Source organism: Lutibacter sp. (genome assembly GCF_013139515.1).
Lineage (GTDB): Bacteria > Bacteroidota > Bacteroidia > Flavobacteriales > Flavobacteriaceae > Lutibacter.
Map to the genome: position 1 here is coordinate 1 of NZ_WTAR01000015.1, position 57,671 is coordinate 57,671.

Genomic DNA, 57,671 nt, shown 5'->3' on the forward strand with positions numbered 1-57,671 from the left:
TCTTCGCTCTTTTAACAGCTTGTGAAGATGAATTAGACATAAACACAAACCCAAACACACCAACTGATGTTGAAAAGAGTTTAGTATTAACTGCTGCTCAAGGTTCTTTGGTAACAGGTTTGGGAGGGCAATTAACAAATTTAGGTGGGTTCTTGGCGCAATATCATACACAGTCGCCAAGTGCAAGTCAATATACAAACATTGACACCTATAATATGAATACAGATTTTTCTGATAGATTATGGAATGAATTATATGCAGGTTGTTTAAACGATCTAAACTATGTAATTAATAAATCTACTGAAGACGGAGATACAGGAACGTATTTAATTGCTACATTATTAAGAGTTTATACTTTCCAAGTGTTGACAGATTTGTACGGTGATATTCCTTATTCTGAAGCTTTATTGGGTTCTGAAAATATAACACCAAATTTAGATGCAGGTAGTGATGTTTACACAGGTTTAATAGCTGAAATAGAAGCTGCTGTTACTCAATATAACAATAATCCATCTGCATCAACAGTAGGGTCTCAGGATGCTATTTATAATGCAGATATGAGTGATTGGATGAAGTTTGCTAATACTTTAAAATTGAAGTTATATTTAAGAATGGCATATACTAGTCAAGCTAATTCAGCTGGAGTTATGGCGCTTATTAACGATAATAATTTTATTACTTCTGATGCTAGATTTGCAATTTATGAAGATGCGCAAAATAAGGCAAATCCATTTTATGATGTGCAGTTAGATAGATTAGGAGATGTAAATAATGTAGGTAGTTCATCATTAATTGAATTTTATACTGCAAATGGAGATTCTAGACTGGAAGCTGTTTATCGTAGAAATGATGAAAATTTATTTAGAGGATTAATTCAAGGAGATAGAGGAAGTTTTGCTTCTGAAGTTGCAGCTAATTTTACGAGACCAAATGTTGTTTCAACAACACCAGTTTATCTACTAACTGTTTCTGAAAGTAACTTTTTACAAGCTGAAGCTTTAATTAGATATGCAGGAGGCGCAGGTGCAAACGCTGCATATAATCAAGGGGTAATAAATTCATTTGCAACTTATGGTTTAGATACAAATGATGCTCAAGATTTGATTAGTTCTGGAGGGAATTACGAATATGTAGCATCAGCAGGTGTTGAAACGTCTTTAAGACAAGTAATGATTCAAAAATGGGCTTCATTAGCTTATATCAATAATATTGAAGCATTTTTTGAAGTAAATAGAACTCAATATCCAGAAACTACAACACTTGGAAATGAAGATTATTCTATAGGAAATTTAGTAGTATCTGTAAGCTCTGTATTAACTGGTAATCAAACTCCAAATACAATTTTTTACCCAGACACAGAAGTAACAAAAAATCCAAATATAACACAAAAAGGATCAATTACTGAGAAAGTTTGGTGGGATCAAAAGTAGTAGTATAGTTGAATCTTAAAAATATAAAATAATGAAAATTAAAAATAAAATAATAAAATTATTTTCGGTATTTGCAATCTTAGCAATAGTTTCTTGTACCGAGGAGGATCCTATAGAATCTACAATAACAAATTTTCCAACATTTGATTATCAACCTTTTGTAATACTTGAAATTGGAGAATCTTTTACACCTTCAGCAATAGCTATGGAAGGTGAAAATGAAATAGAAGTAACAATTAGTGGATCAGTTGATACAAGTGATATAGGAGTGTTTAACATAAGTTATTCAGCAACCAATTCAGATGGTTATGATGGTAGTGTATCTCAAACTGTTATTGTTCATAATCCTTCAATAGTTGGAACTGATGTTTCGGGTGATATTTATGATACAAATACACCAACAAGAACAGGGAATATTTCTTTAGTAGCTGGAACGACAAGCATTTTTTACGCTACTGATATGGGTGGGGGTGGAATATTGCCACTTTATTTTCAAATGGACGGAGATGTAATGTACGTTATAGATCAACCTTATAACTATAGTACAGTTAATGATGCAGATGGTATTTATGATCCAATAACAAATACTTTTGATATTACATTCTCAACGGGTTGGAATTATGTTTTTGCATATAACTAAGATTAATAAATAAAAATATAAAAATTAATACAATGAAACATACTATAAAAATTTTAATACTTAGTTTATTGTTAGTTGCAGCATGTTCTCCAAATGAAGGATATGAAGATTATACAGTAGCTGAATCATCTGTAAACACTATGGCCGCTGATTGGTGGGTTATAGCACTTGAGCCAGACGGTGAAACACCTGCTTATGGAGGTGACTATGTAACTCTAAGCACTTACAATACAGCTGCCGATGATGGTGTAATGTGGATTGATGACCATTTTAATTGGATGGAAATTAAGACTAAAGTTATAACAAATACATCTGGCCTAACATTTACAGGTGACGATGGAATTGAAGTGCTTTATGGAGGAACTGTAATACTTACTAATGGAACTATTACAAAAGAGACTTATATTACAACAAGTAATACATTAGTTGATGAAATTTATTTTGAAGCCGAATTTGATTGGGCTCCAGGGGTAAACTATGTTTTTAAAGGTCATAAAAAAACAGGCTTTTTAGAAGATGAAAATCCGCATTATTAATGTAATATGCATTTATAAATTAATTGAAAGAGACTGTCTGAAAGGGCAGTCTTTTTTATGTTTTTAAAGGAAGTTCTAATTTCAGAGCATATTCTTTTTGAAAGTAAAGTTTGCTAATGTTTTCATAGAGGATTTATACACTTTTAAATCATAAATAAAACCATTCAAATCAAATGCCGATTATTAAATGAAACTAGCTGTAATTTAGCTGTATAATTACAAGCTTTGTTTTCAGTTGTATAGTTACTTTGAATTAATTTATTAGATTGAAAAAACAAAAACGTAATTGTTTGAATTATATAAGCCGAGGAGTCATTAACCTTGGCTTTTTTCATTTAAAATAGTTTCCATTTGCTGTTGTAGTTTTAATGCTTCACATTGTGCGTCTTTTGCGAAATTTTCATCATTTCCGGCATAAATAATTCCTCTTGAAGAGTTAATTAGCAAACCACAATCCTTAGTAATTCCATGCTTGCAAACATCTTGTAAATTTCCACCTTGTGCGCCAACACCAGGAACTAATAAAAAGTGATTAGGAGCAATTTTTCTAATTTTTGAAAAATATTCAGCTTTTGTAGCTCCAACAACAAACATTAAATTGTCAGAATTTCTCCACGTTAAAGCTGTTTTTATAACTTCTTTATATAATTCGTTATCTTCAGTTTTTAGACCTTGAAAATCAAGTCCACCTTTGTTGGAAGTCAAAGCCAATAATATGGTAGTTTTATTTTCGAAAGCTAAAAAAGGTTCAACAGAATCACTTCCCATATATGGAGCAACTGTAACCGAATCAAAATTTAAATCTTCAAAAAAAGCTTTTGCATACATTGTTGATGTATTTCCAATATCTCCACGTTTTGCATCAGCAATGGTAAAAATTTCGGAATAATTAGCGTTAATGTAATTAATGGTTTTTTCTAAAGCTTGCCAACCTTTAATTCCGTAAGCTTCGTAAAAAGCAGTATTAGGTTTATAGGCAACAGCTAAATGATGTGTTGCGTCTATTATTTGTTTATTGAATTCAAAAATTGGATCTTCTTCAGCTAGTAAATGTGCTGGAATTTTACTTAAATCTACATCTAAACCAATACATAAAAACGATTTTTTTTGTTGAATTTGAGCAATAAGTTCTTGTCTGTTCATTGGTTTAAATTAAGAATTATGCAAAAGTAATAATTTTAAAATGGTAAGTTATAGTTGTTCATCAAATAAAACAATCAATAAAACTAAAATTGATTTTGGTAACAAATCGAAAACGATTGCGCAAAGAACTATTTAGAAGGTTATTATTTAAATGATAAATTGTAAATTTGTGAGATTAATTTGAACAATAAAAAAGTAAAAAATATACTATCATGAGAAAACAAATAGTTGCAGGTAACTGGAAAATGAATAAAAATATTCAAGAGTCAATACAATTAGCAAATGAAGTTGTTGCCAATGTGCAAGGTTTAACACTTAATAACACTAGAGTTATTGTAACGCCTACATTTGTTAACTTAACTGAAGTTGTTAGAGCTACAGATGGTTCAGCAGTTGAGGTTGCTGCTCAAAATATGCATCAAGCTAAAAGTGGAGCTTTTACAGGAGAAATTTCTGCTGAAATGTTAACTTCACTGGGATTAAAAACTGTGATTTTAGGACATTCAGAAAGACGTGAATATTTTGGTGAAACTGATGCTATTTTAGCTGAAAAAGTAAATGCAGCTTTGGCAAACAACTTAGAAGTAATATTTTGTTTTGGTGAAGTATTAGAAGATAGAAAATCTGACAATCATTTTAATGTAGTTGAAAGCCAAATAAAAAATGGATTATTTCATTTAGAAGCTTCAGCTTGGGAAAATATAGTTTTAGCATACGAGCCAGTTTGGGCAATTGGAACAGGTGAAACAGCTTCGCCAGAACAAGCACAAGAAATGCATGCTTTTATCAGAAAAATTGTTGCTGATAAATACACTACTGAAGTTGCTGAAAATGTATCAATTTTATATGGAGGAAGTGTAAAACCTTCTAACTCAAAAGAGATATTTTCTAAAGAAGATGTTGATGGAGGTTTAATAGGTGGTGCAGCTTTAAATGCTGAAGATTTTATTGCGTTGGTAAAATCATTCTAAGCCAATATTAAAAAATAGTTTAAAATATAAATACGGTTTTCTTTTGTTGTAAAAGGAAACCGTATTTTTGCATTTTATAATAAAACAGATATGATAAATTATATTAGGTACACTTTTAAAGTACTACCAAAAGAACCAGCTACTGAGATTTTAATTGCACAGTTAGGTTTTGTAGGTTTTGAAAGTTTTGTTGAAAATGAAGATGGTGTTTCGGCTTATATTCAGGAAAATGACTGGAATGCAGAAATTTTAAATAATATTCAAATTTTAAATTCTGATGAGTTTGAAATTAGTTATAAAGAAGAGGTAATTGAACAAACCAATTGGAATAGTGAATGGGAAAAGAATTTTAACCAAATTCAAGTAGATGGTTTGGTAAGTATTAGAGCACCTTTTCACGAAAATCCAAACTTAAAATATGATATTGTAATTGAACCAAAAATGAGTTTTGGCACAGGGCATCATGAAACTACACATATGATGGTGCAGCAATTATTACAGTTAGATTTAACCAATAAGAAAACATTAGATATGGGTTGCGGAACAGGAATTTTAGCCATTTTTGCTGAAATGAAAGGAGCTCAACCAATTGATGCTATTGATATTGATACTTGGTGTTATGAAAATTCTTTAGAAAATGTAGAAAGAAATAATTGTAAACAAATTTCGGTTTTCGAAGGTGATGCTTCACTTTTAGCTGATAAAAAGTATGATGTAATTATTGCAAACATCAATAGGAATATTTTATTGAATGATATGGATACTTATATGAATTGTTTAAATGCAGAAGGTGTTATTTTATTTAGTGGTTTTTATAAAGAAGATATTCCAATTATTGATGCTGCAGTTTCTAAATTTGGTTTAACTTTAAATAAAGTTATTGAACGTAATAACTGGGTGTCTTTGAAGTATTTAAAATAATTTTTTATTTTAGCAGTATGAGTACAAAGAGAAAAATAGAAGAAGAAGTTGATGTATTAGAGCAAGAAACCAATCAGAATGAGATTGTTTTGTTTAATGATGATGTGAATACTTTTGATCACGTAATTGATTCGTTAATTGATATTTGTGATCATACTTTGGAACAAGCTGAACAATGTGCTTTATTAGTTCACTATAAAGGAAAATGTACTGTTAAAACAGGTGAATACAACGATTTAAAACCTCGATGTACAAGACTTTTAACGAAAGGGTTATCTGCTGAAATTATTTAAAAAAGTCAATATTAAAAAATACTGACTTTTTCTAAAGAGTCAACTAACCAAAAGAACATTCAATTAAATTTTAAAAAGATAAAAATCGTAACTCTTTGTTTATTAGACGATTTTATACTTAATAGCTTACCGTAAAATCTTGCTTTTACAAGGTTTTTATCTTCTCTTCAATTTAATTGTATTTTTACCTAACTTTATAATAATTCAATTTAAATGGTTTATTTCCTTAGTTTTATTTCAATAGCCATTATTGGCGTTTTTGTTTTCAAAAAGAATAAAAATTTTAAAGAAAAATGGCTTAAACCAACAGAACCTTTTAATGGTGACAAAAGAATTATATTAAAAAAAAATGTTGCATTTTATAATTCTTTAAACGAAGAAGAAAAAATTAGATTTGAGTATAGAGTTCAAGAATTTTTATTGAATTGTAGAATTACAGGAATTGAAACGTCTATTAATGTCACAGATAAATTATTAGTAGCATCAAGTGCTATTATTCCAATTTTTGGCTTTGATACATGGAGATATACCAATATTAAAGAAGTTTTATTATATCCAACAATGTTTAATAATAAGTTTGAAACCGAAGGCTCAAATAGAAGTATTTTAGGAATGGTAGGAACTGGTTATATGGATAATATGATGGTACTTTCAAAACAAGCATTAAGGCATGGTTTTGAAAATGAAATGGATAAAAAAAACACTGCAATTCACGAATTTATTCATCTTATAGATAAAATAGATGGATATATTGATGGAGTTCCTTCTTTGTTGCTAGAAAAGCAATATACAATACCTTGGATAGATTTAATTAATAAAAAGATTGATGAAATATTTGATGAGGAGTCAGATATAAATCCATACGGAGGAACTAATAAAGCTGAGTTTTTTTCTGTCGCTAGCGAATACTTCTTTGAGCGCCCAAAACTATTAGCAAAAAAGCATCCTGAATTATATGAATTGTTAGAAAAAATTTTCAATCAGAAAATGGATTCAAGAAAAATAAAAAAAATAAAACTAACAATTGGAAGAAACGATCCTTGTCCTTGTAAAAGTGGTTTAAAGTTTAAAAAATGTTGTGGAAAAGTTTACAACAATTAAAAAATTTATACTGTTTAATAGTTTCCTTATAATGGGATATTACCGTGTTTTCTTTTAGGTAAATTTACATCTTTACCTTCTAACATTTGAAAAGCTTTAATTAATTTTCTTCGTGTATTTTTCGGGTAAATAACTTCATCTATAAAACCTCTTCTTGCGGCTCTGTATGGATCTGCAAATTTTAAAGCGTATTCAGCTTCTTTTTCTTTCAGTTTTTCTTCAGGATTTTTAGCCGATTTAATTTCGTTTTTAAAAATTATTTCAGCAGCACCTTTTGCACCCATTACAGCAATTTCTGCAGTTGGCCATGCAAAATTCATATCTGCCCCAATGTGTTTTGAATTCATCACATCATAAGCTCCACCATATGCTTTTCGCGTAATTACGGTAATTCTTGGAACTGTAGCTTCACTTAAAGCATATAATAATTTAGCGCCATTTGTGATTATTGCATTCCATTCTTGGTCTGTTCCAGGTAAAAAACCAGGTACATCAACTAAAACCAATAAAGGAATATTAAAACAATCGCAAAAACGTGTAAAACGAGCAGCTTTTACTGAGCTGTTTACATCTAAACAACCTGCTAAATTCATAGGTTGGTTTGCAACTATTCCAATGCTTCTACCAGCTAACCGAGCAAATCCAACAATAATGTTTTCAGCGAAATATTTATGAATTTCAAAAAAAGATGCTTTATCAATAATCCCATTTATAACCTTGTGCATATCATAAGGTTTGTTTGTGTTTTCAGGGATAATTGTTTCAAGTTGTAATCTTAATTCATCATTAATTTTATACGGTAACTTTTTAGTTGTTTCTTTATTATTTTGAGGAATGTAACTTAACAGCGTTTTAACGTCTTCTAAACATTGAATATCGTTAGCTGAAGTAATATGCGTAACACCAGATTTTGTTGAATGTGTACTTGCACCTCCTAATTCTTCAGCAGTTACAGATTCGTTAGTAACTGTTTTTACCACATTGGGACCCGTTACAAACATATAACTAGTGTCTTCAACCATAAAAGTAAAATCTGTCATTGCAGGAGAATAAACGGCACCACCGGCGCACGGTCCCATAATTGCTGAAAGCTGTGGAATAACACCCGATGCTTGTACATTTCTATAAAAAATATCAGCATAACCACCAAGAGATCTAACACCTTCCTGAATTCGTGCCCCACCAGAGTCATTTAAGCCAATACAAGGAGCACCAACTTTAACTGCCTGATCCATTATTTTACAAATTTTTTCAGCGTGAGTTTCGGATAATGCTCCTCCAAACACTGTAAAATCTTGTGCAAAAACATACACCAATCTTTCGTTAATTGTACCATAACCGGTTACAACACCATCTCCAAAATAGATTTCATTTTCCATTCCAAAATCTGTGGTTCTATGTGTAACTAAAACACCCATTTCTTCAAAAGAACCTTCGTCTAATAAATAGTCAATACGTTCTCGTGCAGTAAGTTTTTTCTTTGCATGTTGTTTCTTAATTCGTTCATTTCCACCACCTAAATTTGCTAATGCAACTCGTTTGTTTAATTTTTCAATTTTTGAATCCATAAGAATTGTGTAATTAGTTAGTAAGAGGAACTCTTAATTTTTTTTGATCTTCTAAATAAATTTTTAATGCTACTAGGGCTGCTATTTTAGCTTCTTCTTCTAAACCAGCCTGAAGCTTTTCAGGAGTGTAATAATTTTTTACAAAATGAGTATCGAAATTACCTGAAATAAAAGCTTCGTGTTGACAAACAAACTTACCAAAAGACAATGTGGTTTTAGCTCCTTCAACCTTATAATTGTCAATAGCTTTTATCATTAATTGAATAGCTTCATTACGTGTTTTTCCGTAGGTGATTAATTTTGAAAGCATTGGGTCATAATAAATAGGAATATCCATTCCTTCTTCAAATCCGTCATCAACTCTAATACCTTCACCAACCGGGATTTTATAGGTGCTTAAATTTCCAACGCTAGGTAAAAAATCATTCATTGGATCTTCAGCATAAACACGTAATTCTAGCGCATGTCCATTTATCTTTAAATCTTCTTGTTTTATTGAAATTGCTTCGCCTCTTGCAATTTTTATTTGAAGTTCTACTAAGTCTACACCAGAAATTAATTCAGTTACTGGATGTTCAACTTGTAAACGAGTATTCATTTCTAGAAAATAGAAATTAAGGTTGCTATCAACTAAAAATTCAACGGTACCAGCTCCCAAATAATCACAAGATTTTGCAACTTTAATGGCTGCTTGTCCCATTTCTTCTCTTAATTCTGGAGTTAAAATTGATGACGGAGCTTCTTCAACTACTTTTTGATGTCGACGTTGAATACTGCATTCTCTTTCAAAAAAATGCAATACATTTTCGTGGCTATCTGCTAACACTTGAATTTCAATGTGACGAGGTGAAGTAATGTATTTTTCAACAAAAACAGATCCATCACCAAAGGCTGAAGTCGCTTCGCTAATTGCTCTAGCCATTTGTTCTTCAGTATCCTTTTCATGTTCAACTATCCGCATTCCTTTTCCGCCGCCACCTGCAGAAGCTTTAATTAATATTGGAAACCCAATTTCTCGTGCAATTTCTGAAGCTTCTTTTGGGGCAGTAACTGCTCTGTCAACTCCAGGAACCATTGGGATATTGTAATCTTTAACGGCATCTTTTGCCGCTAATTTGTTGCCCATCATACGAATAGATTTAGATTTTGGGCCAATAAATATAATATTATTTTTTTCGCATAATTCAGAAAAATTGGCATTTTCACTTAAAAAACCATAACCAGGATGAATGCCATCTACGTTTAGTTTTTTAGCTTCTTTAATAATTTTATCACCTAAAAGGTACGATTTGTTTGAAGGGGCTTCACCAATACAAACCGATTCATCAGCAAATCTAACATGTGGCGCATTTCTGTCTGCTTCAGAATAAACAGCAACTGTTTTAATACCCATTTTTTTTGCAGTTTTCATAACCCTAATGGCTATTTCACCTCTATTTGCTATTAATATTTTTTTCATTTTAATGAAGTTTAAAATTTTAAGAATACAGAAATTAGGTAGAGAAGGGCTTTATTCTAATTCAATCATTAGAACTCCTTTTTCAACAGTTTCACCGATTTTGAGATGGATTGATTTAACAATACCTTCTTTTGGAGAGCTAATTGAATTTTCCATTTTCATAGCTTCTAATATTAGTAATTGATCACCTTCGTTTACTTTTTGCCCAACTTTTACATTTATACTTAAAATAAGGCCGGGCATAGGAGCTTTAATATCATTTTCTTTTTTGGATGAGCCAACTGAAAAACCTAACTGTTTAATAAGTACATCTAATTCATTCGAAATTTTAATAGTGTACCTATTTGAGTTTACATTAACTACATATTCTTTATTTAAGAAATTAGATTCTTCAAGTGTTATGTTAAAAGATTTGTTGTTGTTTATAACATGAAGTTTTGACTTGGATAAGTTTAATACATCTAACTTTTTAATGTCTGAAGCTTTAAAATCGTAGCTTGAAGAATCATTTACTTTTACTTTAAAATTTTTATCCATAGTATTAATATTAAAGATGCTAATTATAATGTAATTGATTATATAAAGATATTCAATTATTTATGAATAAGTGATGCTTTAAGGTCTTTTCTTAACGATACTACTATTTAAGTTTAAATATGTAGTTGATATTTGAGGATATTTAAAAATGTAACGTTATTAGTATTTTATTTTATTGAAGTTATTTAATGTGCAAAATTAACATGTATAGAAAGTTTACTTGTAAACTTATCAATTTAGTATATAAATATGAAAAATGAGTTGTATAAAATTACCTTATTCTAAGTTATTTTTGTTGAGTAAAATTTAAAAAAAAATATTATGAGTTTAAAGAAGCAATTTTTAAAAAGCAAACCAGTTTGTAAAGTTACATTTTTAATGGATAAGGAAACTGTAAATGGAGCTAGCAAAGTTGAATTGTTAGGTGAATTTAATAATTGGAATACCGCTGAACCAGTTAGTATGAAAAAATTAAAAAATGGATCATTTAAAGCGATCATTGATTTGCCAACTGAAAATGAATACCAATTCAAATATTTATTAGACGGTGAAAAATGGGTAAATGATGAAAGTGCTGATAAGTATGTTAATAATGGTATTGATGCTGAAGAAAACTCAGTACTAGCATTATAATTTTGAAATGTTAAGTTGCAACTTAATTTAAAAGTTGTTGAAACTATTTATATAATAAAAAAGAGGAATCTAAAGTAGCACGTCTGCTTTTAATTCCTTTTTTTTATTTAGAATCTAGATAACTATTCTTGTGAAATTAAATTTTTTAAATTACTAATAGTATCAGTTGGGTTACTACTTTTAAAAACAAAACTACCTGCAACAAAAGCGTTAACACCAGCCTCAGAAAGTTGTTCTATATTTTGATTAGTTACACCACCATCAACTTCTATAAGCGCATTTGAACCTGTATATTCAATTAAATTTTTTAGTTGTTCAACTTTTTTATAGGTATTTTCAATAAAACTTTGCCCACCAAAACCAGGGTTGACACTCATTATTAATACCAAATCTAAATCAGTAATAATATCTTCTAAAACTGCAATAGGTGTGTGTGGATTTAATGATACACCAGCTTTCATTCCTTCTGCTTTTATAGCTTGAATTGTACGGTGTAAATGTGAACATGCTTCATAATGTACCGTTAGAATATCAGCACCTACTTTTTTAAAGTCGCTAATATACCTGTCAGGATCAACAATCATTAAATGAACATCCATTGTTTTAGTAGCGTGTTTTTTAATAGCATTTATAACAGGCATTCCAAATGATATATTTGGTACAAATATACCATCCATAACGTCAATATGAAACCAATCAGCTTTGCTATCGTTTATCATTTCAATATCACGTTGTAAGTTGCCAAAATCGGCAGCTAAAATTGAAGGAGCAATAAATTTATTCATTTTATAAGTTGTTGTTTTTACAAAAGTATTACTTAAAAAAGAAAAACGCTCGATATTTCGAGCGTTTTTCTTTTGATTATTATCCTAAGTATGTTTTTAAGATTTTACTTCTTGAAGTATGTTTTAATCTTCTAATTGCTTTTTCTTTAATTTGACGAACACGTTCGCGTGTTAAATCAAACGTTTCTCCAATTTCTTCTAAAGTCATTGGGTGTGCATCACCTAAACCAAAGTATAATTGAACCACATCAGCTTCTCTAGGCGTTAATGTTTCAAGAGCGCGTTCTATCTCAACTTTTAATGATTCGTGTAATAATGCTCTATCTGGATTTGGAGAGTCACCGGTGTTTAATACATCGTATAAATTTGAATCTTCACCTTCAATTAAAGGAGCATCCATAGATACGTGACGACCAGAATTTTTCATTGATTCTTTCACGTCATTAATAGTCATATCTAATTTTTTTGCAATTTCTTCAGCAGAAGGAGGTCTCTCGTTTTCCTGTTCTAAAAATGCATACATTTTATTTATTTTATTGATAGAACCAATTTTATTTAGCGGTAAACGTACAATACGAGATTGTTCAGCTAACGCTTGTAATATTGATTGACGAATCCACCAAACAGCATAAGAAATAAATTTAAATCCACGAGTTTCATCAAAACGTTTTGCGGCTTTTATTAATCCTAAATTACCTTCATTAATTAAATCGGGTAAGGTTAAACCTTGATTTTGGTATTGTTTAGCTACTGATACAACAAAACGTAAGTTTGCTTTTGTTAATCTTTCTAAAGCTGCTTGATCTCCGGCTCTAATTCGTTGTGCTAATTCTACCTCCATTTCAGCAGTAATTAAATCAACTTTACCAATTTCTTGTAAATATTTATCTAATGATGCTGTTTCTCTGTTAGTAACCTGTTTAGTAATTTTAAGTTGTCTCATTTAAGTAGCTAAGATATTTTTGTTAGTATATGGTGTACATTATATTATACGTAGTAATTTGAATAATGTTACAAAAACAATGATAAATTATTAATTTACTTTTTGTTTTTTGAAATTTTGCATAAAAAAAGCTTCTCAATTTGAGAAGCTTTAAATTATTTTAACAGAAATTTACTTTCTATCTTGTCTAGGTTTTCTGTCTCTATCACCACCACGACTATCTCTATTATTTTCACGAGGAGGTCTTTCTTTAAAACCTTCAGGTTTTGGTAAAATAGCTTTACGTGATACTTTTTCTTTTCTAGTTCTTGGGTCTCTTCCAAAATATTTAACATCAAAAACATCACCCATATTAACGATGTCTGTTACGTTGTCTGTACGTTCCCAAGCTAATTCAGAAATGTGTAATAAAACTTCATTACCAGGAGCGTCTGTATATTCTACAACAGCACCAAAGTCTAGCATTTTTATCACTTTTACTTCATAAACACTTCCAACTGCTGGTTTAAATAATAATGAATCAATTTTAGCTAATACAGCATCAATACCTTCTTTTCCAACACCTAATATTTCTACAATACCTTCTTCAGTTACTGGATCTTCATTAATTACAATAGTAGTTCCAGTTTCTTTTTGCATCTCTTGAATTACTTTTCCACCTGGTCCAATTAAAGCACCAATAAATTCGTTAGGCACTCTACGCGTAACCATTGTAGGCGCATGCTCTTTAACACTTTCAGCAGGAGCATCAATTGTTTCAGTAATTTTACCTAAGATATGTAAACGACCTGCACGAGCTTGTTTTAGAGCATCCACTAAAATGTCATAAGGCAATCCTTTAATTTTAATATCCATTTGGCAAGCAGTAATTCCCTCAGAAGTACCAGTAACTTTAAAATCCATATCTCCTAAATGATCTTCATCACCTAAAATATCAGACAAAACAGCATAACGATCACCATCTGAAATTAATCCCATTGCAATACCAGAAACTGGTCTTGTCAATTTAACTCCAGCATCCATTAAAGCCATTGTACCAGCACAAACAGTTGCCATTGAAGATGAACCGTTACTTTCCAACACTTCACTTACAACACGTACGGTATAAGGACAATCATTAGGAATCATTCCTTTTAATGCACGTTGCGCTAAATTACCATGTCCAACTTCACGACGAGACGTTCCTCTTAAAGGGCGTGCTTCTCCTGTACAAAAAGGAGGGAAGTTGTAATGTAAATAAAAGTTTTCTTCACCTTCAAAAGATGGCATATCAATTTTATTAGCGTCTCTAGATGTTCCTAAAGTAACCGTTGCCAAAGCTTGAGTTTCACCACGTGTAAAAATAGAAGAACCATGTGTTGATGGTAAGTAATCTGTTTCACACCAAATTGGTCTAATTTCATCAGTTTTTCTACCATCTAATCGTAAACCTTCACTTAATGTTAATTCACGAACAGCTTCTTTTTCTGCTTTCCTGTAATAACCTCCAACAAGATGACCAAATTCTTCTGTTTCTTCTTCAGTAAATGAAGCTTTAACTTCTTCTTTTACTTCAGCAAATGCAGCACTACGTTCCGCTTTAGAAGTTCCCTTCTTAGCAATAGCGTAACATTTGTCATACGCTAAATCGTGTACTCTTTTTTCTAAATCTTCGTTTACTTCAGCAGCTTTGTATTCTCTAATTTCTTTTTTACCAAAAGCTTCTGCTAAACGTAATTGAGCAGCAATTTGCACTTTAATAGCTTCGTGAGCAAATTTGATAGCATCAGCCATCTCATCCTCAGAAACTTCATCCATTTCACCTTCAACCATCATTACTGAATCTGCTGAAGCACCAATCATCATCTCAAGATCAGAGTCTGCTAATTGAGCACGTGTTGGGTTAATAACAAATTCACCATTAACACGACCAACTCTAACTTCAGAGATAGCGCATTCAAATGGGAAATCTGATAATTGAATAGCAGCAGATGCAGCTAAACCAGCCATAGCTTCAGGCATAACATCATCATCATGAGACATTAACTGAATCATAACTTGAGTTTCTGCTTGATAATCTTTTGGAAATAACGGACGTAAAACACGGTCTACTAAACGCATTGTTAATACTTCACCATCACTTGGTCTTGCTTCTCTCTTGAAAAAACCACCTGGGTAACGACCTGCAGCAGCAAATTTTTCTCTGTAATCTACTGTTAATGGTAGAAAACCAAGGTCTTTTTGTTCGTAATTGGAAACAACTGTACATAATAACATACAATTTCCTGATTGAATTACAACAGAACCATGTGCTTGTTTTGCTAATTTTCCTGTTTCTAGAGAGATTGTTCTTCCATCTCCTAAATCAATAATTTCTTTAAATACCTTTGGTATCATAAATAATGTTTTAATTTTAATTAAACAATTGGTTTTAGTTGTTGTGTTGTGTTTACCAATGAAAAGTTTAATATATGCTTTCTTTAATGTGTGTTTAGTTTAAAAAAAAAGAGGCAAAATTTGCCTCTTTTTTTTTGAAATTATTTTCTTAAACCTAATTCTTTAATTATCTCACGATATCTTACAATATCTGTTTTAATTAAATAATCAAGTAAATTTCTTCTTTTACCTACCAGTCTAACTAATGAACGTTCCGTATTATAATCTTTACGATTATTTTTTAAGTGTTCAGTTAAATGGTTAATTCTGAAAGTAAATAGTGCAATTTGTCCTTCTGAAGAACCAGTGTTTGTTGCAGTTTCACCGTGTTTAGCGAAAATTTCTGCTTTTTTTTCTTTTGTTAAGTACATGCTAACATTAATTTTTATTAATAATTTTTATGTATGATTACTGTATATACAGTAAACAGGCCGCAAATATACTATTATTATTTTGATTTACAATCAACTACATGCACATCTCAATTATTTTTCAAATTCAATTAAACCTTTTAAAATAATTCATGTCTTAGAAGCATTAAAAGTTAATTATTTGTTAAACCCTTAAAAATTTAATCTTATGAAAATTTCAAATTTAAAATTATTGGCAGTCCTTTTTGTTAGCGCTACCTTATTAATTAGTTGTAATAATAATGATGATGAAGCCGTAAATGTATCAGAACAAATTTCAATCGATGAAGCAATTGCTGTAGCTGAAGCTGATGATGTGTCTGATGAAGTAGATAACCTTTTAGATGATTTCTTTGTTGCTACTGAAGGTTTATCTAAAAGTACTGAAACTGAAAGTAAAGTTTATGATTTTTTACCTTGCTTAACAAAAACTATTGTTTTAACCGAAACAACCAAAACAGTAACTTTAGATTTTGGTGAAGGCTGTGAATTACCAAGTGGAAATGTGTTGAGTGGGAAAATTATTATGAGCCATGCGATTGATACCGATGTGCATTCTTTAACAATTACGCATACCTATGAAAACTTTTATTTTAATGAAATAAATATTGAAGGCGGAAATAGTATTGTTAGAGTAAGAGAAAATGAAAACGGAAATCCAAAATCAACAATTACATTTAATACAACACTAACTTGGCCTGATGGTGTTTTTGCGTCAAGAGAAGGAGCTAAAGCTAGAGAATGGATTGAAGGTTATGATACAAGAACATTTGGAGATAATGTGTTTTTAATTACTGGAAATTGGTCAGCAACATTTAAAGATGGTACTGTAGTGTCTGCAAATGCATTAGAACCTTTAAGAAGAGAAATGGCTTGTAGATTTATTGTAAGCGGAGTTTTAGAATTAGAAAAAGGAGATAGAGTAGGCACATTAGATTTTGGTGATGGTAGTTGCGATAATATTGCAATTTTAACAAACCAAGATGGTGAAGAGTTTGAAGTTACATTAAGAGGGAGAATGTTCTAAATATTTATAAAATAAATTGATAAAAAAAGCGAGCTTAGCTCGCTTTTTTTATTTTCTAATTGGTAAATTTTGAATTAAATCAATATATAAATTTACTTGATTTTTTAAATTTTTACGTTCAATAATTTTATCTAAAAATCCATGTTCTAGTACAAATTCAGAGCGTTGAAATCCAGGAGGTAATTCTTTACCTGTAGTGTCTTTTACAACTCTTGGCCCAGCAAATGCAACTAAAGCATTAGGCTCAGCAATATTAATATCACCTAACATAGCATAAGAAGCAGTTGTTCCACCAGTTGTTGGATCTGTACATAAAGAAATATAAGGAATATTTACCTCGGCAAGTTGTGCTAATTTAGCCGATGTTTTTACTAATTGCATTAAAGATATTGCAGCTTCCATCATTCTGGCTCCACCAGATTTTGAAATCATTAAAAAAGGAATTTTATTTTTTATTGAATAATCAATAGCGCGTGCAATTTTTTCTCCAACTACACTTCCCATTGAACCACCAATAAAGCTAAAATCCATTGCGGCAATAACTAAATCCTTTCCAAATGATTTACCAACAGCTGTTCTAACAGCATCTTTTAAGTTGGTTTTTTCATAAGCTTGCTTAAGTCTATCAGTATATTTTTTGCTATCAGAAAATTTTAATGGATCTTTAGATACCATATTTTCATCAAATTCTTCAAACTTATTTTCGTCAAAAAGAATTTCAAAATATTCAGCACTACCTATTCTAACATGATAACCATCTTCAGGGCTTACATAGTAGTTTTGTTTTAGTTCTTCAGTATCTATAACTTTACCACTAGGAGTTTTATACCATAAACCTTTTGGTACATCTTTTTTCTCTTCAGTGGGTGTTTGTATACCTTTATCTTTTCTTTTAAACCAAGATGACATACTTATTTTATTTTAGTTGAAAATAGAGGTGCAAATTACTAAAAAAAATAAAGAGAACACCTAAAAAAATGTTCTCTTTATTAATTTAACTTTTTATTGTGTTGATTATAATGTGTTTACATTATTTAAATCTTTAAACGCTTGAATTAAACGAGATTTAAATGTTAATTCACCTTCACGTACCCATTTTCTTGGATCGTAGTGTTTTTTGTTTGGTTGATCTGCTCCTTCAGGATTTCCTATTTGTGTTCTTAAATAGTCAATTTTATCATTCATGTAGTCTCTAATTCCTTCGTTATAAGCAAATTGAAGATCTGTGTCAATGTTCATTTTAATTACACCGTAACCAATAGCTTCTCTTATTTCTTCAAGTGAAGAACCTGATCCACCGTGAAATACAAAATCTACTGGATTTGCTTCAGTATTGTGTTTTTCTTCAATAAATTTTTGAGAATTATCTAATATTTTTGGTGTTAACTTTACATTTCCTGGTTTGTAAACTCCATGAACATTTCCAAATGAAGCAGCAATAGTAAAGCAATCACTTACTTTTTTAAGTTCTTCATAAGAATAAGCAACTTCTTCTGGCTGAGTGTATAATTTTGACACGTCAACATCTGAATTATCTACACCATCTTCTTCACCTCCAGTAATACCTAATTCAATTTCTAAAGTCATATCAATTTTGCTCATACGCTCTAAATAGCTTTTGCAAATATCTATGTTTTCTTCAAGTGATTCTTCAGATAAATCAATCATATGTGAACTAAATAGAGGCACACCATTTTCTTTATAAAATTGCTCACCTGCATCTAATAAACCATCAATCCAAGGTAATAATTTTTTTGCACAATGGTCTGTATGTAAAATTACAGGAATACCATATGCTTCTGCTAAAGAATGTACGTGTTTTGCGCCAGCAATAGCTCCTGCAATAGCAGCTTTTTCATTTTCGTTAGATAACCCTTTTCCTGCATTAAATTGAGCACCACCATTTGAAAACTGAATTATTACTGGTGCGTTTAGTTCTTTTGCAGTTTCTAAAACCGCATTAATTGTACTTGAACCTATAACATTTACTGCTGGTAAAGCGAATTTTTTTGCTTTTGCTAGTTTAAAAACTTCTTGTACCTCTTTCCCTGTTACAACTCCTGGTTTAATAGTATGACTCATAATATTTTATGTGTAATTAGTATTGATATGTTTTAATGCAAAATTAATCAATTATACTTTTTAATTGTCTTATTTGAAAAGAAAATAAGCGAAATCGTAATAGTAATGCATTCTTTTTTTAAAAAGGGTAGCTAATACCAAAATTATAAACAGGTTTTTTAAAGTTATAATTAGAAAACCATTTGTTACCTTCTGGAAGGTAAGGTTCGTAAGTTTTAAACCCTAAATCTAAACGTATTAGTATAAAACTTAGATCGTATCTAACTCCAAACCCTGAACCAATAGCAATGTCTTTTAGAGAATCTATACCATTAAACCTGGCCTTTGAAGTTGTTACTGATGAATTAGTAATATCCCAAATATTACCGGCATCAATAAATAATGCGCCTTTAACACTGTTAATTATTTTAAACCTGTATTCTAAGCTACTTATAAATTTTAAATTTCCAACGTTGAATTCTAATCCGCTTTGAGTAGATCCCGGACCTAAATCATAAATTTTCCAAGCTCTTAAATCGTTTGGACCACCAATAAAGTAACTTCTACTAAAAGGAATAGTGCTTGAGTTTCCGTAAGGAATAGCAACTCCTAAAAAGCTTCTAAAAGCCAACACATTATCTAAAGATAAATTCCAGAATTTTTTGTATTCTAAATCTGTTCTAATGTATTGTGCAATAGGTGTTTTAAATAATGTTTTTGCATTATTTTCATCTCTATTTGTAGCTAATAAAGCAGTTAGATTTCCTGAAGAAACAATACGAGCTCTAAAAAATGAAAAGTCAAGATCTTTATAGTTTTCACTATTATTATAAGTGTAACTATATGAAATTGAAGGAATTAAAACATCTTCTGTAATAATATTATATCTGGTTTTTATGTTTTGTGCTATTTTAAATTCTTCAGGGTTTGTAGTTTCAAAATTGGCATCAATATTTGTATTTATAAAATCTAAAACATTTGTTGTGTTTAAGGTTTCATTAAAAAATGTGCTTGCAATATTTTCAATTTCTAAAAATTCAGATTTGTAAATATCAAAGTATGAATTCACGTTTAAATTTTGAATAAATTGTGTATTTAACAATTGAAAACTATGCTTTTTAGTTGTTGAAGATTCCCAAGTGTAATCAATAATTCCTGTAAATTTTTGTTTGTCTAAGCCAATATTTTTCTGCAAACTTGTACCTATTGTAAAAGTTGTTTTTGGCGATTTTCTTTTTGAAATAATTTTTTCAGAGTTGAAAGGAGTTAAAAACCGAGGAAGCTCTAATGAGACATCGGCTCCAATTTCCCAAGCGTTTAATAAGCTTTCATTATCAGCTGCATCTTTAGAGTCTAAAAATGATCCTTGAACTGAGAATTTAAAAATTTCAGCACCTTTAAATATATTTTTATTTATAAATGATAATTTTCCAGAAACTCCTAACTGACGAATATTTGAATGTGTTAATTCTGTATTAAAACCTATGGAATATTTTTTTAGTGGAGTTAAAAAAATAGAGGCCTCAAGCATGTCATCTTCTAACTCATTATATTTTATATCAACCGATCTAAAGTTTTTTAAGCTTCTTAAATGTTTACGAGTTAGTTCTCTGTTTTCATCTTTATAAATTGTATTTGGTTCAATAAAAATAGAATTTAATAACAATTTAGGATTGTATTTTAATTCATTTTGAGCTAAAAAAGAATAGCCATTGTAGCTTAAACTATCTTTAATAACATTGTCTTTAGTATTATAAGAATAATCTGTAAAAATACTGATGGTTTTTATTTTTTGAACTTTAAAAGGAACATTTGCAATACTATCATTAATTACAAGGTTTACATTCGATTTATAATTTGCAGAATCAGCTTCAAACGTAATTGCATTTTTGTTAAACCTAAAAATACCTGAATTTCTAAATAAACTAGCAAGCCTATTTTGCTCATTTATAAACAATGAAAGTTTAAACTGACTGCCTTTTTGGATAAATGATTCGGTTTTTTGAGCGTTGTAAATAGAGTCTAAAATTACAGATTCAATAGTAGTAGTAATTGTATCTAAAACATATGGTTTATCAGTGTTTACAAAATAACTATTTTCAACTTTTTTGTTTTTTAACAATTGTTCTTCTGAAGTTACTTTTACTTTAAAAAAACCTTCATTAATATAATGTTGTGTTAAATTATTAATAGTTAAGTTTGTTTTTTTAGAATCTAAAAGTACTGGAGCTTCACCATTATTTAAAAACCATTGATGCGTTTTATATTTAAAATTTCTAATTTTTTTTACTTTTTTCTCTGAAAAAAAACTTTTAGGATGATCTAACCTCCATTTTTCAAAATTAGTTTCAAAATTTTTATTTCCAATATTGTAAAAATGAAGCGGAAAAGGAATCCCTAACACTAATTGATTTGGACGTTGAACAATATAATCGTTTATTTCATCATCAATATTTTTTTTATCATTAACAAAAATTGTGTTTTTAGTTAATAGATGCTTATTTTCAGGAACATACTTCACCGCATTACACGAAGAAAAGTTATAACTTACACTAATAAGTATTAATAATATTATAAAATTGGTTTTCAATAAATAACAGTTTAAATTTGTTTCAAAAGTAAACCTTTTCAAGGTATTAGCAAATTACAATTTTTTATAAATAAACACATGGGTTTAAGTAAAAATCAATTAAAATTAATAACGAGTTTACAACAAAAAAAGTACCGTACTATGCATAAATTATTTATTGCTGAAGGAACTAAAGTTGTAAATGAATTTTTAAACTCAACTTTTGAGTTAGAACACTTGTTTTGTGTGAATGATTTAGAGTTTAATACTATTGAAACAAAAACTCAAATTTCTGAAACTGAATTAAAAAAAATAAGTACGCTTAAAACGCCAAATAATGTGTTGGCACTTTTTAAAATTCCTGAAGTTGAATTGCCAAAAAAAGAAGGGTTTATAGTTGCTCTAGATGAAATAAATGATCCAGGAAATTTAGGAACAATTGTAAGATTATGCGATTGGTTTGGAGTAGATCAGCTTGTTTGCTCAAAAAACACGGTAGATTGTTATAATTCTAAAGTTGTGCAAGCAACAATGGGTTCTTTAACAAGAGTTTCTATTGTTTATGCAGATTTAGAAACCTATCTTAATGCGGTAGATTTACCTAAATATGCGTCGTTAATGGATGGCGAAAATGTGTATAAAACGGAGTTGCCTAAAAATGCAGTATTGGTTATGGGAAATGAGGCAAACGGAATTAGCACTGAAATTTTAAAAGTACTCACAAATAGTATTTCAATACCAAGATTTGGAGAAATTCAACAAACTGAAAGTTTAAATGTTGCTACAGCTACTGCAATTTTATTAAGCGAATTTAAACGCTAAACATATATTTTTAATGAAAAGCAAATTTTATAAAAACACCTCTAGTACCTAAAAAATCTACTGGGCCTGTCCATTGGCTATTTGGATCAATATCTCTTACCAATTCATCATTTATAGCAAAAACACCTCTAATTGATGGGGAAAAAATGAAAAAGGGTAAATATAAATCAACGCCAATTCCAATTTCATACATAAAATTGTTTTTTGTCATTCTAAATTCACCATCTAAATTATCATTCGGGTTGTCTTGATTGCTTGAAAAATTATAATCGTAAGAAACACCACCAATTACATAAGGTCTCATATTATTCAACCTATCAGTACTAAATTTTAATAATAACGGAATTCTTAAATACGTGCCATTTACTTCTCTGGCTCTAACAAAATCATTGCCTTCAATATTAGTAAATTCAAGAGTTTTAGTATTGCTTGAAAGTCCTGGTTCTAATCGTAAATTTATATTTTTATGCAGCCTTAAATCACCAATTAAACCAACTTCAAAACCACTAGAGCTTTTTACATTTATAAAAACATCAGTTGTGTTGTATGATATTTTAAAATCTCTATTGTTTATGCCTAAGTAATAGCCCCAAAATACTTTTTGTTTATCCCAGTTTTGTTTGTATTGTACAACATCTCTTTTTTGAGCTGTGGCAGTATTTATTAAGAAAGAAATTAATATAGCTGTTACAAAAACTTTTTTCATTTATTATTTTTTTGCAATATAAATTGAAGCAACTCCAAATGTTTGCGGTTTATTTTCAATAGCTATAAACCCAATTTTTTGTAAAATATTGTTGAAGGCTTCTCCATAGGGAAATGCAGCAGCAGAATCTGACAAATATTTATAAGCTGATTTGTCTTTAGAAAACAATTTACCAATTAAAGGTAATATTTTAGTTGAATAAAAATTATAACCTTGTTTGTATGGCGCTTTTGTTGGAACAGATGTTTCTAAAACAACAAAAGTACCTCCAGTTTTTAACACACGATATATTTCTGATAAACCTTTTTCTAAATCTTCAAAATTACGAACGCCAAATGCAACTGTAATTGCATCAAATGAATTGTCTTCAAAAGGAATTTTTTCTGAATCTCCCAATACCATTTCAATAGTATTGGTAAGGTTTAGTTTCTCAATTTTTTCTCTTCCAACTTGAAGCATTCCATCTGAAATGTCTAAACCAATTATTTTCTCAGCCTTTGTTTCAACTAAATTAATTGCTAAATCACCGGTTCCTGTAGCAATATCTAAAATTGATGTTGGATTTGTATTTCCAATAATTTCAACTACTTTTTTTCTCCATTTTACATCAATCCCAAAAGAAATTACGCGGTTTAAACCGTCATATTCTTTTGATATTGTATCAAACATTTTGGTAACTTGTTCTTTTTTACCAAGGTTAGAATCTTTATAGGGTTTTACTTTTTCAGTCATTATAGTTTAATTGTTTATTGCTACAACTTGCCCTATTTTACCAGGTATTAATTGTTTTAACATGTTTTCAATACCGTTTTTTAAAGTAATGGTTGATGATGGGCAACCGCTACAAGCACCTTGTAAAATCACATGAACTGTTTGTGTAGTTGGTTCGTATGATTGAAAAGCAATATTCCCGCCATCTGCTGCAACTGCTGGTTTAACATATTCATCTAAAATGCTAACAATTTGTTTTGAAACATCGTCAAGATTTGTGGCTGTTTCTTTAGTTACGGCTTCGGTTTTTTCTTGTTTAAAAGTTGAAGAAACAATTTCTTTTTCTTCAGCAATAAACTGTTTTATAAAACTTCTAACTTCAATCATTATTTCTTCCCATTCTACACTATCATTTTTTGTGATTGAAACATAATTTTCTGAAATAAAAATTTCTTTTACAAACGGGAAATTATATAACTCAGTAGCTAATGGTGCATTTTGTGCATCTTCAATAGTTTTAAATTCAAAATCGGTAGTTACTAATTTTTTATTTGCAACAAATTTTAATACTGAAGGATTTGGTGTTTTTTCAGTATAAACTTCAACAGGTGTTTTTTGTTGAGGTTCGTTTTCTTCTAAAACTAAAACTCCGGGATTGTTTAAATAAATTTCAATTTGTTCTTTAACTTCTTCCTCAACATCGCTCCATTCAACAATATTAAATCGTTCAACCGCCACAAAATTTGCCGAAATAAAAACACGTTTTATAAACGGTAAATGAAATAATTGCTGTGCTAATGGTGAGTTTTTAGCATCATCAATATTATTAAATTGGTAGCTACCATTAATTAATACTGTATTTGCAGTAAATTTTATAATAGCATCAGTTGATGTTTTTTCTATTTTTAGTGAAATTGCTTCCATTTTTTTTAATTTATTTGTGCAAAAGTACTAAAACATAGTGAATGTAGTTGCCACAAAATAAAAACGCCTCAATTTTGAGGCGTTTTTATTTTTAATATATTGTAAATTAAATGTTTAGTACAAGTGTTGCTGTGATTTTTGAAGTGTCAATATTTAAATCAACAGGGTTTACTTGAGAATATATACTGTATAAACTTGTGTTGGTAGATTTTTGATACGCAACATCTAATTTTCCACCTTTAAATTTGTAACCTGCTCCAAATGAGTATCCTTCAATGTCTTCAATTTCAGGAGCATCTTTATATGGACTTTTTTCTATGTGATAACCACCTCTTAGAGAAAGATTTTCAAAACGCCACTCAGTACCAACTCGTAGTTGACCAGTGCTTTCTAAATCATTTTTAAAAGTTATATTTTCATCTGTAAAATTTGCATTGCTTAGTTTTATATTGCTGTAATTTTTGTGAATATAATCTACACTAATCAAGCCTTGTTTGTCAAATATATAAGCAAAACTACCAGTAAGTTTACTGGGTGTTCTTAATTTATAATCAAACCCATTTGTTCCAGAAAAATCATTTTCAACAAATGTGTTATTTTCAAATAGGTCTACATCAAATTCAACAAACTCTTCTGCAAACGTATACCAAACAGGCGATTGGTAAGCCAATCCAAAGCGAACATTGTTATTAGGTTTTGATATAAACCCAACGTTAAAAGAATAACCATCACCATAGGTTAAAAGCTCTTGAGTTTGAGAAATATCAAAAGTATTTCCGTTACCATCGTTATTGTACTCTTCAATAAGTACATTTTGGTAATGTTCAACATCATACGTGTTAATTGATGCGCCTACATATAAATTGTCTCTATATTGTGAGGCAAAAGTAAAAGAGTACTTATTTGTTTGTCCATCAGTATAATTTTCAAAATATTGACCGTCAGAATTTATATACACAACAGGATCATTATCATAAAAATCTGAAATAGGAGCAAACCCACTATTTCCACTAGCTATCCATAGGTCTTCAAAATTATTTGACATGCTATAATTAAACCCTATCGCAAAATTACTCCACTCAGAATTGTTACGGGCGTCAAATACAAACACACCACCCGCTTGTGAAATATTTGAATAATCATTTTCTAATAATTCATTAGTACCAAAAAACGAAGAAGCTGTTTCAGTATTACTAACATTTAATGATAATGAAAACTCGCTTTTTAAAAATACTGCAGCTCCTGCCGGATTTGTTTCAATAGATGATAAATCGCCACCTAAAGCTCCAAAAGCTCCACTCATGGCATTGTAACGTGCTGTACCGTTTATGTTTTCTTTTGAAAACAATACGCCAATATCATTATAACTTAATGTTTGCGCATTAGAAATGTAAGCAATGCATAACATTGCGATAAAATATAATTTTTTCATGATGTTTTAATTTAATTACGTCTTGAACTTCTGCTTGATGAACTACTACTTGATGATCTTGATGATGACCTTGAAGATGATGTCCCTGATGATCTTGATGGGCTACTACTTCTACTAGTTGTTGAAGGGCTTCTACTTGATGAACTACTACTTGATGTATTATCACTTTTACTTGTTGTTGCACTTCTCCAATTAGAATTAGTTCTTCTTTTTTGTGAATCGTTAGAAGTTGAATTGTTACTTGATGATCTTGTTGTTCGGGTATTTGTAGTTGTTGATTTTACAGGTCTTCTGTAGGTTTTAGAGCGTGTAGTTCTATCTTCAGGGTTTCTTTCAACTCTTCTAGATGTAGCATAAACAGTTCTTTTACTTGTTTTAGGAGTATAAGCACTTCTTCTGCTTGTTGTTGCTATAGATCTTCTTCCGCTCGTATTGTAAGTTGTTCTTTTGCCATAATTTTCATAACGGTCAAACCTACTATAGTAATTGTTATAATAAGGCGAATAACTGTAAGAGTTTCCGTAATAACCATAATCGTAATAAGGGTTTACAATTCCGTAATTATAATATGCTGAATAATAATATGGGTTGTAATATCTCCAAGGTGAATAGTAGTTTGAATAATATGGGTAATAATTATGATAAGAGTAATGAAACGGACTATACCAATAATAACCTGAGCTTGCATATCCAGTATTTATATTAATAGTTACATTATCAGTGTATTCCCAAGGTGTGTCATAATCATTATAAATAGTATCATTTTCAATGGTGGTATCTTCATCGTAATAAGCGTCAATATCTGTAAAAGTATCATCTTTATTTAAATTTTGAAGATCTTCTAATTGACGAGAAAAATAATTTTTATCAAAATCACCACTATCTTCAACAACTACAATTTCTTGTTGCTGGGGTGTTTGATTACCAGAAGAGCTATAAATCCCATCATCGTCATTATTATATACACTTTGATAAGTTCCACAAGAAAATAAACTTACAGCAAGTATTAATAAAATACTAATTTGCGAGTTTTTTTGGTTAATTATTTTTGAAACTTCCATAATCAGTTGTAATTTTTATTGTTGAACTATTTAAAAAGAATTAGTTTTGTCGAAATTAATCTTTTATAGGTAAAAAGGTGCAATATTTATGCCAAACATTTAATTATGAGTAAGAAATTAACAAAGAGAGAAGATGGCTATTCTAAATGGTATAATGAATTAGTTGTAAAGGCTGATTTAGCTGAAAATTCAGGAGTAAGAGGTTGTATGGTAATAAAACCATATGGTTATGCAATTTGGGAAAAAATGCAAGCTGAATTAGATAGAAAGTTTAAAGAAACAGGTCATGAAAATGCATATTTTCCATTATTTATACCAAAATCATTTTTAAGTAAAGAAGCGGCTCACGTTGATGGATTTGCAAAAGAGTGTGCAGTGGTTACACATTATCGTTTAAAAAATGCTGAAGATGGAAGTGGAGTTGTAGTTGATCCTGATGCTAAATTAGAAGAAGAATTGATAGTTAGACCAACTTCAGAAACCATTATTTGGGACACGTATAGAAGATGGATAGAATCTTATAGAGATTTACCTTTAAAAATTAATCAATGGGCAAATGTAGTACGTTGGGAAATGCGAACCAGATTATTTTTAAGAACTGCTGAATTTTTATGGCAAGAAGGGCATACAGCACACGAAACAAAAAATGAAGCTCTAGAGGAAGCAGAGTTAATGTTAAATGTGTATGCTGAATTTGCTGAAGAACATATGGCAATGCCAGTAATTAAAGGTTTAAAAACCGAAAGTGAACGTTTTGCTGGAGCTGAAGAAACTTATTGCATTGAAGGTTTAATGCAAGATGGTAAAGCATTACAAGCAGGAACTTCACATTTTTTAGGTCAAAATTTTGCAAAAGCGTTTGATGTAAAATTTACTTCAAAAGAAGGAAAGAGAGAATATGTTTGGGCAACATCTTGGGGTGTTTCAACACGTTTAATGGGGGCTTTAATTATGACACATTCAGATGATTTAGGGTTGGTGCTTCCACCAAAATTAGCGCCAATTCAAGTGGTGATAATTCCTATTCATAGAAACGATGAGCAATTAGATGCAATTTCAGTAAAAGTAAATGAAATAGTAAAAGAGTTACGTAAAAAGGGTGTTTCAGTTAAATATGATAATAGAACAACTTATAAACCAGGTTGGAAATTTGCTGAATATGAATTGAAAGGTGTGCCATTACGAATTGCAATGGGACCAAGAGATTTAGAAAATGGAACGCTAGAAATTGCTCGTAGAGATACTTTAGAAAAGAAAAATATATCTCAAGACACTATTGTTAGTTATGTTGAAAAAACATTGGAAGAGATTCAAAATAACTTATATAATAAAGCTTTAGATTATAGAGAAACGCATATTACTGAAGTAAATACTTTTGAAGAATTTAAAGATGTTTTAAACAATAAGGCAGGTTTTGTCTCAGCACATTGGGATGGAACTACTGCAACAGAAGATAAAATTAAAGATTTAACAAAAGCAACGATAAGATGTATTCCTTTAAATAATAAAATTGAAGAAGGAAAGTGCATATTTACTGGAGAAAAGTCAGTTCAAAGAGTATTATTTGCAAAAGCTTATTAATTTTTTTAAAAAAGTTTTGCAGATTGAAAAATAGTTGTATTTTTGCATCCGCAATGACGAAATACTGTCATTGTAAAAAACAAAGCGGTCCGTTCGTCTAGGGGTTAGGACGCATGGTTTTCATCCATGTAACAGGGGTTCGATTCCCCTACGGACTACAATAAATAATTAAAAAATTAAAAATGGCAAATCACAAGTCAGCATTAAAAAGAATTAGAGCTAATAGCGTAAAGCAATTAAGAAATAAATATCAGCACAAAACAACTCGTAATGCTGTTAGAGATTTACGTGCTGCTACTGATAAGAAAGAAGCTGAGGCGTTATTTCCAAAAGTAGCTGCAATGCTTGATAAATTGGCTAAAAGCAATATTATCCATAAAAACAAAGCGAGTAATTTAAAATCTAAATTAGCTAAGCACGTAGCAGCAATTTAATTTTTAACTTATTATAATTTATTACATAAAGCATTCTAGAAATAGAATGCTTTTTTGTTTTACAATAAATCTTAAAATAAGCTTACCACTCATAAGATCTATTGGCGTCTAATCGAATAAAAATAAAGAGTAGTACTGTAAAACCCCAAAGGCCAGAACCGCCATAGCTAAAAAATGGAAGCGGAATCCCAATGGTAGGTAATAAACCTATTACCATACCAATATTTATAGTGAAATGTGTAAAAAATATGGCTGCAATGCTATATCCATAAACTCTACTAAATTTTGATTTCTGTCGCTCAGCAATATGGATAATTCTTAATAAAAAGAATATGAATAAAAATATAACAGCAACACTTCCTACAAATCCCCATTCTTCACCTACCGTTGTAAAAATATAATCTGTTTGTTGTTCTGGAACAAAATCACCTTGTGTTCTTTCTCCGTCTAAAAAACCTTTTCCGGTTAAACCTCCAGAGGCAATGGTTATTACAGATTGATTTGTGTTGTAGCCAATATTTTTAATGTCTTGTGTTTTTCCTAATAGTATATCAAATCTATCTCTATGTCGTTGTTCAAAAACGTGATTGAATACAAAATTTACACTAATAATAAATAATACAGATATAATATAAATTCCTATAATTTTTAGCCAACCTTTTTTAAAGGCTTTTTTTCTGTAGAAGTTAAAGTATACAACTATAATAAAAAATAAGGCAAAAGAACTTATTAGTGTATAAAAATAGCCAAAGTATAAGGTGGTAATAAAAAGAATGATTGCTATAAATCCAATGCTAACATAATAAATAGGTAGACCTTCTCTATAAAGCACAAATATAAAAGCAAAATATACAAGTGCAGAACCAGGATCGGGTTGTAGTGTAATTAAAAATGCAGGAAAAAATAAAATGAGGAATGCTTGTATTTGTGTGTTCCATTTTTTTAAATTAAACTGCTTATCACTTACTAATTTTGCGATAGCTAAAGCTGTTGCTGCTTTTGCAAATTCTGAAGGTTGAATACTAAAACCACCTAAATCATACCAGGATGTTGCACCATTTATGTTTTTTCCTAAAATAAAAAGACCAACTAAAGAAGTTAAGCTTATTAAATATAATATGGAAGCAAATTTTTCATAAAATTTAGCCTCAAATAGTAGAATTATTAGAATAAGTGGAAAACTAAGACCTATCCATATAAGTTGTTTTCCATATTCAGTTGAAAAATTAACTAAACTAATTTTAGTTTCTGTAATTGTTGCTGAATAAATATTTATCCACCCAATAAAAATTAATAGAAAATAAATAAGGATAAGTATCCAATCTATTCCGTAAAATATGTTGGTTTTTCTAATTCTCAATGGTAGATTTTTCTTTTAATTGTTTATCATATTCCTCTTGTAAGCTTCCTTCAAACATACGTTTTTCTTCCCAAGGTCTCACAGTTTTCCCGTTTAGATATTTTTCAATCATTAAACTAGCAATTGGACCGGCCCATCTTGAACCCCAATAACCGTTTTCAACAAAAACAGCAATTGCTATTTGCGGATTGCCTTTAGGTGCAAAAGCAATAAACACCGAGTGATCTTGTCCGTGTGAATTTTCAGATGTTCCAGTTTTTCCACAAATTTCTAACCCTTTTACTTTAGACCAACTTGCTGTACCGTGGGGCTTTTCAAAAACATTGAATAAACCTTCAATTACAGGTTCAAAATGTTCTTTATTAATAGTTGTTTTTTTTAAGGTAGTAAATCTTGTATCTAACTCTTTATCTTTAATTTTTTTTACAATGTGTGGTGTGTAAAAAACACCTTTATTTGCAACAATTGCGGTCATGTTTGCTAGCTGAATAGGCGTGGTTAAAATTTCTCCTTGACCAATGGCATTAGAAATTGTTGTAACAGCTCTCCAACCACCATTTGGATAGTATTTATTGTAGAAATTTTCATCTGGAATTAAACCTTTTTGACCTACAGATAAATCGTTATTTAAAAAATTTCCTAAGCCAAAACTTTTAACATTAGTATTCCAAACTTTCATTCCTTCTGAAGGTGTAGGGTATTTCTCAATAGTTTTTCTGTAAGCATTTGAAAAGTAACTATTGCATGAGCGATATATTGCTTTATTTAATTTTACAGGACTACCATGGGTTTCGCAGTGGCATTTCATAAAAGCCTCTTTTCTACTTCCGTACCTATAACCACCATAACATTTAATAGCAGTATTGGTGTCAATTACATTTTCTTGTAAGGCAACTAAAGCAGATATTACTTTAAAAGGAGATCCTGGAGGGTATTGTGCTTGTAATCCCCTATCTAATAATGGGCGATTTATGGTATCAAGGTATAGTTTTGTAAAGTTTTTAGAGCGCTCTCTTCCAACCATTAAATTTGGATTGTAGGTTGGAGTAGAAATCATAGCTAAAATTTCACCTGATGAAGGTTCTATTGCAACAATTCCTCCTCGTTTGTTGGTCATTAATGCTTCGCCGTATTGCTGTAATTTTATATCTATTGTTAATGTTAAATCTTTACCAGGAATAGGTAGTGTATCATAAATTCCATTTTTGTAAGAGCCAATTTCTTTGTTAAATCTATCTCTTTGTATATGTTTAACTCCTTTAGTTCCACGTAAAGTATTTTCGTATGTTTTTTCAACTCCAGCTGTTCCAATAAGTTCACCTAATTGATAATAAGGGTTTTTCTTAATTAAGCTTTCGTTTACTTCACTTATATAGCCTAAAACATTTGGAGCGGTATTTATAGGATATTCTCTTAATAAACGTTTTTGAATGTAAAAGCCATCAAACTTGTGCATTTTTTCTTGTAAATACGCAAAATCGTTTTTAGATAATTGAGCTAAAAAAGTGGAAGGGATTCTTGTTGAATAGCGCCTAGCTTTCAATATTTTTTTAATGAAATCTTTTTTACTTATTTTAAGTAAAGTACAAAATTCAATAGTATCTAATGGTTTTACTTCTCTAGGAATTACCATAATATCATATGATAATTGGTTAGCAACCAATAAAACACCATTTCTATCATAAATATAACCTCTTTCAGGATAATCATATACAATTTTTACAGCTGAATTATTTACAGTTGGTTTGTTGTAGGTATTATTTACAACTTGCAAATAAAAGAGACGAATTATAAAGATTAGCCCTATAAAAATAATGATAAATGATAACAAGCCAGTCCTTTTCATGTGTCTTGTTTAATAGTTTATTAGTGGTTAAATATTGTTTTTTTAAAGCTAGTTATTTTTTTGAAATTAAAAGCAACAAGTAGTATTATTTATTTCTTTTTAACAAATAAGAAAATTCCTAAAAGAATAATTATTATAGTAAATATACTTGTAAAAAAAGTAGTTGAAATAATAGATGTAAAAGCATTTGAGCTAAAATATTCTAATGAAAATAATATAAAATGATGTATAATTGTTAACGTAACGATGTACAAAAATATTTTATCAAATGAAATTGATCTTAGATTAAAAAGTAAATAATCAAAATCACTTTTTCTTAAAACAGCTTTTAAAATTGGAAGTCTAATAAATGCTATAAATACTGTTGCCGCAGCATTTACACCTCCTGAATTTGAAAAAAAATCTATTGAAATTCCTAAAAAGAAACTTGTAATTAAAAATACGCTTTTATTTTTTTTAATAGGAAATAAGAAAATCCAAGTTATATATACAAACGGATTTAAATAACCAAAAAGGTTCACATTATTTAAAATGAGTACTTGTAAAAGTACTAAAAAAATAAAGCGAACTGTATTTGATAGTATTAAATTATTCATTATTAGTTTGCTGCTCTAGCTGGTTTTGTTCTTTTTTTTGAAGATTATCAACAATTTGTACATAACCAATTGAGGTCATATCATTAAATAATAATGTGTTTATTTGTTGGTATTTGTTGTTTTCAAATATAAAATCTTTTATAATACCCACATGAATTCCTTCTGGGAAAATAGCCGATTTTCCTCCGGTTATAATTGTATCACCAACTTTAATTACAGCTTGTCTAGGTATGTCTTCAAGTTGAGCTGTTGTGTGGTTTTCTCCATTCCAACTTAAAGTTCCATAATGATTGCTATTTTTTAAACGAACATTTATTTTAGAGTAACCATTTAATATAGAAAGAACAGTACTATAATTTGAAGAAGTGTTTTTAACTACTCCAATAATTCCAAGACTGTTTATAACTCCTAAATCAGTTGCCAACCCTTGCTTAGTTCCTTTATTAAGTGTTAAAATATTGTTTCTGTTGGTGTAATTATTTTTAATAACTTTTGCTACTGAATATTCATATTTTTGGAAAAATTTAACAGTGTCAATTACAGTATAATTTTCTTTTGTATAGTTAATTTCCTTTTTGTTTAAAAGATTTTTTAAACGAACATTTTCTTCAATTAAAAGTTTATTTTCATCTCTTAAAAGAAAAAATTCATTCACATTATTAACAGTATTATATAAGCCGCCTGTAATAAAATTAGCGGAATTTACAAATTTACTGGTGTGATAAGAATGTTGTTGGATTGTAAAAGTTATAGCTAAAATTTCTAACAATAAAAATAGCAGAAAGTATCTAAATTTTCTAATAAAATAAATTATTTGCTGCATAAATTAATTAAAGAAAGTTGAACTATTTCATTAATACATTTTTGTATTTTTCAATGTCTTTTAAAGCAATTCCAGTACCTCTTACAACTGCTCTTAATGGGTCTTCAGCAACATACACGGGTAAATCTGTCTTTCTAGATAAACGTTTGTCTAAACCTCTAAGCATTGACCCACCACCTGCTAAATATATTCCAGTATTATAAATGTCTGCAGCCAATTCAGGAGGAGTTCTAGATAATGTTTCCATAACAGCATCTTCAATTCTTAAAATAGATTTATCTAATGCTTTTGAAATTTCTCTAAATGAAATTTGAACTTGTTTTGGCTTTCCACTTAATAAATCACGTCCCTGAACTAACATATCTTCTGGTGGAGTTTCTAAATCTTCAGTAGCTGCACCAATTTGAATTTTAATTCTTTCAGACGTTCGTTCACCAACATATAAGTTATGTTGGGTACGCATATAATAAGCAATATCAGAAGTAAAAACGTCTCCTGCAACTTTTACAGATTTATCGCAAACAATACCTCCTAAAGCAATTACTGCAATTTCAGTAGTACCACCACCTATATCAATAATCATATTTCCTTTAGGTTGCATAATGTCAATACCAATACCAATTGCAGCAGCCATTGGTTCATGAATTAAATAAATTTCTTTAGCATTCATGTGCTCTGCGGAGTCAATTACGGCACGCTTTTCAACTTCAGTAATTCCAGAAGGAATACAAATTACCATGCGTAATGATGGTGAAAAAAAGCGCTTTTTAATATTTGGAATATTTTTGATAAACTCTTTTATCATTTGTTCCGAAGCTTCAAAATCTGCAATTACACCGTCTTTTAAAGGTCTAATAGTTTTAATATTTTCATGAGTTTTTCCTTGCATTAAACTAGCCTGTTTGCCAATTGCAATTATTTTTCCACTGTTTCTATCTCTAGCTACAATAGAAGGAGCATCTACAACAACTTTACCATCATGAATTATTAGTGTATTTGCAGTACCTAAATCAATGGCAATGTCTTCAGTCATAAAGTCGAAAAAACCCATACTATATTAATTGTTTTTTTAATTTTTAAATTGGAATCTCACAAAGTTACTAAAATTAGTGTTTAAAATGACGTGTTCCGGTAAATATCATTGACATTTTATGTTCGTTACAATAATCAATAGATAATTGATCTTTTATGGAGCCACCTGGTTGAATTACAGCTTTAATTCCTGCGTTATCAGCAATTTCAACACAATCAGGAAATGGAAAAAAAGCATCACTTGCCATTACAGCACCATTTAAATTAAATTTAAAATGAGTAGCTTTTGTAATAGATTGATTTAAAGCATCTACACGACTAGTTTGTCCTGTTCCGCTTGCGCAAAGTTGTTTATCTTTTACCAAAACAATGGTGTTAGATTTGGTATGTTTACAAATTTTTGAAGCGAAAAGTAAATCTTCTAACTCTTTATTTGTAGGCTCTTCAAATGTTGAAGTAGTTATAACACTTGCATCATCAGTTTTAGTATCTTTAGCTTGAAATAATACGCCGTTTAGCGCCGTTCTATATTGAGTTTTAGGTAATTTAATATTTTTTTGAATTAAAATAATTCGATTCTTTTTACCTTTCAAAATTTCTAAAGCTTCAACAGTATAACTTGGTGCAATTACAACTTCGCAAAACAATTTGTGAATTTCTGAAGCAGTATCTGCATCAATTTCTTTATTTGAAATTAAAACCCCACCAAATGCTGAAGTTGGATCGCCAGCCAATGCATCTAAATAAGCTTGTTTTAAAGTTGCTCTTTGAGCTAAACCACAAGCGTTATTGTGTTTTAAAATTGCAAAAGTTGGCGTGTCATTTTTAAATTCTTGAATTAAATTTACTGCAGCATCAACATCTAATAAGTTATTGTAAGAAAGCTCTTTACCATGTAATTTATCAAAAAGACTTTCTAAATCACCAAAGAAATACCCTTTTTGATGTGGGTTTTCTCCGTAACGTAACGTTGAAACGGTATCAAAACTTTGTCTAAAAGTAACTTCATCATTATTTAAGTAGTTAAAAATAGCGGTATCATAATGACTAGAAATTGCAAATGATTTTGCAGCAAAACGTTTACGTTGTTCTAAAGTTGTTTCTCCGTTAGTTTCATCAATTATTTGAAGAAATTCAGGGTATTGGTTCATTGAAGAAACACAAATAACATCTTTAAAGTTTTTTGCGGCTGCTCTTATTAGTGAAATACCACCAATATCAATTTTTTCAATAATATCTTGCTCTGAAGCTCCACTTAAAACTGTTTTTTCAAACGGATACAAATCAACAATTACAATATCAATTTCAGGAATGTTAAATTCATTTAATTGTGAGACATCATTTTCATTTTCTCGTCTAGATAAAATTCCACCAAAAACTTTTGGATGCAACGTTTTAACTCTTCCACCTAAAATTGAAGGGTACGATGTTAAATCTTCAACAGGAATAACATTAATTCCTAGTTCTTTTATAAATTTTTCAGTTCCTCCGGTAGAATAAATGGTAATTCCAAGTGCGTTTAATTTTTGTACAATTGGTTCTAAACCATCTTTGTGAAATACAGAAATTAAGGCAGATGTTGCTTTTTTAGGTGAATTCATAAGTTGTGTTGTTGTTTTGGCAAAGCTAATAATTATCAGCAGTTTAACAATATAAAATAGATGTAAAAATATCGTATTAATTTATAAAATTTTGGCAACTTTCTCGCAAACAAATTCTAGCAACAATTCATCTTCTTTTGAAAAAGGATTTATGGTATGTGAATCAATATCAATTTGACCAATATTTTTATTGTTGCTAAAAATTGGAATTACAATTTCACTTTTAACCTTAAAACCACAAGAAATGTAATTGTCTTGAGCTTCAACATTTGGCACAATAAAGTTTTTATTACTAACCGCAACTTGTCCGCAAATACCTTTTCCAAAAGGAATTAGAGTATGCTCAGTAGGTTCTCCAGAAAACTCGGCTAATTTTAATTCTTGTTTAGTGCCGTTTTTAAAATAAAAACCAACCCAATCATAATATTCAATTTCATGTTTTAAAAAATTACAAATTGATTGAAGTTTTTCAGAAACAGTACTGTTGTTATTAATTATTACAGTTATAGATTCTTTTAATTGATGCGTATTCATTTACTATTGTAGTTTTGTACAAAATTAATAATAATTTAATGTTTTTACCTATATTTAAATTAACAACAATCTAAATATAATACGATATAAAATAATAATCTGTCATATTTTTGTATTTTAGGCGACTATAAATTAATAATAACTTTAATAAATAATTATAATGAAAAAAACAATTTTTGTGTTTGCGGCAATCTTTTCAATGACTGTATTGTTTACAGCGTGTAAAGAAACAAAAAAAGAAGAAGTAAAGGAAGGTGTTAAAATTGAAAGTCATGAAGGTCATGGCCATGAAAGTGAAGAATCTACCGTAGCTGATGTTTATCAATGTCCAATGGATTGTGAAAAAGGAAAAACATATAGTGAGGCAGCTTCTTGCCCTGTTTGTAAAATGGATTTAAAAGTAAAATCTGCTGATGTTCAAGATATGAAACATGCAGATAATTGTAAATGTAAAGAAGGTGGCGAATGTACATGTGAAGATGGTATGTGCAAATGCCAAGAAGAAGTTGCATCTTTAAATAAAGAATGTACAAAATGTGAACCTGGAAAATGTGAGTGTAAAGCTTAAAACACAATATTTTTAAAAATAAAAAAACCGCTTAAATTATTTTAAGCGGTTTTTTTTATATGTAGATATACTTATAGTTTAGTAAGGAAAATTTATTTGAAACGACTTTAATTGAATAAAAGTTAGCTCAATGAAATTAAAAATAATATTTACCTTAGTTTCCATATTTGCATTTAATAGTATAATTGCACAAACTTGTTGTTCAGGAGGAATACCACTTTCTAATAATATTGGATTGGCAATTTTAGAAAAAGGAACTACTCAAATAGGTGTTTCTTATGATTATAACAATCTTAACACTTTAAATAATGGTTCAGATAAATTAGATGATGATTCTAGATTAAGAATAACACACGCTATTTTAATGAATGTGAGTTATGCAATAACTAATAAATTATCAGTTGAAGGTTTATTAACTTGGGTAAATCAAAGAAGAAAAATATCTCAATTTGGAAATGAAAATTTAGATCAAACATCAGGTATTGGAGATGGTCTTTTACTATTAAAATATAATTTACCTAATTTTATTGGGAAGAACACAACTTTTAACGTGGGGGTTGGTACTAAAATTCCGTTTGGTTCATCAACAGAGCAAAACAACCAAGGAATCACTTTAAATGCAGATTTACAACCAGGAAGTAATGCTTGGGATGTTGTTTATTGGTCATCAATTACTAAAAGTTTTAATTTTAGACCTTCATTTAATATTTCATCAAGGTTTATTTTTAGAAACACGGGTACCAACAACTCTTACTTTGGAGATAGTACCTATAAATTTGGGAATGAATTGCAAGCTTTTTTAGGATTTTCTGATCAGTTTTTAATATCTAAAACTACTGTTTCTCCAAGTATATCATTCAAATATAGAAACGCAATTCAAGATAAAATAGGAGGGTTTAATTTAGATAATACTGGAGGTAACTGGCTTTCTGTAATCCCTAATTTTTCAATAAACATTTCATCAAATCTTGTTTTTTCTACCAAAGCTGAAATTCCAATATATAGCAATGTTGATGGAACACAGCTAACACCAACATACAGATTAACTTCAGGAATTTTATTCACAATAGCTCCTAAAAAAGAAATGCTAATATTAAATTAACAAGTATGAAAAAAAAGATTTTTTACGTTTTTGTAGTAACATTATTTATTATTTCTTGCGGAGGAAATAATGATAACGATTTTTCTTCAAATCCAACAGGTTCAAATAATTCAGATGGAAGCCCATCAGAGGATAATAATTCAAATAATCCATCTTCAAATGATTGGCTAATTCCAGTTAATGAAGTTAAAGATGGAGGTCCAGGAAAAGATGGAATACCTTCAATTGACGCTCCAAAATTTGTGAATGTAGATAACGCAACCTTTTTAAATGATGATGATTTAGTAATTGGAATTGTAAATGAGAATGAAGTAAAAGCATATCCTCATAAGATTTTAGATTGGCATGAAGTAGTGAATGATGAAATTAATAGTGAATTTATTACAATTAACTATTGCCCTTTAACCGGTACTGCATTTGGATGGCAAAGTGAAGCAGATGGTGTAAAATCTTCCTTTGGTGTTTCAGGACTATTGTATAATACAAACTTAATATTATATGATAGGAAAACAGATAGTTATTGGCCTCAGTTAAAACTTCAATGTGCTAATGGTGAATTAATAGGAGATAAGCCTACATTGCATAATGTTGTAGAAACCAATTGGGGTACTTGGAAAAAATTATACCCTAACACGAAGGTTTTAAGTTTAGAAACAGGTTTTTCTAGAAATTACAATAATTACCCGTATGGAGATTATAAAACAAATCAAGAGTTTTTCATCTTTACGGCTTCACCCTCAAATGATGCATTACCTAATAAAGAAAGAGTTTATGCAATACTAGATGATAAAGAATCAAAAATTTATCAATTTGATAAATTTAATAATGGAAATGTAATAAAAGATGTATTTAATGGAAAAGAATATTTAGTTGTTGGTAATGAGAATTTAATTTATTCTTTCGAATTAAATGTTAGTCAGTCAACTTTAAATTTTGAATATGATTTTAATAACTCAGAAGTTTTTTTTAAAGATGATGAAGGTAATAAATGGTCAATCTTTGGAAAAGCAATTGAAGGCCCTAGAACAGGCGAAGTGTTAAAAGGAGCAAAATCTGTTATGAGTTTTTGGTTTGCAATAGCTGCATTTTACCCAAACCCTGAAATTTATAATCAATAGATTTATTGATGTATAATAATAAAAAAATCCGATGTTTTAGCATCGGATTTTTTTATTATATATTGAAATAGTTTTACATCATTCCTGGCATTCCACCACCCATTGGAGGCATTCCACCACCAGCAGGAACATCTTCTTTAATATCAACTAATGTACAAGCTGTTGTTAAAATCATACCAGCAACAGAAGCTGCATTTTCTAACGCAATTCTTGTTACTTTAGTAGGATCTATAATACCAGCCTTTAACATTTTAGTGTATTCTTCAGTTTTTGCATTGTAACCAAAATCACCTTTTCCTTCAATAACTTTAGCGACAACAACTGAGCCTTCTCCACCAGCATTTTCAACAATTTGGCGTAATGGTTCTTCAATTGATCTGTCTAAAATTTTAACTCCAGTAAGTTCATCTAAATTGTCAGTAGTAATAGCTTTTAACACTTCTTTAGTTCTCACTAAAGCAACACCACCACCAGCTACAATTCCTTCTTCAACTGCAGCACGCGTTGCATGTAATGCATCATCAACTCTGTCTTTTTTCTCTTTCATTTCTACTTCACTTGCAGCACCAACATATAAAACTGCAACACCACCAGCTAATTTAGCTAAGCGTTCTTGTAATTTTTCTTTGTCATAATCTGAAGTTGTAGTTTCAATTTGTGCTTTTATTTGTGCAACTCTAGCTTTAATATTATCAGCATTTCCAGCACCATTTACAACAGTTGTATTATCTTTATCAATAGTAACTCTTTCTGCTGTTCCTAATAGATCAAGAGTTGCTTTTTCTAGCGTTAATCCTCTTTCTTCAGCAATTACAGTACCACCTGTTAAAATTGCTATATCTTCTAGCATTGCTTTTCTTCTGTCTCCAAAACCTGGAGCTTTTACAGCTGCAATTTTTAATGCACCTCTTAGTTTATTCATTACTAATGTAGCTAGAGCTTCACCTTCAACATCTTCAGCAATAATTAATAGTGGTTTTCCGCTTTGTGCTACTGGTTCTAAGATTGGTAGCAAATCTTTAAGGTTTACTATTTTCTTTTCGAACAAAAGGATATATGGATTCTCTAAGTCTGTTAACATTTTATCAGCATTGGTAACAAAATAAGGAGATAAATATCCTCTATCAAATTGCATTCCTTCAACAATATCTACATATGTAGCAGTTCCCTTAGCTTCTTCAACAGTAATTACACCTTCTTTTCCAACTTTTTCAAAAGCTTGGGCAATTAAATCTCCAATTGTACCATCATTATTTGCTGAAATTGCTGCTACTTGTTTTATTTTATCAATTTTATTACCAACTTCTTGAGATTGTTCTTGTAAATTTTTAACAATAGCCTCAACTGCTTTGTCTATACCGCGTTTTAAATCTAACGGATTTGCGCCTGCAGCAACATTTTTTAAACCTTCTTTAACAATTGCTTGTGCTAAAACGGTAGCCGTTGTAGTACCATCACCGGCTAAATCGTTGGTTCTTGAAGCTACTTCTTTTACCATTTGAGCTCCCATGTTTTCTAGAGCATCTTCTAATTCAATTTCTTTAGCTACAGTTACACCATCTTTTGTAATTACAGGTCCGCCAAAAGCTTTACCAATAACTACATTTCTTCCTTTAGGACCTAAAGTTACTTTAACTGCATTTGCTAAAGCATCAACACCACGTTTTAAACCATCACGTGCTTCTATATCAAAAATTATATTTTTTGCCATTTTCTTATTTTTTAAACTATTAAATAATTGCTAAAATATCAGCTTCTCTCATAATTAAGTATTCTTCACCTTCAAAAACAAGTTCAGTACCAGCGTATTTTCCAAATAATACTTTATTGCCAATTTCAACAGTCATTGGCTCGTCTTTTGTTCCGTTACCAATTGCAACTACAGTTCCTTCTTGTTGTTTTTCTTTTGCTGAATCTGGTATAATAAGTCCTGATGCAGTTGTAGTTTCAGCTTCAATAGGTTTTACTAGAACTCTATCGGCTAATGGTTTAATATTAATTTTACTCATATGTAATTAGTTTGAAATTTATTAACTCTGTGAATTAAACTTCCCAAAAGTATGCCAATTAGATAAAACTGACAAATGTACTTTTTACAGAAAGTATATAAAAACAAAAATGCCAACGTGTCATTTACGTTGGCATTTTAATTATTATTTTGAAATAATATTATTGAGCTGAATCTTTTGGCGTTGTTGTAACAGCTGGTTGTGCTGGTACATCTTGAACTTCACGATTTTCAATAGTATTTTCTATTTCTGAACTTGTATTAATTGAATTTACTTTTGGAGCTACAAAATTTGATAATAAAATTAGCACCAATAAGATTATAGATAAAGTCCAAGTACTTTTGTCTAAAAAGTTGGTTGTATTTTGAACACCTCCTAATGCTTGAGTTCCTCCTCCTCCAAAAGAAGAAGATAATCCTCCACCTTTAGGATTTTGTACCATAATAATTAAAATTAGCAAAAATGCTACTATCATAATTAAAATTAAAAATAATGTATACGTTGTCATGACTTATTTCTTTGTAAAATTTTTATTGCTTTAATTCGGTCTGCAAAGAAACCACTTTTTTCTGGATATTTCAAACATAAAATACGATAAGCTTTTATCGCATTATCATACTTCTTTTGTTCTAAGTATACTTTAGCTAAAGTTTCAGTCATTAAGCTATCATTTTCCTTCGAACTTTCTGGAGAAATATCTCTAGTTACTATGTTTTTATCTACTGGTTTAATCTTAGGATTTGCTTCAATAAATTTATCAATAATACTAAAATTACCGTTCGTTTTTTCTTCTCTAACAATTGGTTTTTTTGAAATTAATTGCATCCATTCGTTAAAAGAGTGTGGCTCTACACTATTAAAAGTAATTGGTTTTCCAATTTCTAATATTTCTTTAGCGTTTTCTAGAGTTCCTTTTTCATCTTTAAAAATTTTAGGAGCTGAAGTTTTTGGAGGAATTGAATCAACAATTTTTTTGTGTAATTCTTTTACTGTTTCGGCTTCATTAATTTTAATATTTTCTAACACCTCAATTTCTGATTTTTTGTCATCAATAAAAATGGGTGATGTAATAAAATCAAAAAGTACTTTTCTATCTATTGTATAAGCGGCAGTTTTTTTTAATGTTGAATTGTATTTGTAACTATTAGTTTTCTGAAGACCATTCAATAAAATTGCTCTGGCAGATTGAAAATAAGGGAATTCAGAAATAATTTCTTCTAGTTGTTGTATATTTAAAGTACTTATGTTTTCAGGGTTTTGTAGTAAATATGTGTATTGTGAGCTATTCATATTTATTACCATTTTGCAACTGAAGCGTTAAAAACATCTTGTGTTATACGTTCTAAAATTTCTGTAAATGCGTCTTCTAAAATTCCGCCAGTTAATTGTGCATTCGCATCATAATCATAATAATGAGAAAATGTTCTTTCAAAATTATCGTCTTCTAGTTTATTGTTATAAAAACGTACGTTTACTGTAATTGTAAGTCTATTTTGGGCTGCAGTTTGTTGTGCAGTAGCCGTCATAGGATTAATTTTATATCCAGTAATTTCGCCTTCAAATTGTAAATCACCACCTGCTTTTACCAATGTTAAATTGGTTTGTGTTGTGAATAAATCTTGAAAATCTTGAGTAAATTTTTGACTTAAAGATGGTTCAACTAAAACAGCATTATTTGGAAAATAATCTATTTGTACTGTTTTTACATCAGGATGTAAGTTTGTGCCTGTAAACGAGTATATACCACAACTTTGTATTGTGAACATCAATATAAATAGAATTACGTAACTAAATTTTTTCATTAAAATATTTTAAACGTGTTTTAAACTCAAAATTAAGTTCAAAGTTAATTATTCTAAACTATAAATCGTATTGTTTTATTTTACGATATAAAGTTCTTTCAGAAATACCCAATTCTTTAGCTGCTAGTTTTCGCTTGCCACTATTTCTTTCTAGTGATTTTTTTATGAGCTCAATTTCTTTATCTTGAATAGATAAACTTTCATCAGCGTCAATGGTTTCTGCAAATTCAAAATTATCATCGTCATTATATTTTTCATTAATGCGAACAACTTCAACTTGGTTTTCATGTGGTAATTTAGAAGGTTCTTCTTTATAAATTTTTTTAATTAGATTTTTGTTTTCTTCTTGTACTTTATCAGTATCGCCACTTTGCATTAAATCAAGTGTTAATTTTTTTAAATCGTTGATGTCATTTCGCATATCGAACAAAATTTTATACATAATATCTCGTTCATTAGCAAAATTTCCATTAGCACTATTATTTTCTATAACAGAAGGCAAATTTGTGCCTTTATTGGGTAAGTATTGTAGTAGTTTTTCTGAAGAAATTTCTCTATTTTCTTCAACTACTGAAATTTGTTCGGCAATGTTACGAAGCTGTCTAATATTACCAGGAAAACCATAATTTTCTAACATTTTTATGGCATTATTTGAAAGCCTAACCGTTGGCATTTTATATTTTTGAGCAAAATCTGCAGCAAATTTTCTAAACAATAAATGAATGTCAGCCAAACGCTCACGTAACGGAGGTAGGTTTATTTCAATAGTACTTAGTCTGTAATACAAATCTTCTCTAAATTTTCCTTTTCCAATAGCCTCGTGCATATTTAAATTTGTAGCGGCGACTATACGAACATTGGTTTTTTGTACTTGTGAAGAACCTACTTTAATAAATTCTCCATTTTCTAAAACACGCAACAATCTAACTTGTGTTGTTAATGGTAATTCACCAACTTCATCTAAAAAAATAGTACCACCATCAGTTACTTCAAAATAACCTTTACGAGTTGCTGTAGCACCTGTAAAAGCGCCTTTTTCATGACCAAATAGTTCACTATCTATAGTTCCTTCAGGAATAGCACCACAGTTTACTGCAATATATTTAGCGTGTTTTCTATGTGATAAATTATGAATTATTTTTGGAATACTTTCTTTACCAACACCACTTTCACCAGTAACTAATACAGAAATATCTGTAGGCGAAACTCTAATTGCTTTTTCAAGCGATCGGTTTAAATGAATGTCGTTTCCAATAATTTCAAAACGCTGTTTTATTGCTTGTAGTGATTCCATATTTTAAATTCTTTTTCCAATAAGCGTTGCAGATGTGCAATCTTCAATATAAACGTTTACAAAATCTCCAATTTTTTCATCTCCTTTAGGAAAAACAGCAACGGCATTTTGTGAGTTTCTACCTTTCCAATGTACATCAGACTTTTTTGATGAACCTTCAATTAAAATTTCAACAGTTTTACCAACAAATTGTTCTAAATGATATAAACTATGTTTTTGTTGCACTAAAATTATTTCGGCTAAACGTCTTTTTTTAACTGCTAGCGGAATATCATCTTCCATATTTTTTGCTGCAGGTGTTCCAGGTCTTTCAGAATAGGCAAACATAAAACCAAAGTCATATTTAACATATTCTAACAAACTTAAAGTGTCCTGATGTTCCTCTTCGGTTTCACCACAAAAACCAGTCATCATATCTTGTGATAAAGCACATTCAGGAATTATTTTTTTAATATTATCTATTAATTCCATATACTCTTCACGTGAGTGCTGACGATTCATTCTTTTTAATACTGAAGTGCTTCCAGATTGAACTGGCAAGTGAACGTATTTACAAATATTTTTGTGCTTAGCCATTGCGTGTATAACATCTAAATTCATATCCTGAGGATTAGATGTAGAAAATCGAATTCTTATTTTTGGAAATGCTACAGCAACCATTTCTAGTAATTCAGCAAATCCAACAGCCGTTGTTTGTGCAATTTCTGAAGCATTTTTAAAATCTTTTTTTAAACCGCCACCATACCAAAGGTAACTATCAACATTTTGACCTAATAATGTTATTTCCTTATAATTTTGCTCGCTAAGTTGTTTAATTTCTTCTAAAATACTTTTTGGTTCTCGGCTTCGTTCTCTTCCGCGCGTAAATGGAACAACACAAAAAGTGCACATATTATCGCAACCTCTAGTAATAGATACAAAGGCTGAAACTCCATTGCTATTTAAACGAACAGGAGAAACATCGCCGTAGGTTTCTTCTTTAGATAAAATAACATTTATAGCATCTCGTCCAGCACTAACTTCTTCAAGTAGATTGGGTAAATCTCTGTATGCATCAGGGCCAACAACTAAATCAACTATTTTTTCTTCTTCTAAAAACTTCGCTTTTAAACGTTCAGCCATACAACCTAAAACCCCAACTTTCATTCTAGGATTTATTTTTTTAACGGCATTGTATTTTTCTAAACGTTTACGTACAGTTTGTTCTGCTTTTTCTCTAATTGAACACGTATTTACTAAAACCAAATCAGCTTCTTCAATTATGTGCGTTGTATTATATCCTTCTTTTGAAAGTATGGATGCTACAATTTCACTATCGTTTAAATTCATAGCGCAACCGTAACTTTCTATATATAATTTTTTGCTATTACCTTCCTTTTTCTCAGTTAACAAGGCCTGACCTTGATTCTTTTCTTCTATTACTTTTTCGCTACCCATATATCTTTTATTCGATTGCAAAGATATAACCAATTTTTTAAAAATATGACAGATTGGCAGAAATTAACAAGTGAAATTTTTGTTAAAAAAGATGATTTTAAAAGATAAAAATTTGAATTTAAAAAAAACTACATACTTTTGCAATCCAAAATCTTAATAAGAATCAAACTAATTTTGATGATGAAAATGATATATATTGAGATTTCAAAATAATAACTAAAAAGAAATATGGCTAAAAATTTAGTAATAGTAGAGTCCCCAGCAAAAGCAAAAACAATTGAAAAATTTTTAGGAAAAGATTTTCAAGTTGAATCTAGTTTTGGGCACATTGCAGATTTACCGTCAAAGGAAATTGGGATTGATGTTGAGGGTAATTTTATGCCAAAATATGTTGTTGCAACTGATAAAAAAGCAATAGTAAAAAAATTAAAAGATTTAGCAAAAAAAGCAGAGACTGTTTGGTTAGCATCGGATGAGGATCGTGAAGGAGAAGCTATTGCTTGGCATTTATTTGAGCAATTAAAATTAAAAGATATAGACACCAAACGTATTGTTTTTCACGAAATTACAAAGAAAGCAATTTTAAAAGCTGTTGAAAATCCAAGAAGTATAGATTACAATTTGGTAAATGCACAACAAGCAAGAAGAGTTTTAGATAGGTTAGTTGGTTATGAATTATCACCAGTGCTTTGGCGTAAAATTAAAGGTGGTTTATCAGCGGGTAGAGTTCAATCTGTAGCAGTTCGTTTAATTGTTGAAAGAGAACGAGAAATTAGTAGTTTTAAACCTGTTGCATCATATAAAGTAGTTGCTGAATTTTTAACTGAAGAAGGGAAGAAATTTAAAGCTTCCTTGCCAAAAAATTTCGAGACAAAAGAGGATGCAGAATCATTTTTAAACTCTTGTATTGCAGCCGACTTTAAAGTTGCAGATCTTCAGAAAAAACCAGCAAAAAAATCTCCGGCAGCACCATTTACAACATCAACTTTACAGCAAGAAGCTTCAAGAAAGCTATATTTTCCGGTTGCAAAAACTATGATGATTGCACAACGTTTGTATGAAGCAGGTTTAATAACCTATATGAGAACAGATAGTGTAAACCTTTCAGAAGATGCAAAAACAAATGCTCAAGAAGAAATAACAGCATCTTTTGGTGAAGCATATAGCAAGCCAAGAAATTTTAGTACAAAATCTAAAGGAGCTCAAGAAGCTCACGAAGCAATTAGACCTACAAATATGAGTACACAATCTGTTTCGGTAGATTATGATCAAGATAGATTGTACGATTTAATTTGGAAAAGAACAATAGCTTCTCAAATGAGTGATGCTCAGTTAGAACGTACCAATGTTAAAATTACAAATAATAATAACACCAAAGTTTTAACGGCAAATGGTGAAATGATAAAGTTTGATGGTTTCTTAAAAGTGTATTTAGAAGGAACTGATTTAGAAGATGAAGAACAAGAAGGAATGCTTCCTAATATGGTTACAGGTGAAACTTTAACTAATGAATATGTTACTGCAACAGAACGTTATACAAAAGCTCCATATCGTTACACAGAAGCATCTTTAGTAAAAAGATTAGAAGAGTTAGGTATTGGACGTCCATCAACATATGCACCAACAATTTCTACAATTCAACGTAGAGAATATGTTGAAAAAGGAACTATTGAAGGTGTTGATAGAAGTTACACTCAGCTAAAATTAGCAAGCCAAAAAGTAACTTTAAAAAGTTTATCAGAAAAAGTAGGCTCAGATAAAGGGAAGTTAACACCTACTGATATTGGAAATATTGTAAACGACTTTTTAGTAGAAAATTTCTCAAATATTTTAGACTTTGGTTTTACTGCAAAAGTAGAATCTGAATTTGATGAAATAGCTGAAGGTAAAGCAGATTGGATTGAGAGAATAAAAGAATTTTATAATAATTTTCATCCAATTGTTGAAGATGTTGCAGCAAACGCTGAGCGTGCAAAAGGAGAACGCTTATTAGGGATAGATCCTGAAAGTGGTAAAAATGTATATGCCCGTTTAGGAAGATTTGGAGCAATGGTTCAAATTGGAGAAGCCACTGATGAAGAAAAACCAAAATTTGCTAGCTTGCAAGGTACTCAAACTTTAACTTCAATTACCTATGAAGAGGCAATGGATTTATTTAAATTACCTAAAACAATTGGTGGTTATGAAGATGTTGAAGTAATAGTTGCAAACGGTCGTTTTGGTCCATATATTAAATACGATACCATGTTTATTTCAATTCCTAGAGATGAAAATCCAATGTCAATTGATATTAATAGAGCAATAGAATTAATTCAAGAAAAGCAGGCGGCTGATGCGCCTATTGCAGAGCACGATGGTTTACCTGTTCAAAAAGGAGTTGGACGTTTTGGACCATTTTTAAAGTGGAATGGAATATTTATTAATGTGAACAAAAAATATGATTTTGATAACTTGTCAAAAGAAAATATTGTTGAATTAATTGAAGATAAAAAGCGAAAAGAAATAGAAAAAGTACTTCATAATTGGGAAGAAGAAGGGATTAGAGTTGAAAAAGCACGTTGGGGTAGGTCAAATATTTTAAAAGGAAAATTAAAGATTGAATTGCCAAAAACTGTTGATGCTACAAAATTGACTTTAGAAGAGGTAAAAGATATTATTGAAAAAAAATCACCAAAAAAGAAAGCTGCTAAAAAAACAACAAAGCGCAAAACACCCAAAAAATAAAAAATTTAAGTATATTGCCATATAAATAGAAAAAGATAAGAACCCCTAATTAATGAATTTCGAATATCTTAATCCTGTTGATGATGCTTTAGTAGCTTATGCTAAAATGCAGCCTAATCAAACTTTTGGTCAATGTATCGAAATTTATACTACGCAACATGATTTTCCAGATTTAAGCAATAAAAAAATAGCAATAGTTGGTGTTGAAGAGGGGCGAGCTTCAGTTGGAAACAATGAAACAGGTGCTGATTTAGATCAAATTAGAAAAGAATTATACAAATTATATCTTGGTAATTGGCCAGTTAGTCTTGTTGATTTAGGGAATATTAAGCAAGGAAATACTATTGAAGATACTTATTTTGCTTTAGGGAATTTATTATCTGAACTCATAAAAAATAAAATTATACCTATTATTATTGGTGGAGGTCAAGATTTGACTTATGCAAATTATAGAGCATATGATACACTTGAACAAACAGTAAATATAGTAGCTGTTGATAATAAATTTGATTTAGGTTCCATTGATGATGAATTAACATCGCAATCCTTTTTAAGTAAAGTAGTGATGAATCAACCAAATAATTTATTTAACTATAGCAATATTGGTTATCAAACCTATTATAACTCCCAAGAAGAGATAGACTTGTTAGATAGTTTATTTTTTGATACATATAGGTTGGGAGAAGTTTCAAACTCATTACAACTTGTAGAACCTCTTATGAGAGATGCTGATATTGTAAGTGTAGATATATCAGCTATTAAAAATGCAGATGCTCCAGCAAATAGAAATGCAACACCTAACGGGTTTACAGGTGCTGAAATTTGTGCAATTTCTAGATATGCTGGAATTAGTGATAAAGTGACTTCGTTTGGAATTTATGAGTACAATGCACAGTTTGATTCAAAAACGCAAACAGCACAATTAATTTCACAAATGATATGGTATTTTATTGAAGGTGTTAATTATAGAGCAAAAGATTATCCGTTTGGATTAAAAGATAACTATCAAAAATATATTGTTCCAATAGAAGATCAAGTATTAAATTTTCATAAAAGTAATAAAAGTGGACGTTGGTGGATGGAAATTAATTTAAATGAAAATAATAAATTTAAGAGACATGCGTTAATACCATGTACTTATCAAGATTATATAAGTGCTACAAATCAGGAAATTCCTGATAGGTGGTTAAAAACACTAAAAAAATTAGTGTAAAAAAAGTGTATTTGTATATAATAAAATGCATTTTTTTTTGTTAAAGGGGAGGAAAGAAAATATTGTTTTTTAAAATAATTAGTAATAGGTTTGCCTAAATAGATGAAGAAAATTATTATGAAGAAAATATCATTGTATATTTTATTAGCTTTATTAGCATATAGTTGTGGTTCTAATGACCAAGGTGAGTTAGTAGGGAGAAGATCTCAAAGTGAATGGCATTCAAAACAGCCATTAGGTATGGTTTTAATACCAGGAGGTTCTTTCACTATGGGTAAAGAAGATGAAGATGTTGCAGGATCATTAACTACACCAACAAGAACAGTTACCGTTAGACCATATTATATGGATGAAACCGAAATTACAAACGCTGAATATAAAGAGTTTGTGTTTTGGGTAAGAGATTCACTTGTAAGAACCAAGTTAGCAATTTTATCAGAATTAATGTCTGATGAAACAAATATAATACTACCAGATTATCAATTTTCAACTCCAGATACATCTAGAATGACACCATATCAAAAGTATATGTTAAATAACTATGGTAGTTTAGGTGATGTAAACTCACCTTTGCAAGGAAGATCATTAAATTGGGAGGAAGATTTAATTTGGGATACAAGCGAATTTCCTGATGAGTACTACTCAGAAGTAATGGATACCATGTACTTACCAATTGAAAACAGTTTAGACGGTAAAAGAATTTTAGATACAAAAAAATTAAAATTCAAATATTCTTGGTTAGATAGAGAATTAGCAGCAAAAACAAACGGAAGCAGAAAAGATTTTATTAAAAGTGAAATAGTTGAAGTATATCCTGATACAACTGTTTGGGTTAAAGATTTTAATTATTCATATAACGACCCAATGCATCAAGATTATTTTCACCACCAAGCTTATGATGATTATCCAGTAGTTGGAGTAACTTGGAGTCAAGCAAAAGCATTTTGTAATTGGAGAACAAAAAAGAAAAACGATTTTTTACAATCAAAAAAGAACCCTAGTTCAGTACCCTATTTTAGATTGGCAACTGAAGCAGAATGGGAATATGCAGCTCGTGGAGGTCTTAATTTTGCAACGTATCCTTGGGGTGGCCCATACACAACTAGTGATAGAGGATGTTTTTTAGCAAATTTTAAACCTAGCAGAGGAGATTATGCCGTTGATGGAGCTTTGTATACTATGGAAGCTAAATCATACAATGCAAATGATTATGGATTGTACAATATGGCAGGAAACGTATCAGAATGGACAAATACAGCCTATAGTGAAGCATCATATTATATTGGATCTACAATGAACCCCAACGTAGAAATAAACAAAAATCATAGAAAAATAATTAGAGGAGGCTCTTGGAAAGATGTATCATACTTTTTACAAGTAAGCACACGTGATTATGAGTATTCAGATTCAGCGAGAAGCTATATTGGTTTCAGAACTGTTCAAGATTTTTTAGGAACCAATATTAATGGAAATTAAAAGAAACTAACCCTACTTAAAAATTATTATTATGGCAAAAAAGAATTCAGTAAAAAAAATGTTTAACATGGCTTATGGCCTAGGTGCATCAGTAGTTATTATTGGAGCTCTTTTTAAATTAACACATTTTCATATAGGTTTTTTAACAGGTAGTGTTATGTTAACAATAGGTTTAGTGACAGAGGCACTTATTTTTGCTATTTCTGCATTTGAACCAGTTGAAGAAGATTTAGATTGGTCTTTGGTATATCCTGAATTAATGGGAGGTAATTTGCGTGATAAAGATAGAGCTGAAGCAAGGGAAGCTCAAAGTTTACTTTCACAAAAATTAGACACTATGTTAAAAGATGCAAAATTAGATGCAGATTTAATGACTAGTTTAGGAGACAGTATTCTTAACTTTAAAGGTGCTGCTGAAAATATTGCTCCTGCAGTAGATTCAATTGCAGCAACAAATAGCTATACAGAACAGTTATCTAAAGCAGCTACTCAAATGGAATCTTTAAATAGTTTGTACCAAGTACAATTGGAAAATTCAACAAGACAAGCTGAAATTAATGATCAGGTTGCTGAAAATACTCAAAAACTACAAGAGCAAATGGAATCGCTTGCAACTAACCTTTCTTCATTAAATGGAGTTTATGGTGGTATGTTATCAGCAATGTCAAATAAAAACTAGTTAGTTAATTATTTAACTTTAATTATGAACCAAAAAACTAATTAGTATGGCCTCAGGTAAACTATCAGCAAGGCAGAAAATGATTAACTTGATGTATTTAATTTTTATTGCAATGTTAGCAATGAATATGTCTAAGGAAGTGCTTTCTGCGTTTGGATATATGAATGAAAAGTTAGTAGATAATAATGCTACTGCAACAGTTAAAAATGATGCTACACTTGCCAACCTAGCAACAAAAGCAACTGATCAAAAAGATAAATATGAATCGCGTTATTTAATAGCTAAAAAGGTTGATGAATTATCTAAAGAATTTAATGATTATTTAGAAACTAAAAAGACGTTTTTTCTTTCAGAAAAAGAAAACCCGAAGGAATATGAAGCAATGGATCAATCTCAATTGGTTGATCAAGATTTTTTCTTAGGTGATAAATATGCAAAAGGAGGACAAGAATTTTTAGATAGAATTATTGGGTATAGAACTGCAATATCAGATTTAATTGAAAAAAACGACACATTAGTCTCATTAGTACTTGTGCCTTCAATTAAAGCACGATTTGACACTTCAGACCAAAAAACACAAGATGGTATGCAACGATGGTTAAATAATAGATATGAAGGTTTTCCTTTAATTTCTACAATTACCAATTTAACTTCTATGCAAACCGATATTAAAACCACACAATCTGAAATATTTGGTAGTTTATTAGGCGGCCAATTAGAAAGTGATGCAGGTATTGGAGCAAACACATATAAGACAATTTTAATTCCAGACAAACCAGCTTTTTTTAGTGGTGAGAATTTTAAAGGAAAAATTGTTTTGGGACGTTATGATGCTTCTTTAAAACCAGACCAAGTAATAGTTAATAACAAAGAAATTAATACACTTGAAAATGGAGGTGCTGTATTAAATTTTCCAGCTGGTGCAGTTGGTGAACGTGAAGTAAAAGGGAAATTTGTTTTTATTCAAGATGGAAAACCTGTTGAGATTGAAATTGATAGTAAATATATAGTTATTGCCAAACCAAATAGTGCGGTTATTTCAGCTGATAAAATGAATGTTGTGTATAGAGGTGTACCAAACCCTATGACAATTTCAATTCCCGGAATACCTGATAATTTAGTTACTGCAACAGCCGTTGGTTTACAAAAAGTAAGTGGTGTAGGTAAATATATTATGACTCCAGGTTCAGGAAAAGAAGTAACCATTAAAGTTACTGGAAAAATGGCTAGTGGAGAATTGATTAGTACTTCTCAAAATTTTAGAATTAAAGGTATTCCTTCGCCAAGTGGAAGTATAAGAAAACAAACAGGCTATGTTAAAATGCCAAAGTCAAGTTTAGAAAAGTCAACGGTTAATGCAATATTACTTGATTTCGATTTTGATTTAGTATTAAAAACATCTGGGTTTACGTTGAAAGTGCCAGGTCAAGGAGCAGTTGTGGTTAGAGGTAATAAGATGAATGCTCAAGCTAAAAAAGCAATTGCAAAAGCTAAAAGAGGTGATGTTGTAACAATATTTGCTATAAAATCTGCGTTAGTTGGGAATACTACTTATAAAATTAAAGAAGCTTCAGCAGTTAGTATAGAAATACAATAAAATAAAATTTAAATGATGAATAAGAGAAATATTGGATTTTTTATTTTGGCATTTATGGCGTATAGTTTTACATACGCACAGTCAAACTTATTGAATGTAAAAAAACCTTCTAATATTGGTGAGAAAACAGCTGAACAATTAGCTATAGATAACGATGAACCATTAGAATACGGCTATATTGATGATAGAGATATTTTATGGTCTAAAGTTGTTTGGGAATATATAGATTTAAATGAGCGAATTAATTTACCAATGTATTACCCAGTTGATACTACAAATGTTTCTGGAAATAGACGTTCATTATTTGATACTTTGTTAAGGGGTATTAAAAGTGATATAATTACAGAAGTTTATGATGACTCTTATTTTACTGCTAAAATGACAAAAGCAGAAATAAATAGTAAACTTTATAGAATTGATACTACTGAAGCTGGTATTGACGAACTGAATGAGGGAAGTACGAATATTGAAGAATACATAGATAAAATTAACTTAACATCCCAAGATATTCAAGGGTTTAAAATTAAAGGTCTTTGGTATTTTGATAAACGTCAAGGTGAATTAAAATATCGTTTATTAGCTTTAGCTCCAGTTGCTCCTGATGTGCAAACTATGGGAAGAGAAGATATGGATATTTCTGAACAATTAGCGTTGTTTTGGGTTTGGTTTCCTGATGCTAGGCAAACACTTCATGAAATGAAAGTTTTTAACGATAAAAATGCGGCCTACCCAATATCTTTTGATCATCTTTTAAATGCAAGAAGATTTAATTCTATTATTTTTAGAGAAGAAAATATTTATGGAAATAGAGATGTTGCACATTATGTAAAAGGAAATGCATTATTTCAAGTTTTAGAATCTAATAAAATTAAAGATGAAATTAGAAATAAAGAATTAGATATGTGGAATTATTAAATTTTGCACATAAAATCAAAAACAAAAACTCTTGCTTATAGCAGGAGTTTTTGTTTTATACTTTAAATTTGTTGTATGCAGGTAGATTATTTAATTGTTGGTTTAGGGTTAGCTGGTCTAGCTTTTTCAAAGGAACTTGAAAAAAATAATAAATCATTCATAGTTTTTGAAGATCATTCTCAAAATTCATCAATTGTTGCTGGAGGAATGTACAATCCGGTAATTTTAAAGCGTTTTACACCTGTTTGGAACGCTATTGAACAATTAGAAATAGCATTGCCGTTTTATGCTGAATTAGAAAAACAATTCAATAAAAAGTACAATTACCCAATTGATATTTATAGAGTGTTTAAATCTGTTCAAGAGCAAAATAACTGGTTTATAGCGAGTGATAAACCATTATTAGCAAACTATATGATTCCTCAATTAATAAATAATAAATATGAAGGAGTTTTAGCCAATTTTGGTTTTGGAAAATTAACCAATACAGGTAGAATTGATACAAGAATTTTACTTGAAAATTATCGAAATTATTTAAATAATAAGGATTTAATTAAGAATGAAAGTTTTAATTATTCCCAATTATTAATCAATAAAAATGATGTTGAATATAAAAATGTAAAAGCTTCAAAAATTGTTTTTTGTGAAGGATTTGGATTGGTTAAAAATCCGTTTTTTAATTATTTGCCAATGCAAGAAGCAAAAGGCGAGTTAATAACAATACATGCGCCAAATTTAAATGTAGATTTTTTAATTAAAGCAGCAGTTTTTGTACTTCCGTTAGGTGATAATTATTATAAAGTAGGGGCTACTTTTAATTGGAAAGATAAAACAACACATCCTTCAGCAGAAGGAAGACAAGAATTAGAGTCTAAATTAGAATCATTTATAACTGTTCCTTATAAAATTGTGGAACAAACAGCTGGAATTAGACCTACTGTAAAGGATAGAAGACCACTTGTGGGTAAACATCCAACACATACAAATTTAGCTGTTTTAAATGGTTTAGGAACTCGTGGTGTTATGATTGCTCCAATCGCAGCAAAAGTACTTTACAATAATTTAGAAAATGATAAAGCTTTAGATAAAGAAATTTCTATTGCTCGTTTTAAGTAGTTTCTTTTGAATTAGTAGTATAAGAAACAAATATATTGATCCAAGTAATACGAGATAAGCGTATTGAAATTGGAGCAGTTAAAATTAAAACAGCAACAATAGGAATAAAGCTTTCTAATAAGCTTAATTTAAATACCAAGGCTGAAATAATAAATGTGACAATTGAAAACCCAACGGTAAGTGTGTAGTTTACGTACATAGAACCATAAAAAAATGAAGGCTCCATCATATACTTAAAACCGCATTTAGGGCAGTTATCATGCATTTTAAATGCTTTATGGAGTTTAAAAATATTCTTTTCAACCATAAAATCACCTTCATGACATTTTGGGCATTTATTAAATAAAATGCTATATAGTTTTGATCCTTTTTTTATAATTTTCATTAAATTTAATTCGAAGACTCTTTTTTATTAAAATAAAAAACTTTAATTCAGTTGCAAACTTATTTATAGTAAGTTTGCAAAGTTTATATAAAAACACTCAAATTTACATTAAATTATAAAATATAAATGCTTAACGTACATAATTTAACGGTTTCTTTTGCCGGTTCCGATTTATTTTCAGGAATTACTTTTAAACTAAATAAAGGAGATAGAATTGGTTTAATTGGAAAAAATGGAGCAGGAAAATCTACATTACTTAAAGTACTTTCAAAAGATATTGAAAGCACGAGTGGAACCATGGCTTTTGATAAGGACGTGCGTATTGGTTTTTTGCGTCAGGATATAGATTTTGTAGAAGGAAGAACAATTTTAGAAGAAGCTTACCAAGCTTTTGAAGAAATTAAAGAGATTGAAGTCAAACTAGATAAAATAAATCAAGAATTAGCTGATAGAACAGATTATGAAAGTGAATACTATCATGATTTAATGGTTGATTTAAATGATCTAACGCATAGATATGAATTACTTGGCGGTTATAATTATCAAGGAAATACGGAAAAAATATTACAAGGTTTAGGTTTTCAAAGAGAAGATTTTGATAAACTAACGGATACTTTTTCTGGAGGATGGAGAATGCGTATTGAATTGGCAAAGTTACTATTACAAAATAATGATATTTTATTATTAGATGAGCCAACAAACCATTTAGATATTGAATCTATTATTTGGTTAGAAAACTTTTTAAAAATGTATGCAGGTGCCATTGTTTTAGTATCGCATGATAAAATGTTTTTGGATAATGTAACCAATAGAACTATTGAAATTTCTTTGGGTAAAATTTATGATTATAAAAAACCATATTCTCAATTTTTATTATTGAGAGGCGAGATAAAGGAAAAGCAATTACAAGCACAAAAAAATCAGGAAAAAGAAATTAAAGCAACCCAACTTTTAATAGATAAATTTAGAGCAAAGGCAAATAAAGCGACCATGGCTCAATCTTTAATTAAAAAATTAGATAAAGTACAGCGTATAGAGGTTGATGATGATGATAATGCAGTGATGAATATTCGGTTCCAAATTTCAAAAGAACCTGGAAAAGTAGTTGTAGAAGCTGAAAATCTTTCTAAGAGTTATGGAAAGAAAGATGTGTTGGAAAATGTTGATTTATTGATTGAAAGAAATAGTAAAATAGCTTTTGTAGGGCAAAACGGACAAGGAAAATCTACCTTGGCAAAAATTTTAGTAGGAGAAATTCCTCATGGTGGTCATCTAAAATTGGGACACAATGTTCAAATCGGTTATTTTGCTCAAAATCAATCGGAATATTT

54 protein-coding genes and 1 tRNA gene (1 of these 55 running past the window's edge) are annotated in these 57,671 nt (G+C 30.0%); 24 read left to right on the forward strand and 31 right to left on the reverse strand.

The features are described from left to right. From GQ540_RS01590 to GQ540_RS01600, 3 genes are all read left to right on the forward strand, one after another. A partial coding sequence (locus tag GQ540_RS01590) for a SusD/RagB family nutrient-binding outer membrane lipoprotein (RefSeq protein WP_291796337.1) occupies positions 1–1,430 on the forward strand: 1,430 nt, incomplete at its 5' end. A 31-nt stretch (positions 1,431–1,461) separates the two neighbouring features. Beyond that, entirely contained in the window at positions 1,462–2,070 is a 609-nt protein-coding gene (locus GQ540_RS01595) for an immunoglobulin-like domain-containing protein (RefSeq protein WP_291796340.1), read from the forward strand. A 32-nt stretch (positions 2,071–2,102) separates the two neighbouring features. Further along, positions 2,103–2,606 (forward strand): lipid-binding protein, encoded by a 504-nt coding sequence (locus tag GQ540_RS01600; RefSeq protein ID WP_291796343.1) that lies wholly within the window; start codon positions 2,103–2,105, stop codon positions 2,604–2,606. Between the two features lie 315 nt (positions 2,607–2,921). On the opposite strand, the gene pyrF is transcribed toward GQ540_RS01600, so the two are convergent. Then, positions 2,922–3,749, reverse strand: a complete 828-nt coding sequence (pyrF, locus tag GQ540_RS01605; protein ID WP_291796346.1) for an orotidine-5'-phosphate decarboxylase — start codon at positions 3,747–3,749, stop codon at positions 2,922–2,924. Positions 3,750–3,961: 212 nt separating this feature from the next. On the opposite strand from pyrF, the gene tpiA reads away from it, so the two are divergent. The 4 genes from tpiA to GQ540_RS01625 all read left to right on the forward strand — a co-directional run bounded on the left by tpiA (position 3,962) and on the right by GQ540_RS01625 (position 7,035). After that, entirely contained in the window at positions 3,962–4,720 is a 759-nt protein-coding gene (tpiA, locus tag GQ540_RS01610) for a triose-phosphate isomerase (RefSeq protein WP_291796348.1), read from the forward strand. Between the two features lie 90 nt (positions 4,721–4,810). Further along, positions 4,811–5,641, forward strand: a complete 831-nt coding sequence (gene prmA, locus GQ540_RS01615) for a 50S ribosomal protein L11 methyltransferase (RefSeq protein ID WP_291796351.1) — start codon at positions 4,811–4,813, stop codon at positions 5,639–5,641. A gap of 17 nt (positions 5,642–5,658) precedes the next feature. After that, positions 5,659–5,934: an ATP-dependent Clp protease adaptor ClpS gene (locus GQ540_RS01620; protein ID WP_291796354.1), complete on the forward strand. Its 276-nt coding sequence runs from the start codon at positions 5,659–5,661 to the stop codon at positions 5,932–5,934. A gap of 213 nt (positions 5,935–6,147) precedes the next feature. Next, positions 6,148–7,035 (forward strand): zinc-dependent peptidase, encoded by an 888-nt coding sequence (locus GQ540_RS01625; RefSeq protein WP_291796356.1) that lies wholly within the window; start codon positions 6,148–6,150, stop codon positions 7,033–7,035. A 26-nt stretch (positions 7,036–7,061) separates the two neighbouring features. Here GQ540_RS01625 and GQ540_RS01630 read toward each other — a convergent pair whose 3' ends face one another. Genes GQ540_RS01630 through GQ540_RS01640 form a run of 3 tightly spaced genes read right to left on the reverse strand, consistent with a single transcriptional unit; the run spans position 7,062 to position 10,599 of the window. After that, on the reverse strand, positions 7,062–8,603 hold the full coding sequence (locus tag GQ540_RS01630; RefSeq protein ID WP_291796359.1) for an acyl-CoA carboxylase subunit beta: 1,542 nt from the start codon (positions 8,601–8,603) through the stop codon (positions 7,062–7,064). Positions 8,604–8,616: 13 nt separating this feature from the next. Continuing rightward, positions 8,617–10,062 (reverse strand): acetyl/propionyl/methylcrotonyl-CoA carboxylase subunit alpha, encoded by a 1,446-nt coding sequence (locus tag GQ540_RS01635; RefSeq protein WP_291796361.1) that lies wholly within the window; start codon positions 10,060–10,062, stop codon positions 8,617–8,619. Positions 10,063–10,113: 51 nt separating this feature from the next. Next, positions 10,114–10,599: an acetyl-CoA carboxylase biotin carboxyl carrier protein subunit gene (locus tag GQ540_RS01640; protein WP_291796364.1), complete on the reverse strand. Its 486-nt coding sequence runs from the start codon at positions 10,597–10,599 to the stop codon at positions 10,114–10,116. A 321-nt stretch (positions 10,600–10,920) separates the two neighbouring features. Here GQ540_RS01640 and GQ540_RS01645 point away from each other — a divergent pair, with 321 nt between their 5' ends. After that, positions 10,921–11,232 (forward strand): isoamylase early set domain-containing protein, encoded by a 312-nt coding sequence (locus tag GQ540_RS01645; RefSeq protein ID WP_291796367.1) that lies wholly within the window; start codon positions 10,921–10,923, stop codon positions 11,230–11,232. Positions 11,233–11,354: 122 nt separating this feature from the next. Here the strand turns inward: GQ540_RS01645 and rpe are convergent, their stop codons facing one another. The 4 genes from rpe to rpsO all read right to left on the reverse strand — a co-directional run bounded on the left by rpe (position 11,355) and on the right by rpsO (position 15,746). Beyond that, a complete protein-coding gene (rpe, locus tag GQ540_RS01650; RefSeq protein WP_291796370.1) occupies positions 11,355–12,017 on the reverse strand; it encodes a ribulose-phosphate 3-epimerase in 663 nt (220 codons plus the stop codon). A 79-nt stretch (positions 12,018–12,096) separates the two neighbouring features. Continuing rightward, positions 12,097–12,960, reverse strand: a complete 864-nt coding sequence (locus tag GQ540_RS01655) for a sigma-70 family RNA polymerase sigma factor (RefSeq protein ID WP_291796373.1) — start codon at positions 12,958–12,960, stop codon at positions 12,097–12,099. 171 nt (positions 12,961–13,131) lie between these two features. Next, positions 13,132–15,336, reverse strand: coding sequence for a polyribonucleotide nucleotidyltransferase (locus tag GQ540_RS01660; RefSeq protein WP_291796376.1), 2,205 nt, complete (start codon positions 15,334–15,336; stop codon positions 13,132–13,134). A 140-nt stretch (positions 15,337–15,476) separates the two neighbouring features. Continuing rightward, a complete protein-coding gene (gene rpsO, locus GQ540_RS01665) occupies positions 15,477–15,746 on the reverse strand; it encodes a 30S ribosomal protein S15 (protein WP_291796379.1) in 270 nt (89 codons plus the stop codon). 208 nt (positions 15,747–15,954) lie between these two features. Here rpsO and GQ540_RS01670 point away from each other — a divergent pair, with 208 nt between their 5' ends. Further along, positions 15,955–16,812, forward strand: coding sequence for a hypothetical protein (locus tag GQ540_RS01670; RefSeq protein WP_291796382.1), 858 nt, complete (start codon positions 15,955–15,957; stop codon positions 16,810–16,812). Positions 16,813–16,860: 48 nt separating this feature from the next. Here the strand turns inward: GQ540_RS01670 and accD are convergent, their stop codons facing one another. The 3 genes from accD to GQ540_RS01685 all read right to left on the reverse strand — a co-directional run bounded on the left by accD (position 16,861) and on the right by GQ540_RS01685 (position 21,463). Then, positions 16,861–17,721: an acetyl-CoA carboxylase, carboxyltransferase subunit beta gene (accD, locus tag GQ540_RS01675; RefSeq protein ID WP_291796385.1), complete on the reverse strand. Its 861-nt coding sequence runs from the start codon at positions 17,719–17,721 to the stop codon at positions 16,861–16,863. Between the two features lie 105 nt (positions 17,722–17,826). Continuing rightward, on the reverse strand, positions 17,827–18,894 hold the full coding sequence (gene fbaA, locus GQ540_RS01680) for a class II fructose-bisphosphate aldolase (RefSeq protein ID WP_291796388.1): 1,068 nt from the start codon (positions 18,892–18,894) through the stop codon (positions 17,827–17,829). Positions 18,895–19,012: 118 nt separating this feature from the next. Then, complete coding sequence (locus tag GQ540_RS01685; protein ID WP_291796391.1) at positions 19,013–21,463, reverse strand: BamA/TamA family outer membrane protein; 2,451 nt, start codon at positions 21,461–21,463, stop codon at positions 19,013–19,015. A 78-nt stretch (positions 21,464–21,541) separates the two neighbouring features. On the opposite strand from GQ540_RS01685, the gene GQ540_RS01690 reads away from it, so the two are divergent. After that, entirely contained in the window at positions 21,542–22,264 is a 723-nt protein-coding gene (locus GQ540_RS01690) for an RNA methyltransferase (protein WP_291796394.1), read from the forward strand. Between the two features lie 10 nt (positions 22,265–22,274). Here the strand turns inward: GQ540_RS01690 and GQ540_RS01695 are convergent, their stop codons facing one another. From GQ540_RS01695 to GQ540_RS01715, 5 genes are all read right to left on the reverse strand, one after another. Further along, entirely contained in the window at positions 22,275–22,970 is a 696-nt protein-coding gene (locus GQ540_RS01695; RefSeq protein ID WP_291796397.1) for a porin family protein, read from the reverse strand. A 3-nt stretch (positions 22,971–22,973) separates the two neighbouring features. Next, the gene (gene ubiE / locus GQ540_RS01700) at positions 22,974–23,702 is read right to left on the reverse strand and encodes a bifunctional demethylmenaquinone methyltransferase/2-methoxy-6-polyprenyl-1,4-benzoquinol methylase UbiE (protein ID WP_291796400.1); all 729 of its coding nucleotides are present in this window, start codon (positions 23,700–23,702) and stop codon (positions 22,974–22,976) included. A gap of 6 nt (positions 23,703–23,708) precedes the next feature. Continuing rightward, positions 23,709–24,605: a NifU family protein gene (locus GQ540_RS01705; protein WP_291796403.1), complete on the reverse strand. Its 897-nt coding sequence runs from the start codon at positions 24,603–24,605 to the stop codon at positions 23,709–23,711. Positions 24,606–24,711: 106 nt separating this feature from the next. Further along, positions 24,712–26,037 carry an OmpP1/FadL family transporter gene (locus GQ540_RS01710; protein WP_291796406.1) on the reverse strand — a complete coding sequence of 442 codons (1,326 nt, stop codon included), beginning with the start codon at positions 26,035–26,037 and terminating at the stop codon, positions 24,712–24,714. A gap of 11 nt (positions 26,038–26,048) precedes the next feature. Next, complete coding sequence (locus tag GQ540_RS01715) at positions 26,049–27,098, reverse strand: hypothetical protein (protein ID WP_291796407.1); 1,050 nt, start codon at positions 27,096–27,098, stop codon at positions 26,049–26,051. A 105-nt stretch (positions 27,099–27,203) separates the two neighbouring features. On the opposite strand from GQ540_RS01715, the gene proS reads away from it, so the two are divergent. From proS to rpsT, 3 genes are all read left to right on the forward strand, one after another. Further along, on the forward strand, positions 27,204–28,679 hold the full coding sequence (proS, locus tag GQ540_RS01720) for a proline--tRNA ligase (RefSeq protein WP_291796410.1): 1,476 nt from the start codon (positions 27,204–27,206) through the stop codon (positions 28,677–28,679). 86 nt (positions 28,680–28,765) lie between these two features. Continuing rightward, positions 28,766–28,837, forward strand: a tRNA-Glu gene (locus GQ540_RS01725). Between the two features lie 24 nt (positions 28,838–28,861). Further along, positions 28,862–29,113 (forward strand): 30S ribosomal protein S20, encoded by a 252-nt coding sequence (rpsT, locus tag GQ540_RS01730; protein WP_291796413.1) that lies wholly within the window; start codon positions 28,862–28,864, stop codon positions 29,111–29,113. Positions 29,114–29,195: 82 nt separating this feature from the next. Here rpsT and rodA read toward each other — a convergent pair whose 3' ends face one another. The 7 genes from rodA to GQ540_RS01765 all read right to left on the reverse strand — a co-directional run bounded on the left by rodA (position 29,196) and on the right by GQ540_RS01765 (position 36,905). Beyond that, positions 29,196–30,473 (reverse strand): rod shape-determining protein RodA, encoded by a 1,278-nt coding sequence (gene rodA / locus GQ540_RS01735; RefSeq protein WP_291796415.1) that lies wholly within the window; start codon positions 30,471–30,473, stop codon positions 29,196–29,198. After that, complete coding sequence (mrdA, locus tag GQ540_RS01740) at positions 30,463–32,319, reverse strand: penicillin-binding protein 2 (RefSeq protein WP_291796419.1); 1,857 nt, start codon at positions 32,317–32,319, stop codon at positions 30,463–30,465. Before mrdA ends, rodA begins: the two co-directional genes overlap by 11 nt. Before the next feature lie 89 nt (positions 32,320–32,408). Next, on the reverse strand, positions 32,409–32,915 hold the full coding sequence (gene mreD / locus GQ540_RS01745) for a rod shape-determining protein MreD (protein WP_291796423.1): 507 nt from the start codon (positions 32,913–32,915) through the stop codon (positions 32,409–32,411). Next, entirely contained in the window at positions 32,908–33,738 is an 831-nt protein-coding gene (gene mreC / locus GQ540_RS01750) for a rod shape-determining protein MreC (protein ID WP_291796424.1), read from the reverse strand. The genes mreD and mreC overlap by 8 nt, the downstream gene beginning before the upstream one ends. Positions 33,739–33,760: 22 nt before the next feature. Further along, positions 33,761–34,789 (reverse strand): rod shape-determining protein, encoded by a 1,029-nt coding sequence (locus GQ540_RS01755; protein WP_291796425.1) that lies wholly within the window; start codon positions 34,787–34,789, stop codon positions 33,761–33,763. 55 nt (positions 34,790–34,844) lie between these two features. Next, positions 34,845–36,371, reverse strand: a complete 1,527-nt coding sequence (gene purH / locus GQ540_RS01760; RefSeq protein WP_291796426.1) for a bifunctional phosphoribosylaminoimidazolecarboxamide formyltransferase/IMP cyclohydrolase — start codon at positions 36,369–36,371, stop codon at positions 34,845–34,847. 81 nt (positions 36,372–36,452) lie between these two features. Next, positions 36,453–36,905: a GAF domain-containing protein gene (locus GQ540_RS01765; protein ID WP_291796427.1), complete on the reverse strand. Its 453-nt coding sequence runs from the start codon at positions 36,903–36,905 to the stop codon at positions 36,453–36,455. Between the two features lie 160 nt (positions 36,906–37,065). Between GQ540_RS01765 and GQ540_RS01770 the strand changes: the two genes are divergently transcribed. The 3 genes from GQ540_RS01770 to GQ540_RS01780 all read left to right on the forward strand — a co-directional run bounded on the left by GQ540_RS01770 (position 37,066) and on the right by GQ540_RS01780 (position 39,693). Then, positions 37,066–37,473 (forward strand): heavy metal-binding domain-containing protein, encoded by a 408-nt coding sequence (locus GQ540_RS01770; protein ID WP_291796428.1) that lies wholly within the window; start codon positions 37,066–37,068, stop codon positions 37,471–37,473. Positions 37,474–37,603: 130 nt separating this feature from the next. Then, positions 37,604–38,575 carry a hypothetical protein gene (locus GQ540_RS01775; RefSeq protein WP_291796429.1) on the forward strand — a complete coding sequence of 324 codons (972 nt, stop codon included), beginning with the start codon at positions 37,604–37,606 and terminating at the stop codon, positions 38,573–38,575. 5 nt (positions 38,576–38,580) lie between these two features. Beyond that, the gene (locus GQ540_RS01780) at positions 38,581–39,693 is read left to right on the forward strand and encodes a DUF3179 domain-containing protein (RefSeq protein WP_291796430.1); all 1,113 of its coding nucleotides are present in this window, start codon (positions 38,581–38,583) and stop codon (positions 39,691–39,693) included. A 73-nt stretch (positions 39,694–39,766) separates the two neighbouring features. On the opposite strand, the gene groL is transcribed toward GQ540_RS01780, so the two are convergent. From groL to miaB, 7 genes are all read right to left on the reverse strand, one after another. Further along, a complete protein-coding gene (groL, locus tag GQ540_RS01785; RefSeq protein WP_291796431.1) occupies positions 39,767–41,404 on the reverse strand; it encodes a chaperonin GroEL in 1,638 nt (545 codons plus the stop codon). A 19-nt stretch (positions 41,405–41,423) separates the two neighbouring features. After that, positions 41,424–41,702, reverse strand: coding sequence for a co-chaperone GroES (gene groES / locus GQ540_RS01790; RefSeq protein WP_291796432.1), 279 nt, complete (start codon positions 41,700–41,702; stop codon positions 41,424–41,426). A 160-nt stretch (positions 41,703–41,862) separates the two neighbouring features. Beyond that, positions 41,863–42,210: a preprotein translocase subunit SecG gene (gene secG, locus GQ540_RS01795; RefSeq protein ID WP_291796433.1), complete on the reverse strand. Its 348-nt coding sequence runs from the start codon at positions 42,208–42,210 to the stop codon at positions 41,863–41,865. Continuing rightward, complete coding sequence (locus tag GQ540_RS01800; protein ID WP_291796436.1) at positions 42,207–42,992, reverse strand: tetratricopeptide repeat protein; 786 nt, start codon at positions 42,990–42,992, stop codon at positions 42,207–42,209. The genes secG and GQ540_RS01800 overlap by 4 nt, the downstream gene beginning before the upstream one ends. Before the next feature lie 5 nt (positions 42,993–42,997). Next, the gene (locus tag GQ540_RS01805) at positions 42,998–43,504 is read right to left on the reverse strand and encodes an LptE family protein (RefSeq protein ID WP_291796439.1); all 507 of its coding nucleotides are present in this window, start codon (positions 43,502–43,504) and stop codon (positions 42,998–43,000) included. Positions 43,505–43,562: 58 nt separating this feature from the next. Next, complete coding sequence (locus GQ540_RS01810; RefSeq protein WP_291796442.1) at positions 43,563–44,798, reverse strand: sigma 54-interacting transcriptional regulator; 1,236 nt, start codon at positions 44,796–44,798, stop codon at positions 43,563–43,565. Between the two features lie 3 nt (positions 44,799–44,801). Beyond that, on the reverse strand, positions 44,802–46,235 hold the full coding sequence (miaB, locus tag GQ540_RS01815; RefSeq protein WP_291796445.1) for a tRNA (N6-isopentenyl adenosine(37)-C2)-methylthiotransferase MiaB: 1,434 nt from the start codon (positions 46,233–46,235) through the stop codon (positions 44,802–44,804). Positions 46,236–46,463: 228 nt separating this feature from the next. Here miaB and topA point away from each other — a divergent pair, with 228 nt between their 5' ends. The 7 genes from topA to GQ540_RS01850 all read left to right on the forward strand — a co-directional run bounded on the left by topA (position 46,464) and on the right by GQ540_RS01850 (position 55,955). Continuing rightward, on the forward strand, positions 46,464–48,959 hold the full coding sequence (topA, locus tag GQ540_RS01820) for a type I DNA topoisomerase (protein WP_291796447.1): 2,496 nt from the start codon (positions 46,464–46,466) through the stop codon (positions 48,957–48,959). A 52-nt stretch (positions 48,960–49,011) separates the two neighbouring features. After that, complete coding sequence (locus GQ540_RS01825; protein WP_291796461.1) at positions 49,012–50,172, forward strand: formimidoylglutamase; 1,161 nt, start codon at positions 49,012–49,014, stop codon at positions 50,170–50,172. Between the two features lie 117 nt (positions 50,173–50,289). Then, positions 50,290–51,648, forward strand: coding sequence for a gliding motility lipoprotein GldK (gene gldK, locus GQ540_RS01830; protein ID WP_291796464.1), 1,359 nt, complete (start codon positions 50,290–50,292; stop codon positions 51,646–51,648). 31 nt (positions 51,649–51,679) lie between these two features. Beyond that, a complete protein-coding gene (gene gldL / locus GQ540_RS01835; RefSeq protein WP_291796467.1) occupies positions 51,680–52,327 on the forward strand; it encodes a gliding motility protein GldL in 648 nt (215 codons plus the stop codon). Positions 52,328–52,373: 46 nt separating this feature from the next. After that, complete coding sequence (gldM, locus tag GQ540_RS01840; RefSeq protein ID WP_291796470.1) at positions 52,374–53,924, forward strand: gliding motility protein GldM; 1,551 nt, start codon at positions 52,374–52,376, stop codon at positions 53,922–53,924. A gap of 15 nt (positions 53,925–53,939) precedes the next feature. Continuing rightward, a complete protein-coding gene (gene gldN / locus GQ540_RS01845) occupies positions 53,940–54,839 on the forward strand; it encodes a gliding motility protein GldN (protein WP_291796491.1) in 900 nt (299 codons plus the stop codon). Between the two features lie 75 nt (positions 54,840–54,914). Further along, entirely contained in the window at positions 54,915–55,955 is a 1,041-nt protein-coding gene (locus GQ540_RS01850) for an FAD-binding oxidoreductase (RefSeq protein WP_291796473.1), read from the forward strand. On the opposite strand, the gene GQ540_RS01855 is transcribed toward GQ540_RS01850, so the two are convergent. Continuing rightward, entirely contained in the window at positions 55,948–56,340 is a 393-nt protein-coding gene (locus GQ540_RS01855) for a DUF983 domain-containing protein (protein WP_367205882.1), read from the reverse strand. The genes GQ540_RS01850 and GQ540_RS01855 overlap by 8 nt on opposite strands. Positions 56,341–56,466: 126 nt before the next feature. On the opposite strand from GQ540_RS01855, the gene GQ540_RS01860 reads away from it, so the two are divergent. Further along, positions 56,467–57,671, forward strand: partial view of an ABC-F family ATP-binding cassette domain-containing protein gene (locus GQ540_RS01860; RefSeq protein WP_291796476.1) — the 5' portion only. 715 nt of this gene lie beyond the right edge of the window; 1,205 of the gene's 1,920 nt are visible here — the first part of the coding sequence; its start codon is at positions 56,467–56,469; its stop codon lies beyond the right edge, outside the window.

What these genes read in the sequence shown, in the direction of transcription:
- GQ540_RS01595 (WP_291796340.1), top strand. Translation starts at nt 1,462, where the DNA reads ATGAAAATTAAAAATAAAATAATAAAATTATTTTCGGTATTTGCAATC.
- GQ540_RS01600 (WP_291796343.1), top strand. Translation starts at nt 2,103, where the DNA reads ATGAAACATACTATAAAAATTTTAATACTTAGTTTATTGTTAGTTGCA.
- pyrF (WP_291796346.1), bottom strand. Translation starts at nt 3,749, where the DNA reads ATGAACAGACAAGAACTTATTGCTCAAATTCAACAAAAAAAATCGTTT.
- tpiA (WP_291796348.1), top strand. Translation starts at nt 3,962, where the DNA reads ATGAGAAAACAAATAGTTGCAGGTAACTGGAAAATGAATAAAAATATT.
- prmA (WP_291796351.1), top strand. Translation starts at nt 4,811, where the DNA reads ATGATAAATTATATTAGGTACACTTTTAAAGTACTACCAAAAGAACCA.
- GQ540_RS01620 (WP_291796354.1), top strand. Translation starts at nt 5,659, where the DNA reads ATGAGTACAAAGAGAAAAATAGAAGAAGAAGTTGATGTATTAGAGCAA.
- GQ540_RS01625 (WP_291796356.1), top strand. Translation starts at nt 6,148, where the DNA reads ATGGTTTATTTCCTTAGTTTTATTTCAATAGCCATTATTGGCGTTTTT.
- GQ540_RS01630 (WP_291796359.1), bottom strand. Translation starts at nt 8,603, where the DNA reads ATGGATTCAAAAATTGAAAAATTAAACAAACGAGTTGCATTAGCAAAT.
- GQ540_RS01635 (WP_291796361.1), bottom strand. Translation starts at nt 10,062, where the DNA reads ATGAAAAAAATATTAATAGCAAATAGAGGTGAAATAGCCATTAGGGTT.
- GQ540_RS01640 (WP_291796364.1), bottom strand. Translation starts at nt 10,599, where the DNA reads ATGGATAAAAATTTTAAAGTAAAAGTAAATGATTCTTCAAGCTACGAT.
- GQ540_RS01645 (WP_291796367.1), top strand. Translation starts at nt 10,921, where the DNA reads ATGAGTTTAAAGAAGCAATTTTTAAAAAGCAAACCAGTTTGTAAAGTT.
- rpe (WP_291796370.1), bottom strand. Translation starts at nt 12,017, where the DNA reads ATGAATAAATTTATTGCTCCTTCAATTTTAGCTGCCGATTTTGGCAAC.
- GQ540_RS01655 (WP_291796373.1), bottom strand. Translation starts at nt 12,960, where the DNA reads ATGAGACAACTTAAAATTACTAAACAGGTTACTAACAGAGAAACAGCA.
- GQ540_RS01660 (WP_291796376.1), bottom strand. Translation starts at nt 15,336, where the DNA reads ATGATACCAAAGGTATTTAAAGAAATTATTGATTTAGGAGATGGAAGA.
- rpsO (WP_291796379.1), bottom strand. Translation starts at nt 15,746, where the DNA reads ATGTACTTAACAAAAGAAAAAAAAGCAGAAATTTTCGCTAAACACGGT.
- GQ540_RS01670 (WP_291796382.1), top strand. Translation starts at nt 15,955, where the DNA reads ATGAAAATTTCAAATTTAAAATTATTGGCAGTCCTTTTTGTTAGCGCT.
- accD (WP_291796385.1), bottom strand. Translation starts at nt 17,721, where the DNA reads ATGTCATCTTGGTTTAAAAGAAAAGATAAAGGTATACAAACACCCACT.
- fbaA (WP_291796388.1), bottom strand. Translation starts at nt 18,894, where the DNA reads ATGAGTCATACTATTAAACCAGGAGTTGTAACAGGGAAAGAGGTACAA.
- GQ540_RS01690 (WP_291796394.1), top strand. Translation starts at nt 21,542, where the DNA reads ATGGGTTTAAGTAAAAATCAATTAAAATTAATAACGAGTTTACAACAA.
- GQ540_RS01695 (WP_291796397.1), bottom strand. Translation starts at nt 22,970, where the DNA reads ATGAAAAAAGTTTTTGTAACAGCTATATTAATTTCTTTCTTAATAAAT.
- ubiE (WP_291796400.1), bottom strand. Translation starts at nt 23,702, where the DNA reads ATGACTGAAAAAGTAAAACCCTATAAAGATTCTAACCTTGGTAAAAAA.
- GQ540_RS01705 (WP_291796403.1), bottom strand. Translation starts at nt 24,605, where the DNA reads ATGGAAGCAATTTCACTAAAAATAGAAAAAACATCAACTGATGCTATT.
- GQ540_RS01710 (WP_291796406.1), bottom strand. Translation starts at nt 26,037, where the DNA reads ATGAAAAAATTATATTTTATCGCAATGTTATGCATTGCTTACATTTCT.
- GQ540_RS01715 (WP_291796407.1), bottom strand. Translation starts at nt 27,098, where the DNA reads ATGGAAGTTTCAAAAATAATTAACCAAAAAAACTCGCAAATTAGTATT.
- proS (WP_291796410.1), top strand. Translation starts at nt 27,204, where the DNA reads ATGAGTAAGAAATTAACAAAGAGAGAAGATGGCTATTCTAAATGGTAT.
- rpsT (WP_291796413.1), top strand. Translation starts at nt 28,862, where the DNA reads ATGGCAAATCACAAGTCAGCATTAAAAAGAATTAGAGCTAATAGCGTA.
- mrdA (WP_291796419.1), bottom strand. Translation starts at nt 32,319, where the DNA reads ATGAAAAGGACTGGCTTGTTATCATTTATCATTATTTTTATAGGGCTA.
- mreD (WP_291796423.1), bottom strand. Translation starts at nt 32,915, where the DNA reads ATGAATAATTTAATACTATCAAATACAGTTCGCTTTATTTTTTTAGTA.
- mreC (WP_291796424.1), bottom strand. Translation starts at nt 33,738, where the DNA reads ATGCAGCAAATAATTTATTTTATTAGAAAATTTAGATACTTTCTGCTA.
- GQ540_RS01755 (WP_291796425.1), bottom strand. Translation starts at nt 34,789, where the DNA reads ATGGGTTTTTTCGACTTTATGACTGAAGACATTGCCATTGATTTAGGT.
- purH (WP_291796426.1), bottom strand. Translation starts at nt 36,371, where the DNA reads ATGAATTCACCTAAAAAAGCAACATCTGCCTTAATTTCTGTATTTCAC.
- GQ540_RS01765 (WP_291796427.1), bottom strand. Translation starts at nt 36,905, where the DNA reads ATGAATACGCATCAATTAAAAGAATCTATAACTGTAATAATTAATAAC.
- GQ540_RS01770 (WP_291796428.1), top strand. Translation starts at nt 37,066, where the DNA reads ATGAAAAAAACAATTTTTGTGTTTGCGGCAATCTTTTCAATGACTGTA.
- GQ540_RS01775 (WP_291796429.1), top strand. Translation starts at nt 37,604, where the DNA reads ATGAAATTAAAAATAATATTTACCTTAGTTTCCATATTTGCATTTAAT.
- GQ540_RS01780 (WP_291796430.1), top strand. Translation starts at nt 38,581, where the DNA reads ATGAAAAAAAAGATTTTTTACGTTTTTGTAGTAACATTATTTATTATT.
- groL (WP_291796431.1), bottom strand. Translation starts at nt 41,404, where the DNA reads ATGGCAAAAAATATAATTTTTGATATAGAAGCACGTGATGGTTTAAAA.
- groES (WP_291796432.1), bottom strand. Translation starts at nt 41,702, where the DNA reads ATGAGTAAAATTAATATTAAACCATTAGCCGATAGAGTTCTAGTAAAA.
- secG (WP_291796433.1), bottom strand. Translation starts at nt 42,210, where the DNA reads ATGACAACGTATACATTATTTTTAATTTTAATTATGATAGTAGCATTT.
- GQ540_RS01800 (WP_291796436.1), bottom strand. Translation starts at nt 42,992, where the DNA reads ATGAATAGCTCACAATACACATATTTACTACAAAACCCTGAAAACATA.
- GQ540_RS01805 (WP_291796439.1), bottom strand. Translation starts at nt 43,504, where the DNA reads ATGAAAAAATTTAGTTACGTAATTCTATTTATATTGATGTTCACAATA.
- GQ540_RS01810 (WP_291796442.1), bottom strand. Translation starts at nt 44,798, where the DNA reads ATGGAATCACTACAAGCAATAAAACAGCGTTTTGAAATTATTGGAAAC.
- miaB (WP_291796445.1), bottom strand. Translation starts at nt 46,235, where the DNA reads ATGGGTAGCGAAAAAGTAATAGAAGAAAAGAATCAAGGTCAGGCCTTG.
- topA (WP_291796447.1), top strand. Translation starts at nt 46,464, where the DNA reads ATGGCTAAAAATTTAGTAATAGTAGAGTCCCCAGCAAAAGCAAAAACA.
- GQ540_RS01825 (WP_291796461.1), top strand. Translation starts at nt 49,012, where the DNA reads ATGAATTTCGAATATCTTAATCCTGTTGATGATGCTTTAGTAGCTTAT.
- gldK (WP_291796464.1), top strand. Translation starts at nt 50,290, where the DNA reads ATGAAGAAAATATCATTGTATATTTTATTAGCTTTATTAGCATATAGT.
- gldL (WP_291796467.1), top strand. Translation starts at nt 51,680, where the DNA reads ATGGCAAAAAAGAATTCAGTAAAAAAAATGTTTAACATGGCTTATGGC.
- gldM (WP_291796470.1), top strand. Translation starts at nt 52,374, where the DNA reads ATGGCCTCAGGTAAACTATCAGCAAGGCAGAAAATGATTAACTTGATG.
- gldN (WP_291796491.1), top strand. Translation starts at nt 53,940, where the DNA reads ATGAATAAGAGAAATATTGGATTTTTTATTTTGGCATTTATGGCGTAT.
- GQ540_RS01850 (WP_291796473.1), top strand. Translation starts at nt 54,915, where the DNA reads ATGCAGGTAGATTATTTAATTGTTGGTTTAGGGTTAGCTGGTCTAGCT.
- GQ540_RS01855 (WP_367205882.1), bottom strand. Translation starts at nt 56,340, where the DNA reads ATGAAAATTATAAAAAAAGGATCAAAACTATATAGCATTTTATTTAAT.